Source organism: Acrocarpospora catenulata, assembly GCF_018476525.1.
Lineage (GTDB): Bacteria > Actinomycetota > Actinomycetes > Streptosporangiales > Streptosporangiaceae > Acrocarpospora > Acrocarpospora catenulata.
This window is the reverse complement of sequence record NZ_JAHCST010000010.1, coordinates 113667-171337: the sequence shown is the minus strand read 5'-3', so window position 1 is coordinate 171337 and position 57671 is coordinate 113667. Positions and strand designations below refer to the sequence as shown.

Sequence of the window (57671 nt, the reverse complement as noted above, 5' to 3'; positions counted from 1 at the left end):
GGGTGACGCTCAAGGACCACACGCCCGCCCAAGCCGCCGCCGGGACGCTCGCGGGCGGCACCGCGACGTGGCTCGTGCTGGCCACTCTGCTGAGTTAGGGGCCGAGCGGCCGTGGAGTGCACGGCGCCCGGCCACGAGGAAAGGATCAGTACAGGGCGCGGATGCTCCCTCCGTCCACGCCCCACACGGCGCCGGTCACGAAGGCCGACAGAGGGCTGGCCAGGAAGACCATGACGTTGGCGACCTCCTCGGGCGTGCCCAGGCGGGCCAGCGGAAGCTGCCGGAGCTTCATCTCGTGTTCGACCGCGGCCATGGGCTCCATGCCGTGCAGGGCGGCGAGGTTGTCGGCAAAGCCGCCGGGCTTGGTCCAGAAGGGCGTCCAGATGGGGCCGGGGGCGACGGCGTTGACGCGGATGTGCGGGCCCTCGGCGCGGGCCAGGCCCTTGGTGACGGCGAGGACGGCGGCCTTGGAGGCGGCGTAGTCGATGGGCTGGGTCTCCGGCTGGCGGGCCAGGTCGGAGGCGTTGTTGACGATGGCCGGGGAGTTCTGGGAGGCGCGCAGGTGGGGCAGGGCGGCGCGGCTGACCCGGACGTAGCTCATGAAGTTGAGGTTCATGGTCTGCAGCCACTCGTCGTCGGTGAGCTGCTCGAAGGTGCGGACGTTCCCGGTGCCGACGTTGTTGATCAGGATGTCCAGGCCGCCCAGATGGTCGAGCGCGCCGGTGACGGCGCTTTCGCAGCCGTCCAGGGTGGACAGGTCGGCGCGGACCGAGCGCAGCGCGCCGGGCAGGTCCTTGGTGTCGGTTTCCAGCTGGTCGAGCAGGTCCGCGGCGTAGTCGGCGGCGACCACGTCGGCCCCTTCCGCGAGCATCGCGCGGACGACCGCCGCGCCGATGCCGGACGCGCCGCCGGTGATGAGGACCTTCCGTCCCGCAAGGTTGGTCTGCATGGTTACTCCGTTTCGTGTGGTCAGATGTCGGCGGCGATGTACTTGGTCTCCAGGAACTCGTGGATCCCGTCGAACCCGCCTTCCCGGCCGAGCCCGCTCTGCTTGACGCCGCCGAACGGCGCCGCGGGGTCGGAGAGCACGCCCCGGTTGAGGGCGACCATGCCGGCGTCGAGCCGTTCCGCGATCTGGAGCCCCCGGCGCAGGTCCCCGGTGTAGACGTAGCTGATCAGCCCGTACGGCGTGGCGTTGGCCCTGGCCACCGCCTCGTCGTCGGAGTCGAACACCACGATGGGGGCGACCGGCCCGAAGATCTCCACGTCGAGGATGGCGGCGTCCGGCTCGATGCCGGCGAGCACCGTGGGCGGGTAGAACGCCCCCGGCCCGGCCAGGATGGCTCCCCCGGTCACCGGCCGCCCGCCGGCCCCGACCGCCTGGTCGACCAGTTCGGCGACCTTGCCGCGTTCAAACGTGGAGACGAGGGAGCCGATCTGGTTGGCGGGGTCGAGCCCGGGGCCCACCTTCAGCGCGGCCATCGCGCGGCTGAACTCCGCGGTGAACTCGTCGGCGACGGCGCGGTGCACGTAGAAGCGGTTGGCCGCGGTGCACGCCGCGCCGCCGTTGCGGAGCTTGGCGATCATCGCGCCCTCCACCGCCGCCCGGACGTCGGCGTCGGCCAGCACCAGGAACGGCGCGTTGCCGCCGAGCTCCATCGAGGTGCGCACCACCTGGTCGGCCGCCTCGTGCAGGAGGACCCGGCCGACCTCGGTGGACCCGGTGAAGGAGAGGTTGACGACCCGGGGGTCGTGCAGCATCTCCCGCACCCGCTGCGCGGTGGGGGCGGCGACCACCACGTTGACCACGCCGGCCGGGACCCCGGCGCGGGCCAGTACGTCGGCGACGGCCAGGGCGGTGAGCGGGGTCTCGGTGGCGGGTTTGAGCACCACCGTGCAGCCCGCCGCGAGGGCCGGGCCGATCTTGCGGGTGGCCATCGCGGCGGGGAAGTTCCACGGCGTGATGAGCAGCGACACCCCGATCGGCTGGTGGGTGACGATGATGCGCTTGTCGCCGCCGGGGGCGAGCCGGTAGTCGCCCGAGACCCGGACGGCCTCCTCGGCGAACCAGCGGAAGAACTCGGCGGCGTAGACGACCTCGGCCCTGGCGTCGGCGAACACCTTGCCGTTCTCCCGGACGATGAGCCGGGCGATGTCGTCCGCCTCGGCCGTCATCAGCTCGTACGCCCGGCGCAGGATCTCGGCGCGCTCCCTGGGGGCGCGGGCGGCCCACGGCCCGAGGGCGGCGGCGGCCGCGTCGACCGCCTGGGCGCACTCGCGCTCGCCGGCCACGGCGACTTCGGTGATCGGCTCGCCCACGGCGGGATCCACGACCGGCAGCGTGCCGGTGCCGGTGACCCATTCGCCGCCGATGAACAGTTCGGATCTGATTTTCACGACTTCTTCTCCACGGGGGTGGGGCGGGGCTTGGCCCGCTCGTACCGGACCGGCCAGGACAGGTCGGCGCCGACCGCCCCGGCGGCGGCCAGCGGCCAGCGCGGGTTGCGGAGCATGGCCCGGCCGATGAGCACGGCGTCGGCCGCGCCCGTGGCGAGCACGTTCTCGGCCTGCCGCGGGTCGGTGATCCGGCCGACGGCGGCGGTGCGGACGTCCGCGCCCGCGCGGACCGCCTCGGCCAGGTCGGTCTGGTAGGTGCCGTCGGCCGGGATGGCGGCGTCGGGGAGCAGCCCGCCCGAGGAGCAGTCCACGAGGTCCACGCCGAGCGCGGCCAGCCGCCTGGCCAGCTCGATCGAGGACGTCGGGTCCCAGCCGCCGGGCGCCCAGTCGGTGACCGAGAGGCGGACGAACAGCGGGCGGTCGGCCGGCCACGCCTCGCGGACGGCGGCGACGACCTCCAGGGGGTAGCGGACGCGGTTCTCGTACGAGCCGCCGTACCTGTCCGTGCGATGGTTGGTCAGCGGGGAGAGGAACTCGTGCAGCAGGTAGCCGTGCGCGGCGTGGATCTCGACCACGTCGAATCCGGCGTGCAGAGCGCGTTCCGTGGCGGCGACGAAGGCGTCCCTGACCGAGTTCAGGTCCTCCTCGGTCATCTCGCGAGGGGCCGGGAGGTCGCCGTACGGGACCGGCGAGGGCCCGATGGTCGGCCAGCCGCCGTCGGCGTACGGGACCCAACGCTCGCCGGTCCACGGGGCCGAGGTGGACGCCTTCCGCCCGGCGTGCGCGAGCTGGAGACCGATGGGCGTGCCCTGGCCCTGGACGAACCGGACGATCCGCGCCCAGGCCTCGGTCTGCTCGTCGGTCCAGATGCCCGCGCAGTACGGACTGATCCGGCCTTCGGGGGTGACCCCGGTGGACTCGGTCAGGATCAGCCCAGTACCGCCGGTCGCCAGACTGCCCAGGTGGACCAGGTGCCAGTCCGACACCAGGCCGTCCTCGGCCGCGTACTGGCACATCGGGGAGACCCAGACGCGGTTGCGGAAGGTGGTGCCCCGGATGGTGAGCGGGGTGAACAGCGGGCTCACCGGCTGCCTCCCCCGTCCGGGCTGAGCATGACCTTGGCGTGCGTGGTGGCGTCCGCGGCCGCGGCCAGGGCGGCGGCGCAGTCCTCGAAGGCGAACACGTCCGACACCAGGGGCGCCAGGTCCAGGCCGGTACGGTCGAGCAGCCGCAGCGCGGGCTCCCAGATGTGCGGCGGTGCGCCGGTGGACGACAGTAGCCGCAGGTTGCGGTTCTGGATCTGGTGCAGCGACACCTGGTCGGAGCGCCGGTGCGCCAGGCCCATGAACAGCACCCTGGCGTCCTGTGCGGTGACGTCGAGCGCGGCGGCCTGCGCGGCGGGAGCCCCGGACGCCTCGACCACCAGGTCGGCGCCGCGCGGGCCGAGCACGTCCAGGACGGCGGCGGCGACGTCCACGCCCGGCCCCGCCTCCACGCAGCGGTCGGCCCCCAGCTGCGCGGCGATGCCCAGCCGGTACGAGCTGCGGTCCACGGCCACCACCCGGGCCCCGAGGGTGCGGACCAGGCCGACCATGGACAGGCCGATGGCCCCGCACCCGAAGACCGCCACGGTGTGCCCGGCATCCACCCCGCCCGCCGTGCGCAGCGCCTGGAGGGAGCAGGCGAGGGGTTCGACCAGGGCGGCGCGGAGCGAGGAGACGGCGGGCGGCATGGCGAAGCACATCGCCTCGGGGACCAGGAAGGTGTCGGCCATCGCGCCGTCGGTGGACACCCCGAACCAGATGTTGCCGCCCATTGCGCCGTGCCCGATCACCCGGTCGCCGGGGCGGAACCGCGAGGTGGCGGATCCGGCCTCGACGACCACGCCGGACCACTCGTGGCCCATCACGTGCGGGAACCGCACTTCGAAGCTGGGGTCCATCCCGCCGGAGAGCTGCTCCAGGTCGGACCCGCAGATGCCGACGTACTCGGGGCGGACCCGCAGGGCGGCGTCCTCCAGCGGCGGTACGGGCAGCAGGTCGCAGCTGACCGTCAGGCCGCCGTCTCCTCGGTGGACCACCACGGCCCGGCGCAGATCAGAGGTCATCGTCATGGCGGCGCTCAGTGCACGATCAGGCCGCCGTCGACGACGAGTTGCGCCCCAGTGATGAAGGACGCCTCGTCGGAGGCGAGGAAGAGGACGGCGGCGGCGACCTCGTCGGCCCGGCCCGCCCGGCCGAGCGGCGTCTGCCGTACCAGGTCGGCGGAGATCTCCGGGTCCTGGGCGTCGGTCATCGGCGTGGTGATCAGGCCGGGGTGGACCGAGTTCACCCGGATGCCGTCGGCGGCGTACGACATGGCGGCGTTCTTGGTCATCACCGTCACGGCGCCCTTGGCCGCCTGGTACGCCGCGACGCCCGCCGAGCCGATCAGCCCCCACGCGGAGGACATGTTGACGATCGACCCGGCCCCGGCCCGCCGCATCGCGGGGATCACCGAGCGCATGCCGTAGAAGACGCCGGTCTGGTTGACGGCCACGATGCGGTGCCAGTCGTCCAGCTCGATCTCGGTCAGCGACTCGTAGGAGCCGACGAAACCGGCGCAGTTGAAGAGCACGTCGATGCGCCCGTGCCGGTCGGTGATCTCGGCGACCAGCTCCGCCCAGGAGTCCAGGTCGGCGACGTCCAGCCTGCGGTGGTGGGTGCGGCCCTCGTCCCGGGGCTCGGCCGCGATGTCGGCGGCGTAGACGACGGCGCCCTCGGCGGCGAACCGCTCGGCGGTGGCCGCGCCGATGCCGCTGGCGGCGCCGGTGACTATGGAGATCTTGTCGGTGAGCGGCATGGCTCAGGCCCTTTCAGCTAGCTCGAACTGCCCGGCCGCCGTCGCGTACGCCTCCGGCAGCGCGGACTCCAGCGGGCGCACGCGGTAGGTCTCGGAGAGGATCTCCACGCCCCACGGCCCGGTCCAGCCGAGGTCCCGCAGCAGGGTGATGAACTCCACGACCCGGAAGTCGCCCTGGCCGCAGAGCCGCCGCCGGAGCACGGTGTCGGTGTATCCGTCGCCGATCTGCTCGGCGGCCCCGTCGTCCAGCTCGACGCCCTTGATCAGGTCGAGCGGCAGGCCGGCCAGCTCCTCGAAGGTGGCGGCCCCGCGCTCGACGTGCCACAGGTCGAGCATGAGACCCCCGGCCGGGTGCCCGGCCGTGGTCACCAGCTCGACCGCCCTGGCCAGGGTGTTGATGTTGGAGAACGGCATGAACTCCAACGCCACGGTGGTCCCGGCCTGGGCGAACGCCTCGCTCACCCGGTGGAACCCGGCCGCGGAACGCTCCAGGTCGTACGGGCCGCCGGTGATGTCGGGGCCGATCTTGACGTGGTGCGGGGCGAGGGCCTCGGTGGCCTTCAGCAGCAGGTCCAGGACGCGGTCGGACTCGGCCCGCTCGTCGCCGTCCAGCCACCAGTCGGTCAGGAACTCCAGCTCCAGGTGGCGGATGCCGTTGTCGTCGAGGATCGTGCGCAGCGCCGGCAGATCCGAGGTGCGCAGGAACTCCTCCAGGTCCACGTGCATCAGCCCGAAGCCGGTGAATCCCGCGCGGGCCGCCTGCTCGATCCGGACGCGCAGCGGAATCGGGCTGGCGTCCCGGCCGGGAAGCGGGACGGCGTCCCCGGCCGTGGTCCAGCAGGTGGCCAGCAGGTCATGGTGGGGCATGGGGGTTGACTCCTAACCAGGAAGGCCGCGTGCGTCAGTAGGGGTTGGCGACGAAGAGGTCCTGCGCCGGGAAGAGGGTGATGACCTTCGCACCCTCGGAGGTCACCACGACCTCCTCCTCGATGCGGGCGGCGGACCTGCCGTCGCTCGCCGGGCAGTAGGTCTCCAGCGCGAAGACCATGCCCTCCTCGATGCGGACCGGGTGCTCGATCGAGTTGAGCCGCGAGATGATCGGCCGCTCGTGCAGGCCGAGCCCGAGGCCGTGCCCGAACTGGAGGCCGAAGGCGTCCATCTCGGAGGCGAAGCCGAACTCCTGCGCGGTCGGCCAGGCCCGGGCGATCTCGTCGGTCCAGGTGCCCGGCTTGACCAGTTCGATCGCGGCGTCGATCCACTCCCTGGCCTTGCTGTAGGCGTCCCGCTGCGCCGGGGTCGAGGAGCCGACGTTGAGCGTGCGGTAGTAGCAGGTCCGGTAGCCGTTGTAGGACTGGATGATGTCGAAGAAGCAGGTGTCCCCTGGCCGGATGATCCGGTCGGTGAAGTTGTGCGGGTGCGGGTTGCAGCGCTCGCCGGAGACCGCGTTGATCGCTTCGACGTCGTCGGAGCCCATCTCGTAGAGGTAGGCGTTGGCCATCGCCACCAGGTCGTTCTCCCGGATGCCCGGCTTGAGCGCGTCGGCGATGCGCTGGTAGACGCCGTCCACCATGGCCGCGGCCTGGTTCAGCAGCAGGATCTCGTCGATGCTCTTGATCTGCCTGGCCTCCAGCATCACCTGCTGGCAGTCGGCCACGGTCAGGCCCGCCTCCTGCATGGCCAGCAGCAGCGGCGGCTCGGCGATGTCCACGCCCACCGGGGCGTCCTGCTGCCCGGCCTCGACCAGCAGGTCGCGGATCTCCTGGACGGCCCGGGTGAACAGGCCGACCTCCGGGGCCACCGCGCCGCGCAGGCCGACCATGCCGGCCCGGCAGTTCTCCGGCAGCAGCCACGGCGCGTACAGCTTGTGGTGCCTGGCGGCCGAGCCGAAGTCCCACAGGACGGGCTCGCGGCCCCGGACCAGCAGGGCGTATCTGGTCATCTTGTCCCGCGACCACTCGCCGATCACCGAGCCGGTCAGGTAGCGGATGTTGTTGACGTCGAAGACGAGCATCGCGCCGAGGTCGGAGGCCTCCAGCGCGGCGCGGGCGCGGGCCAGCCGGTAGTCCCGGAGCCGGGCGAAGTCCACCCGGGTCTCGAAGTCGACGCCCATGTGGCCAGGCGCCCCGATGGCGTTCGGATCCAAGGTCATGCGGTTACTCCTTTTCCGGCGGCTTTCTCCTGCACGGCCAGCAGCGACAGGAAGTCCTCCTCGCCGTGGCCCTGCGCGATGGCGGAGACCAGCAGCGTGCGCACCATGGCGACGAGCGGCAGCGGCACCTGCCCGGCGGTCGCCTCGGCCAGGCCGAGGTCGACGTCCTTGAGCAGCAGCCGGGAGGTGAAGGTGGGCGTCAGGTCCATCGCGGCGATGGCATCGGTCTTGTAGCGAGTGAAGGCGGAGCCGACGACGCTCTCGTTGAGGAATTCCATCAGCGTGCGCTTGTCGACGCCGAGCTGCTCGCACAGCACGACGACCTCGGCCAGCCCTTGGGTGGTGATGGCGAGCAGCAGGTTGTGGCAGATCTTCAGCAGCCGGGCCTCCTCGCCCTCCCCCGCGTAGGTGGCGGCCCGCCCGATCGCCTCCAGCACGCCCCGCGCCCGCTCGTACGCCTCCCGGGAGCCCGAGCAGACGAACGACGCGGTGCCGGCCTCGACGGCCGACGGGTTGCCGCTGACCGGCGCGGCCAGGAACGGCACCCCCGCCTTGGCCGCCGCCTCCCGCACCCGGCGGGAGGACTCCACCGACACCGTGGAGGTGTCCACCAGCACGGACGGCCGGTGATCCAGCAGCCCGATCGCCACCTCCTCCAGGGCGGCGGGGGTGTCCAGGCTGGTGACGGTCACCTGGCTGCCGGCCGCCTCCCCCGGTTCCGCCGCGATCCGCGCCCCCGCTTGGCGCAGCGGCTCGGCCTTGGCCGGCGTACGGTTCCACACCGTCACCGGATGACCGGCCAGCAGCAGCCTGCGGACCATGGCGGAACCCATCCGCCCCGCGCCGATCCAGCCGACCGTGATCTTCTCGCTCATGTGGATCCCTCCCCCTGGAGTTCCGACAGATCGATGACGAGTTTCGGTCTGGCCCGACCGGCCTCCCGCATCCGGTCGAACGCCTCACGAGCCCCGGCCACCGGGAACACCTGCTCGATCAGCGCGGTGGGGGTGACCGCGCCGCTGGCGATCAGGTGCAGCGCCCGGGGCATCAGATCGACCCCGCCGAGCACGCCGGACAGGCGCAGACCCTTGGTGACGAAGGCCGCCAGGTCGAGCCCGTCCACCGGACGGCCGGGAATGCCGACCTGGAGGATCCGCCCGGCGATGCCGGCGATCCTGGTCAGCACCGGGCCGATCGCGGCGGATCCGGTGGCCTCGATGACCACCTGGTAGGCGTCGCTCGGCGCGTCGTCCGGTGTCCAGGCCGCGCGGGCGCCGAGTTCGCGCGCCGCCGCCAGTCCGGCCGGGTCGATGCCGATGACGTCCACCGGGCAGTGCATGGCCGCGGCGACCTGCACCGCGAGCAGCCCGAGCGTGCCGGTGCCGAGCACGGCGACGGCTTCGCCGGGCTGGGCGGCGGCCTCCTCGAAGGCGTTGAGCACGGTCACCAGCGGCTCGGCCAGCAGCGCGTGCGCCGTCTCGACCCCCGGCGGCACCACGTGCACGTTCGAGGCCGGGATCCGCAGATAGCGGGCCGCCGCGCCGGGCACCGCCCCGCGCACGCCCAGCTCGAACCGGTTCGGGCACAGGTTGTAGTGGCCGCCGCGGCAGGTCAGACACTGGCCGCAGGACAGGAACGGCTCGCCCACCACGCGTTCCCCGACCAGGTCGGCGGGGACCGACGACCCTACAGCGAGGACCTCCCCGGCCCACTCGTGGCCAAACCTGATCGGGAAGTGGGTGAGGCCGCCCACCACGTACGCGCTGCTGCCGTCCAGCAGGTGCACGTCGGTGCCGCAGACGCCCAGGTACTCGACCCGTACCAGGACCTCGCCCGCCTCCGGGGCCGGCACGGGCACCTGCTCGACCGAAAGGACCCCGGGGGCGGTGAAGACCAGAGCCGGCATGGTGCCGGTGGGCCACCCGCTCATGCCGCCGCCCTTCCGCCGGGGAAGCGCTGCGTGGAGACCCAGCCGATCAGCAGCGCGGCCAGGATGATCGCCCCGTACGCGGCGTTGATCCAGAACGACGGCACGTTGGAGAGCGTGAGGATGTTCTGGATGATGCCGAGCAGGATCACGCCGAGTCCGGCGCCGATCAGGTTGCCCCGCCCGCCGTTGAGGCTGATCCCGCCGATGACGGCGGCGGCGAACACGGTGAAGATCATGCCGCTGCCCTGGTTGGCGGTCACCGAGGCGATCCTGCCGGTCAGCATCAGCCCGGCCAGGGCGGCCAGCAGGCTGCCCGCCACCACCACGCCGATGGTCAGCCGGGTGGTCCTGATCCCGGCGGCCCGCGCCGCCTCCAGGTTCCCGCCCATCGCGTAGATGCTCCGGCCGGTCGGGGTGAACTTCATGAACACGTACGCGGCGGCGAAGGCCAGCACGAAGATCCACGCCTGCACGGGGAGGCCGAGGATGACGCCGTCGCCCAGGTAGGTCATGGCCTTGGGCAGCATCGCGAAGGTCTGCCCGCCGGACAGGCCGATGGTCAGGCCCTGGAGCAGGATCAGCATGGCCAGCGTCACGATGAACGCGTTGAGCTTCATCTTGGCGATCATCAGCCCGTTGGCCAGGCCGATCAGCAGCACCGCCGGGATCGTGATCAGCAGACCCGCCCAGAACGGCAGCCCGAGCCCGGCGTCGGCCGCGCTGGAGACCAGGACGGCCAGCAGCATCGGCGCGAAGCCCACGGTGGCCTCAAGGGACAGGTCGAAGTAGCCGCCGATCAGGATGAGGCTCTCCGCGATCACCAGCACGCCCAGCACGGCCGAGGTGGTGATGATGTTGTCGATGATGTTGGTGGTGGTGAGGAAGACGGGGTTGACCACGGCGCCCACGATCACCGCGATGACGATGATGGGCAGCAGGGTGAGCACGACGGGGTCGACGGACCTGCGCGCGCGCCGGGCGGCATGGGACGGTGCCGCGGCGGCCACCGGCTCCGACAGTTTCCTCGGTGATACTGCACTCACTGTGAATCTTCCTCTCCAGACGGGAGCAGGTCCGGTTCGGTGGTGCCGCCGCCCTGCACGGCCGCGGCGATCATGCCTTCGGTGAAGGGGTGCCGCAGTTCCGCCGACACCTCCCCGTGGACCATGACGACGACCCGGTCGCAGACCTCCAGGTCCGCGTCGTCGGTGGTCACGATCAGCACGGCCTGCCCGTCCGCGCGGAGCGCCTCGATGGTGGTGTAGATCGAGTTCTTCGCCGACACGTCCACCCCGGCGGTGGGGTTGACCAGGACCAGCACCTTGGGGTCCGCGGCCACCGAGCGGGCCAGCACGACCTTCTGCTGGTTGCCGCCGCTGAGCTCCTCGGTGGGCTGGGCGGCGCCGTACGCCTTGATGTTCCACTCGCCGGCCAGCCGCGAGTAGAACGCGTCCCGCTTCTTCCCGCTGATCAGCCGGAACCCGTTGGCGAACCGCGGCATGATGTTCAGCGTCGCGTTCTCCGCCACGCTCAGCGCGGGCACGTAGCCGCTGGTGTGCCGGTCCTCCGGGGTGAAGCCGATGCCGGCCTCGATGCAGCCGCGGATGTCGCCGAGCGGCAGCGGCCTGCCGTCCAGGGTGACGGTGCCCGCCTCGGCCGGGCGCTGGCCGGTGAGCACCTCGGCCAGCTGCATGTGCCCGGCGCCGTCCAGGCCGGTCAGGCCGACGCACTCGCCCGGCCGCAGGGCCAGGTCCACGCCGTTCACCTTGGGGGCGGTGACGCCGGAGGCGACCAGCACGGGCGGGCGGGCCGACTCGGGACGGGCCGCGCGCAGGCCGCCGCCCGCCGTGGCCGCCGCCTCGCCGACCATCGCGTCCACCAGGTCGGGCACGGTCATCCGGGTGAGCTGTTCGGTCAGCACCGCCCGGCCGTCGCGCAGCACGGTGACCGAGTCGCAGACCTCGAAGACCTCGTGCAGGTGGTGGGAGACGTAGATGATCGTCACGCCCCGGGCGCGGGCCCTCTCGATGTGGCCGAACAGGCGCTGCGAGGCGCCCCGGTCCAGACCTGCGGTCGGTTCGTCCAGGAGCAGCACGCGCGGGCCCTGGGAGAGCACCCGGCAGATCTCGACGACCTTCCGCTCCAGCGGCTCCAGCTGCTCGACCGGTGTGCCGGCCAGGTCCGCGTACTCCCATTCGGCGAGCAGCTCGGTGGCCTGGCGGCGCACCTCCGGCCAGCGGATCAGCCCGGCGCGGGACCGGGGGAACCGGGCCAGCGCGATGTTCTCCGCGGCGGTGGCGGCGGGGATCAGCGTGCTGCGCTGGTAGACGCAGCCGACGGCACTGGCGCCCCCGGCGTCCCCCTCCGCGAGCACCTGGACGGAGCCGCTGTCCGGCTGGGAGAGGCCGGTGAGGATCGACATGAGCGTGGACTTGCCCGCCCCGTTCTTGCCGATCAGCGCCCGCGACTCGCCCCGGTTGACGGTGAGGGACACCGCCGACAGGGCCAGGGTGGGGCCGAAAGCCTTGGACACCTGGTCCACCACGATGGCCTCAGGCATTGCTCCGCACCCTCCTTCCTTGGGTTCTGGTTGATCTCCGGTGGCGTGCCGCGCTGGTGCGGGCACGCCACCGGACGTCACCGGAGGGGGGTCAGCCGTTGCCCCACAGGCTCGCGTCGTCCACGTTCTCCTTGGTCACCGTGGGCGAGGGAAGCAGGTCCTGAAGCGACTGTCCGACCTCGACGATGGTGCTGTTGTGGTCGGTGGGGCCTGGCTGGTAGGTCTTGCCCGCCATCGCGTCCTTGATGTACTGGATGCCGTACTTGGCGTACAGGTCCAGCGGCTGCGAGATGACGGCGTCGAGGGTACCTTCCCGTACCGCGTCCAGCGCCGGCTTGGAGCCGTCGATGCCGACGGTGACGATGTGGTCAGGGTCGCCGGCCTTGGTGAGTTTGCCCTGGTTGCGCAGGGCCTGCTGGACACCGGCCAGGCAGACCGACTCGCTGCCCATGAACAGGCCGGCCAGTTTCTCGGTGCTGAGCACCGTCTGCGCCTGGGTGGCGCACTCCTCCGGCTTCCAGTTCATCGGTTTGGAGATGACCTTGACGTTGGGGAACTGCTCGGCCATGCAACTGGTGAAGCCCTTGCTGCGGTCCTGGCCGTTCGAGGTGGCCAGGTCGCCCTGGAGGTCCAGCACGGTGCCTTCGCCGTTGATCTGCTTGCCCATGTACTCGCAGGCGGCCTTGCCCATGTAGACGTTGTCCGCCCGGACCACCATGTAGATCTTGCCCGACTCCGCGCCCAGGTCGACGGTGACCACGGGGACGTTCTTGGCGTTGGCCCGGTCGATGGCGGGGCCGACCGCCTTGCTGTCCACCGGGACCACGATCAGGCCCTTGACGCCCCGGCCGAGCAGGGTGGTGATGTCGGCGTTCTGCTTGGCCGCGTCGCCGTCGGCGTTGGCCGCGGGCAGCAGGTTGACGCTCGCCGCCTTGGCCTGCTCGCCGAGCTGTTTGACCAGCTGCACCTGGAAGGCGTCGGTGAGGAAGGACTCGGAGAAGCCGACCTCGCCGCCGGCCGCGGCGGCCGGGTCGCCGGTCGCCGCGGTGTCGCCGGTGCCGGAGTCGGTGGAGGAACACGCGCTGAGGGTGAGGGTGGCCGCTGCGAACAGGGTCAGTACACGCCTGCCCGTTGTGCTGTGGTATGACATGGATCCTGCTTTGCTTGGGTGGTGATGTCGTTCTTCGTGTACTGACCGTTCATGGAAGGGACGGCCGCATGGGGGCGCTCCCGGGAGTTCTGGTCCCGGAGTCACCGTTTGCCGCAGCGCGCCGGACGCGGGTGGAGCCGCGTCCGGTGTGGTTCAGCGGCCTGTGGAGTTGCGTTCGATGACCGGCAGGAGCGCGATCCGGGTCCGGCGGATGTGACCGGCCAGCAGGCGCTCCGCGTCCGTGGTGTCGGCACGCCGGATCGCGTCGATGAGCAGTCGGTGTTCGGCGTTGATCACCCAGTCCCGCTCGTGGCCCGAACGCTCGACGTACGCGCGCCGGTACGGCTGGGTGATGTTCCACAACCTCTCGATCATGTCCCGGAGTTCCTTGTACGGGTTCCCCGAGTAGGACAGGAGGTGCAGTTCACGGTCGAGGTGGAGGAATCTGTCCAGGCTGGTGTTCGCCTCGATCTCGTCCTGGATCTGCTCCAGGCGCCGGATGGTCTCGGCGGACAGGTGCGGGATGCTCTCGGTCAGCGCGAGCGGCTCCAGGCGTTCGCGGATCTTGTAGGTGACGTCGCACTCCTCCGCGTTCATCTCGGAGACCCAGGCGCCGCTGTTGGCCTTGAGAGTGACCAGGCCCTGGGAGTGCAGGATGCGCAGCGCCTCCCGGACCGGCAGGCGGCTGGCGCCGAAGTCCCGGGCGACCTCCTCCTGGCGGATCCTGGCCCCCGGCTTGAGCTCGCCGGAGAGGATCTGCTCGCGCAGGTGCTCGGCGATCCGGTGGCTCATCACGCCGTCGGTGGTCGCTTCCGGGACGACACCGCTCATCGGCCGACCGCCTCCTCCCGCAGGTACCAGGCCCGCCCGTGCGGGTAGGACACCAGCTCGAACTGGGCGCCCCAGGGGGCCAGGAAGTAGATCCAGCGCTGTCCCGCGTGCGGGCCGTCGCTGGCGGTGGGCCCGCCGAGCACGGTCACGCCGCGTGAGCGCAGGTAGTCCGCCGCGGCGTCGATGTCCTCCACGTACAGGGCGAGGTGGTGTCCACCGACGTCGCTGTTGCGCGGCGGGGTCAGCGCCTGGTCGGGGGCCTCGTACTCGAAGACCTCGAAGACCGGCTGGTTGCCGCAGCGGAAGAACCGCAGCTTGCCCACCCGGGCCCGGGGGTGCACGTTGAGATGGGTGGCCATCCAGTCCCCGTCGTCGGACTTGGCGCCGAGCGGGTAGAGGTACTCGCACCCGAGCACGTCCACCAGGAACTCGGTGGCCTGCTCGATGTCGGGAACGGTCAGGCCGACGTGGTCCAGGCCGACCAGCCCCGGCAGTCCCGGGGCGCCCACTTCGGCCATGTTCCCCACCTCCGCAATCCGTTGACAATCTGTTTCGTGGTTGTTTCCACCGCCGCACTTCGATCCGGGATGGATCCAATGCGGCCTGGTGAATCGGTAGCTTTGTCTCCCAAACCAGGGAAAGTCAATGTTGAGACGACATTCTTCTGTTACGAAGACATAACGGGAGTATGAGATCGGATCCAATCTGTGCGAAGGTCGGTAACAACCGCGGATCGCGGAGGGGGTGCGGCTGACCGGTCCCGGTCGCCTGGCGGAGCGCCGGCGCCCCCATGCCGGAAACTGCACCGGCCACGGCTTGTCACCTGGAGAGAACACATGACCAAACACCAGGACCTCGCCGCGCCCACGCCCTGGCTGGAACTGACCACCACCGAGGCGGACTGGGACGCGGCCGACCCCGGCCTGCTGCGCGCGATGTTCGGGCAGCTCGTGCTCATCAGAGCCTTCGAGGAGTACGTCCTCGAACTCGCCGGAGCCGGACTGGTCCACGGGCCCGCCCACTCCAGCGTCGGCCAGGAGGCCGGGGCGGTCGGCTCGATCCTCTCCCTGACCTCGGCGGACACCATCACCGGCTCACACCGGGGGCACCACCAGTTCCTGGCCAAGGCGCTCGGCCACGCGCTGCCCGCCGGATGGGATCCACGCGCGGACCTGCCCGCCGCGGTCACCGAGCTGCTCACCCGGACGCTGGCCGAGATCTGCGGCCTGGCCCGCGGCTTCTGCCGGGGCCGGGGTGGATCCATGCACCTGCAGTGGCCGGAGGCCGGGGCGATGGGCACCAACGCCATCGTCGGCGGCGGCGTCCCGCAGGCGGCCGGCTTCGCCTGGGCGCACCGGCGGGCCGGCACCGACGCGGTCTCGGTCGCCTACTTCGGCGACGGGGCCGCCAACATCGGCTCCGTCCTGGAGAGCTTCAACCTGGCCGCCGCCTGGTCGCTCCCGGTCTGCTTCTTCATCGAGAACAACCAGTACGCGGTGTCCACGCACGTCCGCGAGGTGACCGCGGAGCCCCGGCTGTCGGTGCGTGGCCTCGGCTTCGCCATCCCCAGCTGGCGGGTGGACGGCATGGATCCACTCGCCGTCCATCTGGCCATGGACGAGGCGCTGGCGCACATGCGGGCGGGCAACGGGCCGACCATCATCGAGGCCGACCTGTACCGGTACTACCACCAGAACGGCCCCTTCCCCGGCAGCGCGTTCGGCTACCGCTCCAAGGAGGAGGAGCGGCAGTGGCGGCAGCGCGACCCCATCGACCTGATGGCCGGGCACCTGGTCCGCCGCGGCGTGCTCACCGCCGAGGAGGCGGGGAAGGCCACCGACCTGGCCGGCGCCACGATGCGGATGATCGGCGACCAGCTGCTCGAACCCCTCCCCGGCGGCAAGCCGGGCCAGCGCCGCATCCGGCCGCAGGAGTGGCCGGACGCCGGTTTCCGTGACGTCGGCGTCCGCGGCGACCTGTCGGAGTTCGGCCCCGACGTACGGTACGAGGAGGCGGACACCTTCTCCGGCGCGCTCGCCGAGCGCAGGTTCATCGACGTGGTCGCCGAGGTGATGACCCGCCGGATGGCCGACGACCCCGCCGTCGTCGTCATGGGCGAGGACGTGCACCGCCTCAAGGGCGGCACCAACGGGGCCACCAGGGGCCTGGCCGACGCCTTCCCCGACCGGGTGCTCGGCACCCCGATCAGCGAGAACGCGTTCGCCGGCCTGGCCGGCGGCATGGCGCTGGACGGCCGGTACCGCCCGGTCGTGGAGTTCATGTACGCCGACTTCCTCTGGGTGGCCGCCGACCAGCTGTTCAACCAGATCGGCAAGGCCAGGCACATGTTCGGCGGCGACAACCCGGTGCCGCTGGTGCTGCGCAGCAAGGTGGGCACCGGCACCGGGTACGGCTCGCAGCACTCCATGGACCCGGCCGGGATCTTCGCCACCTCGCCCGGCTGGCGGATCGTCGCCCCCAGCACGCCCTTCGACTACGTGGGCCTGATGAACACCGCGCTCCGCTGCGACGACCCGGTGGTGGTCATCGAGCACGTGGACCTGTACGCGAGCACCGGCACCGGACCGGTGGACGACCTCGACTACCACATCCCGGTCGGCAGCGCCGCCGTGCGCCGCACCGGCCGCGACGTGACCGTGCTCTCCTACCTGTCGATGGTCGCCCACTGCCTGGAGGCCGCCGAGCAGGTCGAGGGGATCGACCCCGAGGTCATCGACCTGCGCTGGCTGGACCGGGCCAGCATCGACTGGGACACCATCGGCGCCAGCGTGCTGAAGACCGGCAACGTGCTCATCGTGGAGCAGGGGGCGATCGGCACCTCGTACGGCGGGTGGCTGGCCGACGAGATCCAGCGCCGGTACTTCGACTGGCTCGACCACCCGGTACGGCGGGTGACCGGCGGGGAGGCGTCGCCGAGCATCAGCAAGGTCCTCGAACGGGCGGCCATCGCCCGCACCGAGGAGGTCGCCGACGCCTTCCGCCGCATGACCACCGACGGCACGCTCGCGCCCCGGCGCTGAGCCCTCAACCGGACTACCAGGGACCAGGACCATGGCCACTCTTCTTCGCATGCCAGAACCGGCGGCCGGTGCCACCAGCGCCGTCGTGTCGGAATGGCCGATCGCCGAGAACTCCCCCTACTCCGTCAACGCCGCCATCGTCGTCATCGAGACCGAAAAGGCGTCCATCGAGATCGAGGCGGAGAGCGACGGCGTCCTCCTCAAGCGGCTGGTCGCCGCCGGCACCGAGGTGGACGTCGGCGCCCCCATCGCGCTGCTCGGCGCGCCCGGGGAACGACCGGAGAACGTGGAAGCCCTCCTCGCCGAACTCGGCGCCACCGCACCCCCGGCCCCGCCCGCCACCTCCTCCGCGCAGCCAGCCGCACCCCCGGCCCCGTCCGCCGCCGCCTCCCCTGCGCAGCCCGCCGCCGCTCTGAACGGGCAGGCCGCGCCGGTGACGGAGGAACCGCCCGCCGAGTCCACGTCCGCGCGGGTCTTCGCCAGCCCGCTGGCCCGCCGTCTGGCCCGCCAGGGTGGCCTGGCGATCGACCAGATCGCCGGGACCGGCCCCGGCGGCCGTATCCTCCGGCGGGACGTCGAGGAGGCACTGGCCCGCGCGAGCCGTCCCGCCCCTACGCCCACCCCCGCACCCGTCACGGCCACACCATCCGGCGAATACGAGGACATCCCGCACAGCAGGATCCGCCGCGCCATCGCCACCCGCCTGGTGGCGAGCAAGCAGACCACCCCGCACTTCTACGTCCGGGGAACCGCCCGCGCCGAACAGCTCCTGGCCGTCCGGGCGCAGCTCAACCAGCCGGGCTCGCCCAAGATCTCGGTCAACGACCTGGTGGTCAAGGCGGTCGCCCGCGCCCACCGGCTCGTCCCCGAGATGAACACGATCTGGACCCCGGACGCCGTCCGCCGCTTCACCCACGTGGACGTCGCGGTCGCCGTGGCCACCGACACCGGCCTGGTGACCCCGGTGCTCCGCGCGGTGGACACCATGCCGATCACCGCCGTGGCCGAGACCACCCGCCGCCACGCGGAGAGCGCCCGCACCGGCCGCCTACGCCAGAACGACCTGGAAGGCGGCACCGTCTCCGTCACCAACCTGGGCATGTACGGCACCGAGGAGTTCACCGCGATCATCAACCCACCGCACTCCTCCATCCTGTCGGTCGGCGCCGCCCGTACCGAGCCCGTCGTCGAGAACGGAACCGTCGTCGCGGGCACCACGATCCGCTTCGTGCTCTCGGTCGACCACCGCCCGATCGACGGCACGGTCGCCGCCCGCTGGATGGCCGAGTTCCTGGCCCTGATCGAGAACCCGGTGCGCATCCTCGCCTGAAACGGCCGTCGTCTCCCCCGCCTGGCTGGACGGGGGAGACGACCGACGGTCAGCGGACCGGCGACAGGTCCGGTCTGGTGATGCCGAGATGGTCGCGGAGGGTGGTGGTCGTGTACTCCTCCCGGAACAGGCCGCGCCGCTGGAGCTCCGGGATGACGTGGTCCACGAAGGCGTCGAGCTGCTGCGGGTGCTGGGGGGTGAGCACGTTGAAGCCGTCCGCCGCGCCGCCCAGGAACCACGCCGCCAGCTCGTCGGCGATCTGCTCCGGGGTGCCCACCGGGGTCCAGTGGATGACCCCCAGGTTCCGGTAGACCGTGTTGGCGAACCGCCGCAGGCTGGTGTTCTCCTCCAGGGCCCAGGCGCGGAGCCGTACCAGCCGGGTGACCGCGCCCTGGTAGCCCTCGACCGCGGGGAAGTCGTCGACCGGCACGGGCCCGTCCGGGTCGGCCGCGCTCAGGTCGAGGCCCAGTTCCTGGCCGAGCCGGGCGATGTTCCCGCCGTCGTCCAGGATCAGGTCCTCGAACTCGCCGTGGATCCGGCGCGCCTCGGCCTCGGTGGAGCCCACGTACGGGACGACGCCGGGGAGCACGGCGAGGTCGGTGGCCGGGCGGCCGCCCGCCAGCACCCTGGCCTTGAGGTCGTCGTAGAGCGCCACGCCGGTCGGGATGTCGCTGGAGCCGGCGAACACGGCCTCCGCGAAGCGCCCGGCGAGCGCCCGCCCGGCCTCCGACGCCCCGGCCTGCACGATCACCGGACGGCCCTGGGGGCTGCCGGCGACGTCGAGGGATCCGGAGACCTGGAAGTGCTCCCCCTGGTGCTCGACGTGCCCGCCGTCCCACAGGGCGTTGAGCACGGCGATGAACTCCCCGGCCCGCTCGTACCTGCGGGCGTGCTCGGCGTGCCGGTCCCAGCCGAACTGCCTGGCCACCGCGTCACCGGCGGAGGTGACCAGGTTGACCGCCGCCCGGCCGCCGCTCAGCTGGTCGAGCGCGGCGACCTTGCGGGCCACCGCGTACGGGTCGTTGTAGGTGGTGGACAGCGTGCCGATCAGCCCGATGTGCCGGGTGTGCGGGGCGACCCCGGCCAGCATGACGAACGGGTCCAGTGGCCACGCCTGCTCGTTCTGCCCGATCCCGGCGGGCACGAAGGCCACCATGTCGGCGAGGAACACCGAGTCGAACAGGCCGCGCTCGGCGGTCCGGACGATCTCGACGTAGTAGTCGAGGTCGTGGATGCGGTGCGGGGTGCTGTCGGGGTGCCGCCAGGCGGCGGGGTGGAAGCCGATGCCGCGCAGGTTCAGGTTGATGCGCATGTGGCGCCGCTCGGTCATGGTCAGCCTCTCAGCGTGGGCAGGGCGTAGGTGCCGCGCAGCCCGGCGCCCTCGGCGGCGGGCACCCGGGCGGCGAGTGTCGCCACGGCGCCGGCGAGCACGTCAAGGTCGGTCGGCCCGTCGACCAGCAGGTCGGCGCCGGCCGTGGCGGAGATGTCGGCGGTGAGGTCGTGCAGGGTGATCGAGGCGAGCACCGCGGGCCCGTGGTCCCGGCTCGCGCGTTCGGCGGCGGCGGCGGCGAGCGCGGGCGCTCGACCGGCCAGCTCGGCCACGGGCACGAGGGCGACGTCGGCGACCGCGCCGGCCAGTTCCGCTCCCGCGTCGTCGGCGACCCGGACGAAGACCGCGGGGTTGCCGTTCGGCGGTCGCCGCAGCGTGCTGGGACCGGCCACCCGGAAGTGGCGTCCTGCGAAGTCCGAGGGGTGGATCCGCGACCGGTCGATGATCGTGCCGTTCGCGATGTCGACGGAGAAGGCGCCCTCCGCCCAGCCGTCCCAGAGCGAGCGGGCCGCCGTGACCAGTTCGACGGCGCGGGCGACGGGCTCGCCGGTGGCCAGGACCGGCGAGACCGCCCGGGTCCTGGCGGCCCTGATGGGATCCTCCTCGATGTCCAGCAGCCAACCCGCGCGCCCACGGGCGAAGTGGTCGATCGAGCCGATCTGCCGGGACGCGCTGAGCGGTTCGGTGAACCCGGTCGCGACGGGGGTGACCAGGCCGATGCGGGAGGTGAACCCGGCCAGCGCGGCGGCCGCGGTGGGCGGGTCCCAGCGCCAGGGCCCCGCTTCGCCGGTCGTGGCGGGATCGGTCAGCACGACGGATCCGGCGCCGCTCTCCTCCAGCCGCCCGACCAGGGCGAACAGCTCGTGAGGCGGCAACGCGGCCCAGACGGAGGGGGCGAGGGTGACGTTGAGCCGCGTGGTCACGCCACCACCTCCGCGAAGGACGCCCGCACGCCGTCCGCGCCCGCCGCCGCGGCGGCATGCGCATCGTCGCCCGCGCCGCCGACGGAACCGCCGGCGACCGGGTCCGCCGCGGCGGGGAGGGGGTAGATCGCGTGGACCGTCGCGGCGTGCGCGGGGTTGAGGATCGACCGGCCGCCGAAGCCGAGCGAGCGACCGAGTTCGGTGCTGCGGCGCAGGTCCGCCTCGTCCCCGCCGGGCGGGAAGGCGACCTGGACGGGCGGCGGCAGGTGCGCGGCCGCGGCGGCGTAGACCAGGCGGGTGCGCGCGTACGCCAGGCCCTCGTCGGTGGCGGTGCCGAGCTCGGCCCGCAGGTCGCCCTCGCCGAGGCCGACCGACCAGACGGTGTGGGTGGCGGTGGCCAGCGCGGCCAGCGACTCGACGCCGCGCGCGGTCTCCGCCATGACCTGCAGCCCGATGGTCCCGGCCAGGTTCCGCCGCGCCCGCAGGTCCTCCACCAGCCCGGCGATCCAGCGGATCCGCGCGGCGTCCTCGGACTTGGGCAGCCGGATCGCGGTCAGCCCGGGGGCGACCACGGCCGCCAGGTCCCGCTCCAGGGTGCCGTCGTCGCGGGCCGCGTTGACCCGGACCAGGGTGGGCCGCTCCGGCGTGCCCGACAGGAACTCCGCGGCGACGGCCCGCGCCTGGTCCTTGCCGGCCTCCGGAGTCAGGTCCTCCAGGTCCAGGACGACCGCGTCGGCGGGCGACCGGTCCGCCTCCCGTACGACGTCCGGGGTGCTTGGGCTGACGTAGAGGTAGCTGCGATACGGCAGCCGGGCCGGATACCGGAGCGGAGGGTGATCACTGGAAGGCATGTTCGTCCTTCTTCGGTGCGGTTGAGCGCCTGTTCTATGTAATTCCTACAGGAATAGTATAGTATCTGCCTGTGACCAGCTCGAGGGTTGAAACATCACCACCCCTGATCGCCCACCACCCCGACTCCCCCGAGTTCGCCGCGCTGCTCGCCCGCATCGCCGCGGGCGCGAGCGACCGCGAACGCCATCGGGTCAACCCGCACGAGCAGATCGGCTGGCTGAAGGAGGCCGGGGTCGGCAGCCTGCGGCTGACCGGCGCGTACGGCGGGCCGGGCGTCACCCTCCGGCGGCTGCTCGACGTGGTCATCCGGATCGCCCGCGCCGACGCCAACATCGCGCACGCGCTGCGCTCCCACTACCTGGTCACCGAGAGCCGCCTGCACCTCCCGGCCGACCCGTGGCTGCGGGCCGCCGCCCGCGGCGAGCTGTTCGGCATCGCCGTCGCCGAGGCGGCGACCGCCCGCATCGACTCCCGCGACTACACCACCACGCTCCGCCGCCACGGCGACGGCTGGCTGCTGGACGGCGAGAAGATCTACTCCACCGGATCGCTCTTCGCCGACTGGATCCAGGTGCCCGCCGTCGGCGAGGACGGCACGGTCAGGTTCGCCTTCGTCCACCACGACGCGGCCGGCGTCGACCACCGCGACGACTGGGACGGCATCGGGCAGCGTCTCACCGCCAGCGGCACCACGATCTTCCGCTCCGTCGCCGTCCCCGACGACCACGTGCTCAAGGCCGAACTCGGTCTGCCGGGAAGTTCGGACCCGCGCACCTACCGGGGCACCTTCGCCCAGCTCTACCTGCAGGCGGTGCTCGCCGGGATCGCCGCCGCCAGCGCCGACTCGGCGGCCGAGGTGATCAGGGGCCGCCGCCGCACCTTCTCGCACGCTTCGGCGGCCACCGCGGCCGACGACCCGCTGGTCCAGCACATCGCCGGCCAGATCGACGGCTTCGCCTTCACCGCCAGGGCCGCCGTGCTCGTCGCCGCGGAAACGCTCGACGCCGCCGCGGCGAGCACCGGCGTCGACGGGCAGTCCGACCCCGAGCTGCTGCACGCCGCCGCGCTCGACGTCGCACGTACCAAACCGGTGGTGGAGGACCTGGCGCTGCGCGCCGCGACCCTGCTCTTCGAGGCCGGGGGCGCCTCCACCGCGACCGTCAGGCAGAACCTCGACCGGCACTGGCGCAACGCGCGCACGGTGGCCTCGCACAACCCCACCGTCTTCAAGACCAGGGCCGTCGGCGACCACCTGGTCAACGGCGCCCGCCTGCCCGGCAACGGCTTCTTCTAGATCACCGCACCACGCTCTACCCAGGAAAGCAGGACCAGCGTGCCATCCCTCCCCCGACGCCTCGCACTCGCGAGCCTGGCCATCCTCACCGCGGCCACGGCGCTCACCGGGTGCGGTGAGTCCGCGCCGACCGGCACCGGCGGCGGCACGCCGCGGACCGGCGGCGCCGTGACCTACGCCATCGCCGGTTACCCCGTCTCGATCGACATCTCGCTGCAGGGCGGCCGAGGCACCCTGGCGGGCGTGCAGATCGTCGACACGCTCACCGAGAGCGTCCCGAAGACCAACGAGATCAAGCCGCGGCTGGCCAAGAGCTGGACGGTCAGCCCGGACGCCAAGAAGTTCACCTTCACCCTGCGCGACGACGTGACCTTCAGCGACGGCACGAAGTTCGACGCCCAGAATGTCAAGGACAATCTCGACACCCTGGTCCAGCTCAACGCCGCCGCCAAGACCGACACCCTGGTGCGCAGCGCGCTCGCCAGCTACAAGGGCTCCACCGTCATCGACGCGAACACCGTGGAGGTCGAGTTCAACTCCCCGGAACTCGGCTTCCTGCGCAACCTCAGCGACCCCTACCTGGGCCTGCTCTCCTCCGCCACACTGAAGGCGACACCGGAGGAGCGCGCGGCGGGCAAGCTCGTCGGCACCGGCCCGTTCGTGCTCGGCACGATCAAGCGGAACGAGTCGATCGAACTGCTCGCCCGCAAGGACTACAACTGGGCGCCGGAGAGCACCAGCGCCCACCAGGGCCGCGCCTACCTCGACTCGGTGACCTTCAAGGTGGTGCCGGAGTCGGGCGTGCGCGCCGGGCTGCTCGCCAGTCAGCAGGCCGAACTGGTCGACGACGTGGCCAAGGACGACGAGGCGACGGTCACCTCCGCGGGCGGCTCCATCGCCTTCGCGGGCACCCCCGGCCTGGTCGGCGGCCTGCGGCAGAACCCCTACAGCGTGTTCGGCGGCGACAAGGCGATCCGGCAGGCGGTCACCAAGTCCATCGACCGCGCCGAGGTGCGCACCACGCTGCAGTCCGAGGCGAGCTCCCAGCCGGTGACCAGCGCCATCGGGGCCACCACCCCGCTCTGGACGGACCTGTCGGCCGATCTCGCGTACGACCCCGAGGGCGCCAAGAAGATCCTGGAGGACGCCGGGTGGAAGGCCGGCGCCGACGGCATCAGAGAAAAGGACGGCGTCCGGCTGGACCTGAAGCTCATCTACACCCTGAACTCCCTGGTCGCCACCAAGTCGGACCTCGAACTCCTCCAGGACCAGCTCAAGCGGGTCGGCATCGGGGTCACCCTGGTCCCCGCCACCGCCGCCGAGTTCACCGAGGCCATCCTGGCTATCAAGGAGCGCGGCACCGACGCCCAGTACGACTTCCTGTCCGGCAGCGGCCCGAGCAAGGACCCGTCCTTCCTGGTCGGCCTGTTCCGCAACAGCAACCCCGCGCTCGGCGGGGCCGAGCAGCCGGAACTGGAGGCCGCGGCGGACAAGCTGGCCGCCGCCACCACCGAGCAGGAGCGCGCGAGCTCCGCCGCCGACCTGCAGCGGCTGCTGGTCAGCGACGGCTACTGGATCCCGATCAAGGAGCTCTCCAAGGTCGTCGGCGCCTCCTCCGGCTTGCAGGGCTTCCGGCTGGACGCTTACGCGCTCCCCGTCCTCTACGACACCTGGCTCGACCGGTAGCCGAGGATGGGAGCCCCCGCACGGTACGTCGCCGGACGGCTGGCCCAGGGCGCCGTGGTGATCTGGGCCGCCTTCACGGTCACCTTCGTCATCCTCTACCTGCTGCCATCCGACCCGGTCTCGATCATGCTGAGCCAGGGTGGCGACAGCACCGGGGTGAGCGAGGAGGCCGAGTCCCGGCTGCGCGCCGAGTTCGGCCTCGACCAGCCGGTCCTCGTCCAGTACGCCACGGCGCTGTGGCGTGCCCTGCACGGGGACTTCGGCGACTCGATCACCCTCGGTGGCGCGGTCATCGGGCACATCCTCCAAGCCCTGCCGCAAACCGTCCTGCTCACCGCGGTGACCGCCGTCATCGCGGTGGCGGGCGGGGTCGGCCTGGCGGTGGCCGCGAGCGCGACCCGCTCGCGGACGCTGCGGCGGGTGCTGACCAACCTGCCGTCGGTGGCGGTGTCCCTGCCGTCCTTCTGGGTGGGCATGGTCCTCATCCAGCTCTTCTCCTTCCGGCTGCACCTGTTCCCCGCGCTCGGCAACGGCGGCTTCGCCACCCTGGTCCTGCCCGCCGTCACGCTCGCGGTGCCGACCGGCGCCGTGGTGGCCCAGGTGCTGTACAACAACCTGAGCGGCGCGCTCCGCCAGGCCTTCGTGGAGGTGCTGCGCGCCAAAGGGCTGAGCGAGCGGCGCATCCTGCTCGGCCACGCGCTCCGGGTGGCCGTGCTCCCTGCGCTCACCCTGGTCGGCATGAACATCGCGGCCATGCTGGCCGGGGCCATCGTGATCGAGACCGTGTTCGGCCGCTCCGGCCTGGGGCGGCTCACCGAGGCGGCGGTCAGCGAGCAGGACATCCCGCTCGTGCAGGGCGTGGTGGTGGTGAGCGCGGCCGTCTTCGTCCTGGTCAACCTCGTCGTCGACCTGCTCTATCCCCTCGTCGACCCGCGGATCAGCCACCGCGCGACGGCCGCGAGCTGAAGGGCCCCCTGTGACAACCGACACGCTTCCCGCCGTAGCGGCCGTGCCCAGGACCCGCCGGGGCACGCTCGGCGCCGGGTTCTGGATCTCGGTCGCCCTGATCGCCCTCTTCCTGAGCTGGGCGCTCTTCCCCGCCCTGTTCACCGGACACGACCCGATCGCCAGCGCCCCGGCCCAGCGGCTGCAGGCGCCCGGCGCCGCCCACCCGTTCGGCACCGACCAACTCGGCCGGGACCTCTACGCCCGGGTGGTGTACGGGGCGGGGGCCTCGATCCGGGCCACCGTGGTCGCCGTACTCGTCGGCATGACGGCCGGAACCCTGATCGGGCTGGTCTCCGGCTTCGTCGGCGGCTGGCTGGACGCGGTGCTGATGCGCGTGGTGGACGTGCTGCTGGCGATCCCCGCGCTGCTCATCTCGCTGACCATCGTGACCGCGCTCGGGTTCGGCGTGGTGAAGGTGGCGCTGGCCGTCGGGGTGGCGGCCATCGCCGGGTTCGCCCGGGTGATGCGGGCGGAGGTGCTCCGGGTGCGCACCTCGGCGTTCGTCGAGGCCGCCCTGGCCTGCGGGGTCCGGCGGCGGACCATCGCGCTGCGCACCGTGCTGCCACACGCGATCGGCTCGGTCCTGGTGCTGGCCGCGCTGGAGTTCGGCACGGCGATCCTGGCCGTCTCGGCGCTCTCCTTCCTCGGGTTCGGGGCGGTGCCGCCCAATCCCGAGTGGGGGCTGCTGGTCGCCGACGGGCGGACCTTCCTGGCCAGTGCCTGGTGGCTCACCACCATTCCCGGGCTGGTCATCGCGCTGGCCGTGACCGCGGCCAATGTGATCAGCCGGACCTTCAAGGATCGGAGCGAGGTGCACGGGTGAGCGGAACCCTGCTGGCCGTACGCGGCCTGGCGGTCGAGTACCGGTTGGCCGGCGGCGGCACGGTGGCGGCGCTGCGCGGCGTCGATCTGGACGTGCGGCCCGGTGAGATCGTCGCGGTGGTCGGCGAGTCGGGGTCGGGCAAGTCGACGCTGGCCCGGGCCGTGCTCCGGATGCTCAGCGGCAACGCGGCGATGACCGCCCGGTCGGTGGCCTTCACCCCGGACGGGGAGACGGTCGAGCTGACCGGCCTCACCGACGGGGAGCTGCGCGCGCGGCGCGGCCGGGACATCGGCTGGGTGCCCCAGGACCCCGGGGTGTCGCTGGACCCGGTGCGCCGGATCGGCGACCAGATCGCCGAGGTGCTCACCGTGCACGGGCTGGCCGACCGGCGGACCGCGCGGCGGCGCGCGGTGGAGGTGCTGGCGAGCGTCGGCATCGACGATCCGCAGGGGCGGGCTCGCCAGTACCCGCACCAGCTGTCCGGCGGGCAGCGGCAGCGGGTGCTGATCGGCATCGCGATCGCCGCCCGGCCCCGGCTGATCATCGCCGACGAGCCGACCAGCGCGCTGGACGTGACCACCCAGCGGACGATCATGGACCTGCTGGTCGAGGTGGCCGGCCGGGAGGGCAGTTCGGTGCTGCTCATCACGCACGATCTGGCGCTGGCGGCGGAACGCGCCGACCGGGTGGTGGTCGTGCGGCAGGGCGAGATCGTGGAGACCGGCGCGGCGGCGCAGGTCTTCGATGCGCCCGGCCATCCCTACACCGCCGAACTGGTCAGGGTCGCGCAGACCCTGGAGGGCGAGCGGCTCCGCCCGGCCCGCGCGGGCGGGGACCCGGTGATCGGAGCCGAGGACCTGGTGAAGACGTTCGGCCGCCGCGGGAGCAGGCGCCGGGCGGTGGACGGGGTGTCGCTGAGCGTGGCGCGCGGGACCACGCTGGGGATCGTCGGGGAGTCCGGGTCCGGCAAGTCGACGACGGCGCGGATGCTGCTCCGGCTGGAACGGCCGGACTCCGGGTCGGTCGAGCTGGCCGGGCAGGACCTGCTGCGGCTGCGCGGCGAGGCGCTCCGCCAGGCGCGGCGGCGGATCCAGCTGGTCCAGCAGGATCCGTACTCCTCGCTGGACCCGCGCCGGACGGTCGGCGCGAACATCGCGACCGCGCTGGACGCCTTCGGCATCGGCACCCGGGCCGAGCGGCGGGCCCGGGTCGCCGACCTGGTCGCCGACGTGGCGCTGCCCGCAGACGTGGTGGACCGCAGGCCGGGCGAGCTGTCCGGCGGCCAGCGGCAGCGGGTGGCCATCGCCCGGGCGCTGGCGGTCGGGCCGGAGATCGTGGTGCTGGACGAACCGGTGTCCGCGCTGGACGTGTCGGTGCAGGACCAGGTGCTCCGGCTGCTGGCCCGGCTCCAGGAGGAGCACGCGCTCACGTACGTGTTCATCTCGCACAACCTGGCCGTGGTCCGGCAGTTCTGCGACGAGGTGGCGGTCATGCGGGGCGGGCGGATCGTGGAGGCGGGACCCGCCGAGGCGATTCTGGAGAACGCGCGGCATCCGTACACCCAGGCACTGCTGAACGCGGTGCCGCGCCCGAAGCAGGAGGCGCACCTCGATCGTTGACCTCCGAAGGTTCCTACCATCTGGGAACGCTGGGACGCCCTCACCCTCCTCCCGAAACAACGAACCCGTCCTCGCCGAAATCGCCGCCGGCTTCGCCAACGCCCACGAACCGTCCTAGCCCTTGGCGCTGATGATGCTGGCCACCGCCGCGGCGATGATCTGCGGGCGCGGGACACCTGAGGGTGCGCCGGTCCACACCGACCTGCCGATCGGCCATGTCGTCCTCGAAGGCGCCGTCGCCCTGCAGACCGTCCAGGTCGACTGGTCGATCGCCCTTCCGGTCACCGCCGCCGCGGTGACCGGCGGCCTGGTCGGCGGATGGCTCGCCGGGCGGGTCCGCGCGGACCGCCTTCGTACGGCCTTCGGCTGGTTCGTCTTCGCGATGGGCGGCCTCGTGCTGGTCCAACAGGCACCGCCCGCCCTGTTCCACACCGGGTGGGGGCTCGCGGCGCTCCCGGTCGTCGCCGTGGCCGCGATCGCGTACCTGATCGCCTGCCGGAGGAGCCGCGACCTGCGGCTCAACCCGACGTGACGGTGCGCCCGACCCAGAGGTCCTTGGACCCTTTCTCCGCCCGCCGCAACGGGACTACACCGGGATCAGGAGGCAGTGATGAAGCTTCGCGAAGGACAGGACATCGTAAGAACAGAATGTGGCCGGGAACTGGTCGTGGGTCATCTGGAGCTCCCACACACGCATGGGCGGGTGACGCTCGATGTCGGTCTACGTTCCTACGATCACGATGAGGCATGGATCAGCCTGAGCCCGCAGGTTGCCCGGGCCCTGGCCGCCTGCCTGCTCGCCCAGGCGGCCGCCCTTGAGGAAGCGCCACGACCCGCGCCCGAAGCGGGGGCCGAGGCACGGCACACGATCGACGTACGCCACGCGGGAGGCGACGCGTACACGGTCGAGGTGCGCGGGCATGCACTCCTCACCGACCAGCCCGCCGACAGCGGCGGCACCGACCGGGGCACCATGCCGACGGAACTGTTCGTGGCCTCGCTGGCGTCCTGCGTCGCCTTCTACGCCGGCCGGTTCCTCGATCGGCACGGCGTCCCCCGCCGAGGGTTGCGCGTCACCGCCGAGTTCGACATGGCGGCCGACAGACCCGCCCGCGTCAGCGCGGTACGCCTGCGGGTCACCGTCCCCGAAGAGCTTCCCGAGTCCCGCCGCGCCGCGTTGCGCGCCGTCGCCGAACACTGCACCGTACACAACTCCCTGCGACAGCCCCCTCAGGTCACTGTCGACCTGATGGGCCCCAGCTCCGGGTGATGTCGGTACACGTGCCCTTCATCGCATCTAAACTCCGGGGATGAGCACGGAGCGGCATCTCGTGTCCTGGCTGAAAACCAAGAGTCCGGAGGAGCTTCGCCAGATTCTGGCGCGGGCCGGATTCACCAGCAGGAACGGCATTTCACCGGCGGACCTCGCGCGGCTGCTGCTTCGCCATGAGGTGACGCTCGCGCTCATCGGGTTCTGCACACTTCCCCAGACCCAGGCCCTGGCGGCCACGGCCTGGGTGGCGGCACGCCGGCACGGTCGGCTGAGCGGCTACTGGCACGGCGTGGACCCGGCCACCCGTTCCGTGCCTCGCGCCGAAGTGATCGACTTACTCGCCGGAGCGGACCAGGGACTACGGGCCGACGCCGAGGCGGTCCTGGACGACCTGGCCGAACTGACGCTGGTGCTCCCGCCGCATGGCGCGCACGTGACGGTTCCGGTCGGCGTCCATGTGAGCCTCGCCGACACGGTGGGCCTGGGCCGCCCGGCCGCCGAACTCCTCACCGCCTTCTTCAACGCCCCGGAGGTCCACCGGCTGGCCGACACGCTGGGCCTGCCGAAGGCGAGAACCCGCGACGACGCCCAACGCGGAGTGGTCGCCCTGCTGACCGACGCCGACCGGGTGCGTGCTCTGCTGGACGACGCGCCCGCGTCGGTCAGGGACCATCTGGACGGCATCATCAAGCACGGTTCGCAGGTCCTCACCCACGCCTACGAAGGCTCCCTCGGCTATCCCCCGAACCCCAAGGTCCGCTTCCGGGACAGCGGCTCCGGCGATCCCGACACCGACTGGCTGACCGCCCGGGGCCTGCTGCTACCTGCGGGGGCGGAGGACCTGGCCGAGGTGCCGATCGAGGTCGCCACGGCCGTCCTCGGCGAACTACGGGTCCCCTTCCACCCCCGCCCGCCACAGCCGCCCGACGATCTGATCGCCACCACTCGGGCCGACGGCTCCGCCCAGGCCGCGGTCACCGGCGCGGCCTCCCAGATCGAACGGCTCCTCGCCGCCTGCGCGCAGCAGCCTCCCGCCCTGCGCAAGACCGGCGGCCTCTCGGTACGGGACACCAAACGCGTCGCGAAGGCCGCGAGCGTGGCCGAGGAGGTCGCCAGATTCTGGCTCGACCTCGCCACCCAGGCCCAGTTGCTCCGCCCGCACGCGGAACCGGTCGAACGCCCCAAGGGGTACCGTGGCCGGCTGCCGGACCCCGTGGCCAACCTGCTTCCCACCAAGGCGTACGACAGGTGGCTGAAACGGCCACCGGCCGAACGGCTGACCCCGGTCATCGCCACCTGGGCCACGATCCCGGCGACCTATACGTACTGGCCTTTCACCGGGGAGACGCCCGTCGCCCTCACCGAGCCGGACGACCCGTACGCGGTCGGCACCCGGTACGCGCTGCTTGAGGCGCTGGACGCGCTGCCGCCGGGCAAGGGCGTCACCGCGCTGCCCTACCTGATCGCCAGGGCGAACTGGCACTGCCCGCACGGGGTCACCGACACGCCCGAACAGATCACCGCCATCCTCCGGGAGGCCGAACTGCTCGGAGTCGTCGCCGACGGCGGGCTCACCCAGGTCGGCCGCGCCGTCCTCGATCTGCTCCGCACGGGCGAGGCGTGGTCGTCGCCGGAGCCCGCGCTGGCCTCCGCGCTGACCGCGATGCTGCCGCCGCCTCAGTCGTCGGCCTTCTTCCAGGCCGACCTGACCGCGGTCGTCCGGGGGATCCCCATCGCGTCACTCGCCGCCCTGCTCGACACGACCGCCGACCGGGAGTCGGAGGGCCACGCGGTGGTCTGGCGCTTCACTCCCGCGACCGTACGCCGCGCCCTCGACACCGGTCACGAGGCCGACAAGCTGCTCACCCAACTCACCGCCGTCGCCGAAGCCCCCCTCCCACAGCCTCTCGAATACCTGATCAAGGACATGGGCCGCACCCACGGCCGGATGCGCGTGGTCCGCTCCGGCTGCTGCATCCGCTCCGACGACGAAACCCTCATCGACGAACTGGCCCGCACCCGAGCCCTGGCCAAACTCGGCCTCCGCAAGATCGCCCCGACCGTCCTGATCAGCTCAGCGGACGATCAGGAAACCCTGACCGCCCTCCGCAACGCCGGCTACACCCCAACACTGGAGGACGAGACCGGCACAACGGTCATCACCCGACCAGCCCAGCACAGAGCCCCGGCCAGACGCTGACCCCCCGGAATCCCGGTAGTTGGAGTCCCACTTGAGTAGGTCCCTACTCACGACCCAATTGGGCCGCTCTCCGGATCCTGAAGGAAGTCCGACCCACCTTCAGGAGGTCTCCGTGGAACGTTCCGCCGCCGTCAAGCTCGCCGTCGCCACAGCCTTGAGCCTTGTGCTGGCCACCCTCGCCGTCCCGACCCAGGCCACCGCAAGCGCGAGGCAGCTGATGCTCGTCAACGTGGAGACCGGCAAGTGCCTGACCATCGCGGGCGGCGTCAGCACCGACAACAACGTCCACGCCGTGCAGTACACCTGCGACACCGACCTGTCCCGGCGCTGGACGCTGGAGTCGGGCAGGGGCGGTGGAAAGCGCATCAGAAACGCCCAGACGGGCAAGTGCCTGACGATCGCGGGCGGCCTCAGCACGGCCAACAACGTCACGGCTCTGCAATACAACTGCGACCGCCACCCCTCCCGGTCATGGACCTTCTCCGAGGACGGCGACACCGGCAACTACTGGATCAAAAACGTACAGACCGGCAAGTGCGTAACCATCGCCGGCGGCCTCAGCACCGCCAACAACGTCGAAGCCCTCCAGTACACCTGCGACCGCCACCCCTCCCGCCGCTGGCACCTCGTCTGGACCAGCTAACAATCCCCTACCCGAGCGGAAAGTCACGCCCAGCGCGACTTTCCGCTCCCGCGTCTGGACCGTCAGAGGGTGCCGTTGACTTCCTCCCCTGGCAAACAGCCCCATACCTAGGCGAGCATTCGAAGCCTCCCCACCGACCTGCGGTAGCGCGTTGTCCCCGCAGGTCGGAGGCGTACGCTTTCATTCAGGCAAAGGCACCAGGTACCTTTGGGTACTGGAGGTTATCGTGGCTGGTTCGAATGTGGCGCCGCTGAAGGTGGACTCGGAAACCGATCGCTTGATCTCTCACGGGGCTCACTTTCTCCACGTGACGAAGAAGGAGTTCGTGGCACAGGCCGTACGGGTGTACCTCAAGGTCCGCCAGGCCGAACTGCATGCCGCAATGCAGGAGGCGATGGCCCAGCTGGACGGCACGCACACCGCCCGAGTGGCCCTCGTCTCCGGACTCACCAAGGAGCAGATCGAGGAACTCGGCGGAGTGGAGGAAGGGTGAATCCTACCCGTCCGACCATCCGCTGCCTGCGTGAAGACCTCGGCATCGCCAAGCTGCCGCCAGCCCACATAGCTCTGGACGAGATCGACCATCCACTGATCCACAAGGCGTCTGCCCAGTTCGCCGGAGGCAGCGCCCGGGAGCGGATCGCCTCGGTGGATGACAACGTCCTGCTCAAGGTCAAGATCCAGCGTTGGAGGGGAGCGGTATGGCAAGACAACCGCTGCCCCTGGCTGGTGGCAGCCGGTCGTCGGGAGGACGGCAGCCCAGACGACTTCTACGCGGCGCTCGCCGAACGAGCCCGGCAGGCGCGTAAGGCGTACAACAGCTCGCACACACACCGGCGGAGTCCGGTGAGGTGGTCTGGTCCAATCTCATGGACCCTCAAGCCGCCGCAACGCTCCTGGCGGAAGGCGAGCAAGAGTAGGCCCAGGTCAACTAACCGCTCCACCTAATCAAGGCCAGCCCGACGCGGCGAACGCCATCAGTACAGGTCCAGTTCCTCGCTGAGGGCTATGAGGTCGTCGGCGGCCTTGCGCCTGTCAGTATCGCTCTGCCGCTTGTAAGCCATGAGATCCTCGAACCGGACACGCCGGTGCCGCCCGACGAGGCGATGCGGAATCCTTCCCGTGTCGAGCAGCCCGATGAGGTAGGGCCTGGAGACGTTGAGCAGGTCCGCCGCCTGCCGTGTAGTCAGCTCGGCATGATTGGGCATCGCTGTCACGCCCCGCCCCTCGGCGAGCTGCGTGAGCATGTAGGCGAGCATCGTCACGACATCGCGGGGCAGGACGAGGGCCTCGTCGCCGGCCAACTCCCCGGTAACGCGGATGTCTTCAGCGCCGGGGTGGGTGGCCAGGTAGTCCTTGATCCGTCGCATGGCACGGGCCGCGTCCTGCGCGTCCACCCGGCCGGGCTCCAGGGACTTCGGAGTTCGCACGGTCATTTACTACCCTCCTCTCCATCGCATTATGTGCAGCGAACGCAATAAATGCAATCACCGAACGTGCCTGCCAGCAGAGTCCAGACCAGGGCTCCTGGTTTTGTCGGAAGCGGTCGGTAGCGTGGCGGGGTAGGTGTTGGCGGAGCTGAGGTGGCTGGGTGGGATGGTGGTGGGGCTCATCGGGCGGGAAGGGCCGGCGGGGGTTCTGCGTGGGGAGATTGAGCGGGCCGCGGAGAGTCATGGGGGGCTGGTGCTGGTCACCGGGGAGGCGGGGATTGGGAAGACCTCGCTGGTGACGGGGGCCGTTGAGGAGGCCAGGCGGCGGGGGGCGCTGGTGGTCAGCGGGTCGTGCTGGCATTCGGAGGGGGCGCCGGGGTACTGGCCGTGGGTGCAGGTTGTGCGGGCGTTGAAGCGGGGGGCCACGGAGGAGGAGTGGGCGGAGGCGGCCGCGGCGGCGGGGAGCAATCTACTGGTGTTGCTGGGGGAGGCGCCGGCGCCCGGGTCGGCCGAGGCGTTCCGGTTGTATGACGCGGTGACGGTGGCGCTGGTTTCGGTGTCGCAGCATCGGCCGGTGATGGTGGTGCTGGATGACCTGCACTGGGCGGACACGGCGTCGTTGCGGTTGCTGGAGTTCGCGGTTCAGCACACCTGGTTCGAGCGGGTACTGCTGGTCGGGACGTACCGGGATGTGGAGGTGGAGTCGGGCGGGCACCCGCTGGAGCCGTTGATCACGCCGCTGCTGGCGAAGGCGACCACGGTGACGCTGACCGGGCTGGTTCGGGACGAGGTGGGCACGTTGATGGCCCGGACCGCCGGTCGGAAGCCGACGCCGGGGCTGGTCGACGAGGTGCACCGGCGTACCGGGGGGAACCCGTTCTTCGTCGAGCAGACCGCCCGGTTGTGGCGGAGCAGTGGCTCGGTGAGCGCGATCGCGCCAGGGGTGCGGGACGCCTTGCAGCGCCGGTTGTCGCTGCTGCCCCCGGCCCTGGTGGAGTTGCTGACGGACGCCGCGGTGCTCGGGCGGGAGTTCCACCGTGAGGTCCTGGCGGCGGTGTCCGGGCTGGCGCCGCCCGAGGTGGACGGCCTGCTGGAGCAGGCGGTGAACGCCCGCCTGGTGGTCGCGCGGGACACCGGGAAGTTCGTGTTCGCCCACGATCTGGTACGGGAGACGCTCTACGCCACGCCGGGCGCGGCCGAGATACGCCGCCGCCACGCGACGGTGATCCGTGCCCTCGACCGCTCCCCCGCCCTCGCCGAATGGATCTTCCCTGCCGACCAGGCCCACCACGCCTACCTGGCAGGCGACGAACTGGACCCCGCCCGCGTGGTGAAATCCCTGCGTCACGCCGAATGGGACGCGGGCCAGCGCATGGCCACCGAGGAGGCGCTGGGCCACCTCCGCAAGGCGTACGAGGTGGCCGCCGCCCTCGACCCGCGGAGCAGGCTGGTGATCGCCCTCCGCCTGGGCGAGTCCCTCGACCACCGGGGCGCCGTCGAAGAGGCCCGCACCAGCTTCCGCATCGCCATCGACCTGGCCAGGAAACTGGACAGGCCGGACCTGCTGGCCAGGGTCGCCCTCAGCCTCTTCCGCTCGGAGGGCCCGGTCTGGAACTACGGCCACACTTGGCCGGTCGCCATCGACTTCCTCCACGAGGCCCACGCCCGGATGACCGCGACCAGGGATCACACAAAACACCCGAACCGGGACCAGGATCACCACGTCCATGCGGAACACCCGGGACGCGCGGGGCCGGTCCCGAACGAAGTGATCGCGGCAGAGCTGGCCGCCTGGCTGGCGGACCTGGCCCGGCGGGAGCAGGACGACGAAACGCTCTCCTTCAGCCTGCTAACGCTGTTCGACCTGCTCTGGCGTCCGGGCACCGCGAAGCAGCGGGCCGCGTTGACCGCGGAGCTGATGGAGGTCGCCCGGCGCACCGGTGACCACGACACGATGCACTTCGGGGCGTCGCTGCGCTGGGTGACGCTGCTGGAGCAGGGGGACCCCGCCTACCTCGACCAGTACGACCTGTCCACCAAGGTCGCCGAGCAGGAGGGCATGCTCCGTCTCAACTTCGCCGGTTTCATCGACCAGAGCATCATCACCACCTTGATGGGCCGGTTCGAGGAGGCGGAAAACTACCTGGAGCAGGCGCTCTCCTCCGTCGGCGACGACAGCGCGTCGGCGCCCGCGTTCATGGCCAACCACCTGCGCTGGGCCTTCCTGCTCCTGCAGGGCAGGTTCGACGAGCTGGAGGAACTGCACAAACGCCTGGTGGCCGACCGCCACCCGCATCCGGAGCTGCTGGCGGGCATCACCGCCCTGAGCAAGGGCGACGTGGCGGGCGGTCTGCGCCTGCTGCCGGGCCCGGGGGCGGACCCGTACCCGCGGAGTTTCGCGTCGCTGGGGTTGCGGTTGATGGCGCAGGCGGCGGCCGTGGCGGGTGACCCCGGGCTGACCGCCCGGACCCGGGCGGCGCTGGAGCCGCACCGCGGTGACTGGCTGCTCTCCCTGTGGGGCTGCGACATCAGCGGCCCCGTGGACCACTGGCTGGCGGTGCTGGACGCCGGGGAGGGACGCTGGGCGGACGCGATCGCCGGGTTCACCGCCGCCTACCGATCCGCCGACCGGTTGAAGGCCGCGCCCTGGTCGATCGAGGCGCGGACCGGCCTGGCGGCGGCCCGCCTCGCCAGAGGGGCGGACGGCGACCTGCGGGCGGCCGTGACCCTGCTGGACGCGGTGGAGCGGGAAGCGGCTCGCATCGGCATGCGGCACATCGTGGACCGGGTCCACGCGCTCCGCCGTCAGACGGGCCCGTCCGCCGCCCCGGTGCCCGGCGGGGTGTTCCGGCTGGAGAACGGCGTCTGGTCGCTGGGTTTCGGGGAGCGCACCGTGCACATGCCGGACGCCAAGGGCCTGCGCGACCTGCACTACCTGCTGAGCACCCCCGGCGGGGACGTGCCGGCCGTGCGGCTGCTCGACCCCGAGGGCGGCGAGGTCGTGGTGGCCGCGCGCCGGATGGGCGGGGATCCGGTGCTGGACGACGCGGCCAAGGCCGCCTTCCGGCACCGGCTGACCCTGCTGGACGAGGAGATCGACCAGGCGGCGGCGCTCGGCCAGGAGGGGCGGGCCGCCGAGTTCGACCGGGAGCGGCAGGCGCTGCTGGCCGAGTTGCGGGCCGCCGCCGGTCTGGCGGGCCGGGACCGGCGGCTGGGCGACGAGGCGGAGCGGGCCCGCAAGACGGTCACCGCCCGCATCCGCGACACCCTGCGCAAACTCGACGACCGCCACCCCGCCCTCGCCTCCCATCTGCGTTCCACCATTTCCACGGGAGCCACCTGCCGCTACCAGCCGGACCGGGAGATCGACTGGCGGCTGCACTGACGAGAAACCCGTCCCGTGGACAGCAACTACTTGCGGTTGTAGAGCCGCATGGTGATCGTGCCGAACACGACGGTGAGCACGGCCGCGGAGACCAGCACCCAGGTCACTTCACCGGTGTCCCAGGCGCCGTTCATCATCGAGCGGACCGCGGCGACCAGGTGGGCGATCGGGTTGACGTCCACGAAGGCCTGGAGCCAGCCGGGCATGGTGGCGGGGTCGACGAAGACGTTGCTGAGGAAGGTGAGCGGGAACAGCACCAGCATGCTGATGCCCATCACCGACTTCTCGCTCCGCAGGAAGAGGCCGAACATGGTCCAGATCCAGGAGAAGGCGAACGAGAAGATCACCAGGAGGGCGACCCCGGACAGCACGCCCACGATCCCGCCGGGCGGGCGGAAGCCCATGATCAGGCCGACCACGACGATCGTCGTGGAGGCCAGCAGGTAGCGGAGCACGTCGCCGAGCAGGTTGCCGACCAGGGCGGCCGGGCGCCAGACGGGCAGCGTGCGGAAACGGTCGAAGACCCCCTTGGCGATGTCGTTGTTGACCGCCACGCCGGTGTACATAGTGATCATCACCACGCTCATCACCATGATGCCGGGCAAAAGGTACTGCAGGTACTCCCCGGTGGACCCGGCCAGGGCGCCGCCGAACAGGTACGTGAACATCAGCGTCATCATGATCGGAAACGCGGTCACGTCGAACAGCTGCTCCGGCACGTGCTTGATCTTCAACATGGCGCGCCAGCCGAACGTGATCGACGCAGACAGGGCGCTCGGCCGGGGTGGCCGTGCCCCCGGCGCCATGACCGCGCCTATGGTCTCGGCGGCCGGGACGTACGGGACGGTGGTGGTCTCAGAGGTGGTGGTGGTCATGGTTTCTCCCAAAAGTCAGGCGACCAGAAGTCAGGCGGCGGCGCGGTCGGTGAGGGCGAGGAAGACCTCGTCGAGGCTGGGCTGGCCGAGAGCGAACTCGTCCACGACGATCCCGGCGGCGGCCAGTTCGGCCAGCGCGGCGGCGGCGATCTCCGCGTCGTCCACCCGGGCGCTGAGCGCGACGGGGTCGGCCTCCTGCTGCACGGGCGTCCGCAGCGCCCGCGCCAGCACGTCTTCGGCCGCCGGACGCTGGGCGGCGTCGCGCAGCCGCACGTGCACGGTGCCCGCCCCGATGGACGCCTTCAGCTCGCCGGGCGTGCCCTCGGCGATGACCCGGCCCGCGTCGATGACGGCGATGCGGGCGGCCAGGTGGTCGGCCTCGTCCAGGTACTGCGTGGTGAGCAGCACGGTGGTGCCCTGCGCGACCACGGCGCGGACGATGTCCCAGACCTGGTTGCGGCTGCGCGGGTCGAGGCCGGTGGTGGGCTCGTCCAGGAAGAGCAGGCGGGGGGTGCTGAGGATGCTGGCGGCGATGTCCAGCCGCCGCCGCATGCCGCCCGAGTAGGTCTTGACCAGGCGACCGGCCGCCTCGGTCAGGCCGAAGGCGACCATCAGCTGCTCGGAGCGGTCCCGGGCGGCGGCCTTGCGGTAGCCGAGCAGGCGGCCCAGGAGGACGAGGTTCTCGGTGCCGGTCATCTCCTCGTCCACGGAGGCGTACTGACCGGTCAGACTGACCAGGCCGCGGACGGTGTCGGCCTCGTGGAGCACGTCGTGGCCGAAGACCCGGGCCTGGCCGCCGTCGGGCCGCAGCAGGGTGGCCAGCATGCGCACGGCCGTGGTCTTTCCTGCCCCGTTGGGGCCGAGCACGCCGTACACGGTGCCGGGCGGGACGGTGAGGTCGAGGCCGTCGACCGCGCGGGTGGTGCCGAATACTTTCACCAGTCCGGACGTCTCGATCGCCGGAACGTCTTGTGCGCTCATTGCTGCTTCCCTCTCTCTTCACCCGTAGGGCGCGAGAAGGTCGCTAGATCGGATCTAGCGGGGCAGGAGATCACTTGTTGGGTACGGTCGGAGGCGAGCATTGGAGGAGCTATGGCGGACGTCTTCGACGTGATCGTGATCGGCGCCGGCCCTGCTGGGGAGAACGTGGTGGACCGGGTGACCCGCGGCGGGCTGACCGCGGCCCTGGTGGAGAGCGAGCTGGCGGGCGGCGAGTGCGCCTACTGGGCCTGCATCCCCAGCAAGGCGCTGCTGCGGCCGATGGAGCTGCTGGCCGAGACCAAGCGGGTGCCAGGGCTGCCGGCGGGGCCGATCGACCCGGCCAAAGTGGTGGCCAGGCGGGACGAGACGGTGTCGGGGTACGACGACGCGGGTCAGGTCCGCTGGGTGGAGTCGGTGCACGGCGTGTTCTTCCGAGGCCTGGGACGGCTGGCCGGGCCCCGGCAGGTCGAGGTGACCGGCAGTGACGGAGACAAGCGGCAGCTCACCGCCCGGCAGGCGGTGGTGCTGGCGACAGGAAGCAGGGCGACGATCCCGCCCGTCCCGGGGCTGGCCGACGCCCGGCCGTGGACCAACCGGGAGGCCACCGGGGTACGGAACGTCCCCCGGCGGCTGGTGGTGCTCGGGGGTGGCGTGGTCGCCTCCGAGATGTCGCAGGCGTTGCGGAGCCTCGGGGCTGCGGAGGTGACGCTGGTCGTCCGGGGACGGCGGCTGCTGGAGCGGGCCGAGCCGTTCGCCGGGGAGATGGTGGCCGAGTCCCTGCGGGCGCACGGGATCGACGTGCGGTTCGGGACCACGATCCAGAAGGTGGATCGGCCGGTGGCCGGGGGCGAGGTGACGGTCGAACTGTCGGACGGCACGTCGCTGACGGCCGACGAGATCCTGGTGGCGGCGGGGCGACAGGTGTCCACCGTCGACATCGGCATGGACTCGGTCGGGCTGACGGGGGGCCGTCCGGTGACGGTCGACGACAGCATGCGGGCGACCGGCGTCGAGGACGGCTGGCTGTACGCGGTCGGGGACGTCAACGGGCGCGACCTCCTCACCCACATGGGGAAATATCAGGCCAGGATCTGCGGGGACGTGATCGTGGCTCGGGCGACCGGGACCGCCGACGATCTCCCGTCGATGCGGGATCGGGCCGGTGCCGCCGGGGCGCCCCAGGTGATCTTCACCGATCCCCAGGTCTGCGCCGTCGGGATCACCGAAGAGGCCGCCAGGAAGGCCGGAAAGAACGTGCGGGTCGTCGAATACGACATCGCGCAGGTGTCCGGGGCGTACCTCCAGGGGGAGGGGTACAAGGGCCGGGCCAAGGCGGTCGTGGACGAGGACCGGCGGGTGCTGCTCGGGGTGACCTTCGTGGGGCCGGGGGTGGCTGATCTGCTGCACTCCGCCACGATCGCGGTCACGGCCGGCGTGACGCTGGACGATCTGTGGCACGCCGTGCCGTCGTTCCCGACCGTCAGCGAGGTGTGGCTGCGGCTGCTGGAGGCGTACGGGCTCTGAAAGTTCATTTTGGTGGGTTGCGGAGTTTGCCGTGGTGCCGCTTCGGTGTGGCGGCATGGGTGTGAGCCAGGCGATCATCGTTGACTCGCGTGCGGTACGTGATGCCGCCGGGGAACTCGTGCACGAGGGGAACCGGGTCCCGGACATCGTGACCCTGGACCCACTCCGCTGGGTGGTGGGCTGGCGGGCGGGCACCAGCGACCCCCTCGACGCGACCCCCACCGACCAGGGCTCCATCCGGTACGCGCGAACCACCGACGGCGGCCGTACCTGGACGAAGGGCACACTGGCCACGGCCACCTCCACCCACCGCTACCACTACGTCATATTTTTTCGCGATAAATCCGTTTTGTACGCGGTGGTGGGGCGGATTTCGGTCGCGGAGGACCGGGAGGGAACGGAGGTCGACGGGTTTCCGGTCCGGATGACGATGAAGCGGAGCCTGGACGCGGGAGTGACCTGGTCGGATTTCCCGATCGAGGTACGGGTTCCGGACAACACCCGAGGGGTGGTCGTCGCCGGAAAGCCGGTTCTCCACGACGGCGTCTGGGTGATCCCCTACTGGCGGCAGGGCTCAGGGGTCTCCCAGGCCGGAGTACTCCGCTCCACAGATCTCCGCCTCTGGGAGTCAGGTGCCCTGGCGGTGCCCCCGGCAGGCATCGGCATCGAGGAACCGCAGGTCGTCTCCCGTGGCGACACGCTCGTGATGGTCACCCGCGCCCTGGTCCGCACCGCCCGCCCCGAGGACCGTGACGCGTACTACCGCAGGAACGCCGCCTACTCCGCCACCGCCACCAGCACCGACGGCGGCCTGACCTGGTCCCCGATGACACTCGACCCCGAGTTACCCAACTACTACGTCAAAACCTTCTACAGCCGGGCCGCCGACGGCCGGGAACTCGCCATCTACAACACGCTCGCCGGCCCGTTCGCCGGCCCGTCGGAATCCCGCCCCGACCGCTACCGCGAGGTCCTCCACTACAAGACCAGACGCCCCGGAGAACCCTGGCAACCCGGCCGCCTCTTCGCCGACGGCCCCCGCCTGACCAAGAAGGCCGCCCGAGGCTGGGACGTCTACCCCAGCGGCGACGAGTTCGCCCCCGGCAGGTACGCCGTCGTCTGGGAGCACAACCAGATCAACATCAAGGTAGCCGTCCTCGACCTCGACCACGACGACCTCCCCCAGAACCTGGCCCCAGGCCCGTGGACCCTCGACCCCGGCGCCCGCCGGGACGCCACCGGGATCCACCTCCGCAGCACCAACGCCACCCCGGTCCGTGCCACCACTCCCCTGGCCGCCGGCTGCGACTTCACCGTCGAGTTCCGCGGCCGCGTCCTGGACGACAGCGCCCTGGACCCGCAGACCGGCAGCGGCGTCAGCCTGGGCACCAAGGTCTGCAACGGCGCCCGCCGCCTCATGCTCACCATCCAGCGCGGCGGCGTCTGGACCATGCGCAAGGGCTCCACCACCTGGGAACGCGTCCACCCGGTCGCGTCCCCCCTCGACGAGACCACCTGGAAGGTCACCACCGACAGCGCCGGCGTGGCCCGCCTCTACCGCAACGGCGCCGACACCGGCACCACCTGGATCATCCAGGACTCCGGCGAGGCCCCCGCCCTCACCCACTGGGTCACCGGCACAAAGGGCGGCAACACGGCCGAAGCCCACATCCTCTGGACAACCCTCACCCCCACCACCCCGCCCCTCCCCTGAGACCCGGCCGTACGGAGTCCGGGGCGGGCGGCGGTACCTTGTTGGCCGTGACTGCTATTGACGCCGGCGCGTACGGCACAGGGTTGGCGACCATCGCGGACAACGGGACCGTCCTGGACACCTGGTATCCGAACCCGGCGCTGGGGGAACCCCCGGCCATCGGGACGCAGGTGCTCTCCCCCGACGAGGCGGGCGAGCTGGCCCCCCTGATCGGGGAGGACCCCGAGCGGGGCGTACGGGTGGTCGCCGTGCGAACGGGGATCGGCAAGCTCGATGAGGCGCCGGTGGACGCGCACGACGTCTACCTGCGGCTGCACCTGCTCTCCTCGCGTCTGGTCCAGCCACACGGCCTGAACCTGGACGGGATCTTCGGCCTGCTGGCCAACGTCGTGTGGACCAACCACGGCCCCTGCCGGGTGGAGGACTTCGAGTCGGTACGGCTCCGCCTGCGCGCCCGCGGCCCGGTCACCGTGTACGGGGTGGACAAGTTCCCCCGCATGGTGGACTACGTGCTCCCCTCGGGCGTCCGGGTGGCGGACGCCGACCGGGTGCGCCTGGGCGCCCACCTGGCCTCGGGAACCACCGTCATGCATGAGGGCTTCGTCAACTTCAACGCGGGCACGCTGGGCGCCTCCATGGTGGAGGGCAGGATCTCGGCCGGAGTGGTGGTCGGGAACGGCTCGGACGTGGGCGGCGGCGCGTCGATCATGGGCACCCTCTCCGGCGGCGGCAAGCAGGTCATCTCGATCGGCGAGCGCTGCCTGGTCGGCGCCAACGCCGGAATCGGCATCTCCCTCGGCGACGACTGCGTGGTCGAGGCCGGTCTGTACGTCACCGCCGGCACCAAGGTCACCCTCCCCGACGGCACCGCCGTCAAGGCCCGCGACCTGAGCGGCAGCAACGGCCTGCTGCTGCGGCGCAACTCCACCACGGGCACCGTCGAGGCGGTCCCCCGTACCGGAACCGGCATCGAGCTGAACGCGGCCCTGCACGCCAACGACTGACCCACCGCGCGACCTGGGCGGGCGCCACGCCCAGGTCATCGCGGCGTTCCCGCCCGGGTCAGGAGGGGGAGATGGCCTCCTGGAGCTCGGTCACCCAGGTGGACGGGTCGCCCATGCCGTACTCGAGGTAGACCTCGCGCATGTAGCCGAGGCTGCGGTAGCCGTTCTCCTCCACCCAGCGGGCCAGTTGCTGAACCGAGGCGTCCACGGTGTCCATCGGGCCGTGGTGCAGGAGGGTGGCGACGTTCTCCACGGCGGGGAGGTCGACGACGGCGAAGTCGTACTGGTCGCTGGGCTCGACGGCGACCGGGAAGGCGGCGTGGATCTTGATGCCCTCGGGGACGGTCTCGTAGTAGGCGATGCCGGGGCCGACCATGGTGACCCCGGCCTTTTCCAGACGTTTGATGAGTTCGGGGTAGAGGGGCTGGATGACGGGGCTGATGTGCTCGGCTTCGTAGCTTTCCGCGACCCCGGTGAGCTCGGCCACCCGGACCGCGGGCACGCTCTTCACGACGACGTCTGCGGGCATGACGCCCTCCTTTTCGATGAGCCGGATCCTCGCCTCGACCCCGACCAGCCGGGCCCGGTCCCGGTTTACCTGGGCCTCCAGCTCGGCCTGCCGGAGCCGGAGCATGCCGTGCAGCTCCTCGACGCTGACCTTGTCGTCGAGCACGGCCGCCACCTGGTGCAGGGTGAAGCCGAGATCCTTGAGCGCGATCAGCCGGTTGAGCCGGGACAGCTGGGCCGCCTGGTAGTAGCGGTACCCGGTGACCGGATCGACCCGGGCGGGCCGGAGCAGGCCCACCGAGTCGTAGTGGCGCAGCATGCGGATCGACACCCGGCCGATCCTGGCGAAGTCTCCGATAGTGAACATGACCCCTCCTGGTGTAGGCCCTCACACGGTGTCAGGGTCAACGCCCGCCCCTGAGAGCACCCTGAGTTGTCCCTGATGTTCCGTCCCGTCTCGCCACAACGGCCGCCCCCGGTCGTACCGTGAAGGCATGGGACGCATTCTTATGATCGCCGCGCTGGTCGTGGTGGGGTTCTTCGTCATCGGCTGGCTGATCGGCTTCGTCTTCAGCGCCATCAAGTGGATTCTGGTCGTCGCCATCCTCGCGTTCGTGGCCATGGCCGTGATGCGGCTGCTACGCTCCGGCAGCTCCGGCCGGGACGACTACCACTAGGTTTCGTATCCTGACCGCATGAGCGGTGACGCACACGGGCACGGTCATGGGCACGCTCTCACCACCGAAGCCGACCGCCGTTACCTGGGCGGCGCGCTCCTGCTGATCGTCCTGTTCATGGCCGGCGAGGTGGTCGTCGGCCTGATCGCCCGTTCCCTGGCGTTGATCTCCGACGCCGGTCACATGCTCACCGACGCGGCGGCCATCGTGCTCGCGCTGGTCGCGATGAGGATCGCCGCCCGCCCGCCGCAGGGCGGATTCACCTACGGCCTGCGCCGTGCCGAGATCATCAGCGCTCAGCTCAACGGCATCACACTGCTCCTGCTCACCGCGTACTTCGTGGTCGAGGCGGTCCGGCGCCTCATCACGCCGCCGACGGTGGCGGGCGGCCTGGTGGTGGCCACCGGCCTGGCCGGGATCGTGGTGAACCTGGCCGCCACCTGGCTGATCAGCCGCGCCAACCGGACCAGCCTGAACATCGAGGGCGCCTTCCAGCACGTACTCAACGACCTGTACGCGTTCATCGCCACCACGCTGGCCGGTGTGGTCATCTGGCTGACCGGCTGGGGGCGGGCCGACGCGCTGGCCGCGCTGGTGGTGGCGGGGCTGATGGCCAAGGCCGGCTGGCGGCTGGTCCGGGACTCGGGGCGGGTCTTCATGGAGGCCGCCCCCGCGGGCATGAGCCCGAACGAGATCGGCGGCCGCATGGCGGCTCTCGGCTCCGTCGTGGAGGTGCACGACCTGCACGTCTGGGAGGTCACCTCGGGGTACGCCGCGCTCTCCGCGCACATCCTGGTGGACCCGGGCGCGGACTGCCACGCGGTACGGCTGGCCACCGAGCGCCTGGTTCTCGACACGTACGGCATCGAGCACACCACGCTCCAGGTGGACCACGCCGCTCCCGAGTTGCTCCGCATCGGCGACGACGACGCCCACTGCCACGCACCACACGGGCCCGTCCACAAAGCGGACGGGCCCGTGCCGTAGATCTATTCGGTTGTCGCCCGGTCGTTACAGGGGCGGGTACGCGTTGGCCAGCAGCTCGCGGAACTGAGCCGAGAACCAGTGACCGGAGACCGGGGCGTTCGGCAGCGCGCCGGTGGCGCTGTTGCCGTTGCGCTCGTTGCCGCCGTAGGTCGGGTCACACATCCGGTCGAAGCCCTTGCCCTCGTCGTTCGGGATGGCCGAGCTGGAGCCGTCCGACTCGCCCGGAGGCTTGACCCAGACGTAGGCGTCGATGCCCGGGGCGGGGTTGGCCCGCGGCCGCTCACCGAGGCCGGCGCCGCTCTGGTTGCACCAGTTGCCGGCGTGGATGCGCCGGTCGATCTTGGACTGGTTGACGAAGGTGTTCATATCGGTCGACGTGCTGGGGCCGGTGGGCCGGTTCGGGCCGCCCCAGCCGTTGCGCGAGGTGTCGATCAGCATGCCGATGTTGGACGGGAAGCCGTCCTGGATCAGCCGGTTCCGGAACGCCTGGGCGTAGCTGAGCTCGTCCACGTAGAAGTTCCAGTCGACCCAGCGGGACTGCCGAATGGTCTGGCCGTTCACCGTCGAGTTGATGGTGAAGTACGGCTCGACCAGCGCGGAGTAGTTGGCGGTGTTGGTGATGAAGCCGTGCACCGTGTTCCGGCCGCCGGTGGCCATGGCGGCCGTGGAGGCGAACAGCTGCGAGGACGGACCGAAGTTGGTGTCCCAGCCCAGCCAGCCGTGGTGACCGGCGTCGACGTAGTTGTAGACGTTCGGGATCGCGTAGAGCTTGCCCAGGGCGTAGGCCACACCCTGCTCGTAGGCGCCGGAGGTCTTGGCCTCCTGGCACTTCGCCAGGTTGAGGTTGGTGACCAGGTTGGGCAGCGAGTCGATCTCGATGATCGCCACGATGCGCAGGTTCCGGTACTTCGGGTCCGCCATGATGCCGGCGATGACGTCGATGTACTCGGTCTTGTAGCGGTTGAGGCCGTTCTGCGAGATGAGCAGCTCGCCGTTGGAGGCCAGCGCCGAGCAGTCGCGGTTGGGCAGGTTGTAGACGACGACCTGGATGGTCAGCGCCTGGGAGCCGTTGGCGGCGTCCTGCTCCACGGCCAGGTCCAGGTGGTCACGGAGACCCTTGCTGTTGTTGCCGGCCGAGCCGGAGCTGATCGCCGCGATCCGGTCCAGCCAGATGGCGGTGGAGGTGTTGGCGACCGCGGCGCCGCCGGGCTCGGAGCGGGCCGACGCGGCCCAGTCCGGGTTCACGTAGCCGGTCGCCCCGGCGTAGGGGTTGTCCACCCGCGGGCCCGGGGGCTCCGGCGGGATGCTCGGCGAGGGCGACGGGGACGGGCTGGGGCTCGGGCTCGGCGACGGGCTCGGCGACGGGCTCGGCGAGGGGCTGGGCGACGGCGACGGGCTCGGGCTGGGGGAAGGGCTGGGCGAGGGGCTCGGTGACGGCGACGGGCTGGGGCTCGGGCTCGGCGAAGGGGACGGCGACGGGGTGCCGCCGCAGGTCACGCCGTTGACGGAGAACGCCGTCGGCCGGGGGTTGCTCCCGGACCAGGTGCCGTTGAAGCCGATGCTGACGGTGGCGTTGGTGGCCAGGGAGCGGTTCCAGTCCATGGCGACCGCGGTCACGTTGGCCCCGGACTGCGACCAGGTGGCCGACCAGCCCTGGCTGACCTGCTGCCCGGCGTTGGGGAACGCGAAGCGCAGCGTCCAGTCGCTCAGCGCGTCGCCCGTGTTCTTGATCGTGACGTTGGCCGTGAACCCACCGGTGCCCGGGCTCGACGTCCACTCGTTGACGGCGTAGGTCACGTCACACGCGACCGCCGCGTTGGCCGCCGTGGCGTTGGCCACGGCGAGCGTGGATCCGAGCGCGGCCACCGCCATCGCGGCCAGGCCGCGACGGAGACGGGAGCGCGCGGCTCCGGATCGGGGGATGGAACTCATTGGGGGGGTCCTCCTGGGTGTTTCCATCGCGCACTTGGGAGCGCTCCCACGGAAGATAGGGTTCGCGTGATCGACGCGTACAGGACCGTCCCGGGCGTCCCAGCCCCACCATTGGCCCACCCAACCCTCACGAGCAGGCCATCCACCCTCACATTACGGGAAAAACACCCCATGCGTTAGCTGAAAGTTTCAGCTTGTCCCCAACCCCCGGGGCCCAACCGGCCGCGTACCGGTGACAAAGTAGGCTTGCGCCCAACCAAGTTCACACATCATTAAGGGGATCGTTGAGATGACCCTCAAGGTGACCGTTACCGGGGCTGCGGGCCAGATCGGTTACGCGCTGCTCTTCAGGATCGCCTCCGGCCAGCTGCTGGGGCCGGACACGCCGGTCAAGCTGAGCCTGCTGGAGATCACGCCGGCCCTGAAGGCGGCCGAGGGCACCGCGATGGAGCTCGACGACTGCGCCTTCCCGCTGCTGGACGGCATCGAGATCACCGACGACCCGAACGTGGCGTTCGACGGGGTGAACGTGGCGCTACTGGTCGGCGCCCGTCCCCGCACCGCCGGCATGGAGCGCGGCGACCTGCTCGCGGCCAACGGCGGCATCTTCGGCCCGCAGGGGCGGGCCATCAACGAGCACGCCGCCGACGACGTCCGGGTCCTGGTGGTCGGCAACCCGGCCAACACCAACGCGCTCATCGCCCGCAGCGCGGCGCCGGACGTGCCCGCCGACCGGTTCACCGCGATGACCCGGCTGGACCACAACCGGGCCCTGTCCCAGCTGGCCGCCAAGCTGGCGGTGCCGGTCACCGAGATCCGGAGGATGGCGATCTGGGGTAACCACTCGCCGACCATGTACCCGGACCTCTTCCACACCGAGGTCGGCGGGAAGATCGCCGCCGAGCTGGTGGACGGGGAGTGGCTCCGCGACACCTTCATCCCGACCGTGGGCAAGCGCGGTGCGGCGATCATCGAGGCCCGCGGCGCCTCCAGCGCGGCCTCCGCGGCCAACGCCGCGATCGACCACGTGCACACCTGGGTGCACGGCACCGCCCCCGGCGACTGGACCTCCGCCGCCCTGCCCTCCGACGGCTCGTACGGGGTGCCCGAGGGCCTGGTCTGCTCCTTCCCGGTGACCTCCAGCGGCGGGGCCTGGGAGATCGTGCAGGGGCTCGACCTGGACCCGTTCTCCCGGGAGCGCATCGACCGGTCGGTGGCCGAGCTCATCGAGGAGCGCGACGCCGTACAGGCGCTCGGGCTGGTCTAGCCGGATGCCGCCGCCCGCGACCAGCAGGGCGGCCACCTCACAGGCCACGGTGACCCGCTGGGTGAGCCCGGCGGGCACCAGGCCGGGGTCCAGTCCCAGCATGCCGATCAGGTACGGCAGGAGCACCAGCGCCAGGGAGCCGATCGCCACCAGGCTGAGCACCCGGACCGCGGTGGAACGGGTGCGCCGAGCCATCAGGAGGCCGGCGATCGGCATGGCCAGGAAGGCCGCCAGGGCCGCGTAGCGGTGGATGCCGCCGGAGAGGGACAGGGCCACGCCCGGACGGTCGGTGGGGAACGCCCCGACCAGCAGCAGGCCGCCGGCCCACACCCCGACCAGCAGGGCCGCCATGCGGTCCACCTTGGACAGGCGGAGCGCGAGCAGGGCCGAGCCGGTCGCGATCAGGGTGAGCGCGACCGGCAGCAGCCAGGCGTGCGGGCCGAAGGCGTACTCGCTGATCATGACGGTCAGCGGGTCCAGGCCGGAGCCCACGTGCAGCAGGATCATGGCGGCCACGCCCAGGGCGGTAAGGAAGATCCCCATGCTTCCGACTGTCCCGCCGGGCGGGCGGCGGACCCATCGGAGATGGTCCCGGTACGGCCCTGAACCGACCCCTAGGCGGGGTTAGGGGGAGCCCTGGGGTGCGTCGGCGGGGGCGGTTTCCGGGGTGGAGGCGCGGAACCAGCGGCAGCCGTAGGGTTCCAGGTCGAAGCCGGCGCGGCCGTCGTCGGAGATCTGGACGGTGCCGTCCAGGAGCAGGTCGGTGAGGACCTTGCCGGAGTCCAGGCCGTCCAGGGTGAGGTCCACCTTGGCGGGGGTGTCGGCGAAGTTGTGGACGGCGAGCACGGTCTCGCCGTCCAGGTCGGCGCGGTGGGCGAGGACGGCGGGGTCGGGGGTGTCCAGGACCTGGTACGTGCCGTGGGCGAGTTCGGGGCATTCGCGGTACTGCTCGATCAGGCGGGCCATCCAGCTGAGCAGGGAGCCCGGGTCGCGGCGTTGGGCGGTGACGTTGACGTTCTCGGGGCCATACCTTCCCGAGGTGAGGGGGATGGCCGGGGTGGCGGTGGAGAAGCCGCCGTGCAGGTTGGGGGTCCACTGCATCGGGGTGCGGACCGCCTGGCGGCCTTCCAGGTCGAGGTTCTCGCCCATGCCGATCTCCTCGCCGTAGAAGAGCACGGGGGTGCCGGGGAGGGAGAAGAGCAGGCTGTAGACCAGGCGGAGGCGGCGTGGGTCGCCGTCCAGCATGGGTGGGAGGCGGCGGCGGATGCCCCGGTTGTACAGGCGCATGCCGGGGTCGGGGGCGAACGCCTCGAAGACCTCCTCGCGTTCCGCCTCGGTGAGCTTGTCCAAAGTCAGCTCGTCGTGGTTGCGGATGAAGGTTGCCCATTGGGCGTCTTTGGGGGGCTTGGGGCGGGAGCGTAGGGCCGATGCCAGGGGCTGGGCGTCGGCTCTGGCCAGGGACAGGTACATGCGCTGCATGCCGATGAAGTCGAAGCACATGGTCAGCTCGTTGCCGAGCGGTGTGCTGCCGAAATAGGTGAGCAGGTCGTCGTACGGAAGGTTGACCTCGCCCAGCAGCATCGCCGTGCCGTCCCTGCGGTTCATAAAAGCCCGAAGTTCGCCGAAGAACTCGTGCGGATCGGGAAGTTTCTCGTCACCTTGGACTCGTTCTACTACAAAAGGCACCGCGTCTACCCGGAAGCCGGATAACCCGAGTTCCATCCAGAAACCGAGAATCTTCGCGATCTCATCGCGCACCTCGGGGTTGGCGGTGTTCAGATCCGGCTGGAACCGGTAGAACCGGTGAAAATAATACTGACCGGTCTGCTCATCCAACTCCCAGAGACTGTTCTCCTGGTCAGGAAAAACCATCCCCTCCGGATCATCCGGCTCCGGCCGGTCAGACCAGATGTACCAGTCCCGGCGCCGGGCATCCCGGCTGGACCTCGACTCCCGGAACCACGGATGCTGGTCGGACGTATGGTTGACCACCAGATCCGCGATCACCCTGATCCCCCGGTCCCGCGCGGTCCGCACGAACTCCACGAAGTCCCCCAGCGTACCCAGCCGAGGATCAACGCCATAAAAATCGACGATGTCATACCCATCATCACGATCAGGCGTGGGAAAAAACGGCATCAACCAAACACAGGTAACCCCAAGCCGATCCAAATGATCGATCCTCTGAATAGCCCCCCGAAAGTCCCCTACCCCGTCCCCATCCCCATCCACATAAGTCTCAATATCGAGACAATAAACAACCGCGTTCTTCCACCACAACTCAGACGCCTGACTCAACCGCATGACTCGCGCCCCTACCCCAGAACCCGCCTCCCTATCACTCAGAACGCTTTTGAGACGTCAAGGACGAGGCGTGGCGCCGAGGAACCGATCGACCTTCTGCTGCAGGTCGAGTGGCAGGTCGGCCAGTTCCAGCAAGATCACGCGGAGTTCCTGCTTGAGTTCTAAAGATTCGCTCCAGGCCGCCGGGGCTCTGGTGACGACCGCGGACAGCAGATCACCTTCGTACATGTCGCCTTCTGCCATCGGGTTGTCCCGCAGTACCTCCAGCGCCAGCGGCAGGAGATGGGGCAGCCCCACGTCCTGCCCGATCAGTAGGCGCAGGTCCTCGACGGTCAGCGCGCCGATCGGTCGGCGTCGCAGGGCGTACACGGCCGCGACAAGCCGGGTGGCGTCAGCCGGCGGAACCGGCCAGCGGTCACGATCGAGCTCCTCAAGGGAGCGACTGCGGTCCATAGGGTGAGATGGAGTTCGACGGCGATCAGGGCGGGAAACGTAAAGCGGCCCGCGTCACCTTGGTAGGTGAGGCGGGCCGGTGTTACGTCAGACTAGGTCTGGGTCGACTAGAGCGGCGTCACGTTCTCCGCCTGAGGGCCCTTCTGGCCCTGGACGGTCTGGAAGCTGACGCGCTGGTTCTCGTCGAGACTGCGGTAACCACTGGAAGTGATCGCAGAGTAGTGCACGAACACGTCAGGGGTACCGTCGTCCGGAGCGATGAAACCGAAGCCCTTTTCGGCGTTGAACCACTTGACGGTGCCTTCAGACAACTGCTTCTCCTTTTATGGAGCCTCACCATGCCACCAGGTCGGGGACATGGGGCTGCTTAGCGGACCTTACCCTGCATCCGCGTCATACGCTGGAGAAGCAAGCACGCCCGCTGTTCGGAAGATCCACGAGAAAACTCGATCCACGCGGAACCCCCGAGGCGCTTTTTACAAACACCACTGCAACACCAGCAGCCTACCCGCCCCGGCCCCGATGTCCAAACAGGGGTCCGCACCTGCGGCTCAGCTGAGCATCGGCGCCGCCATGTACCAGCGTGCCTGGCCGTCCCCCCTTGTCAAGGAGTCAAGACGCCGGGGCAGTTCCTGCCGCGAGAAGGGGTCCCCGGGAGCGTTCCTGATGTGGATCCCCACCGCGTACATGTCCCTGATCTCCATCAGGGTCCCGAAGTCCGGCCAGTGCCGCAGGTCCGAGCCGTAGGCGTGGGCGAAGGCGTCCACCTCGGCGGACGTCAGCCCGAACCGGCGCTGGCCGTGGTAGGTGTGCACCAGGTCCCATTCGCGCGGCCCCACCGCCACCCCGTCCCAGTCGCAGAGCACGGCGTGCCCGTCCCGGCAGCGGAGCAGGTTGTCGATCCAGGCGTCGCCGTGCAGCAGCACGGGCGGCCCGGAGTCCAGCCGCTGCCAGCGCTCGGTCAGGTCGGCGATCCGGTCCCCCAGCCAGGCCCGCTGGTACGGCGTGAGCACCTCCGACCGGTGCTCCACCGCATGCCGTACCTCGGCCAGGGGGTCGGTGAGGCGGCGCAGGCCGACCGGCGGAACCGGTTCGCGGTGCAGGTTGCGGAGCACCCGGCCCAGCTGCATCGTGGTCGGCCGCCCGTTGGAGCGCACGTACCGCCAGAAGGTGACCGCCCGGCCGCCGTGCACGATCGGCTGGCCGGGGATCTCGTCCACCGGGCGTACCGTCGGGAAGCCCCGGTCGGCGAGCCAGCGGGCGACGGCCAGCACCACCGGCAGGCGGGTGAGCGCGTCGGGGGCGGTGGCGATCCGCACCACCATCTCGCCGCGGAGCTTGAAGACCGCGTTGCTGCGCAGCCGCATCAGCCGGGCGCCGTCGGCGTCGACGCCCATCCGGTCGCAGACGGCGCGCAGCACGATGAAGGCCTCTTCGGCCAGTGGCTTGCCCACGAACGTCCGTGCCGGGTTGTCCCGTGTCCTGTTCATTTTCATATGGCGAGCCGGAGCGAGGACTCCGACAGCACCTGGTTGAGGTGCCGCACCGACGGCAGGCGTGGATCGGCGTCGGCGAGTAAGGCCCGCGCTCTGGTCACCACGATGGAGGTGCGGTGCTCGGCGGGCACCTGGCTGAGCGCCTGGGCGGCCAGCCGGCACGCCTCCTCGTGGTCGCCGTGCCTGGCCAGGTGGGTGGCCTGGTCCAGCAGGATCAGGGCGGGGTCGATGGTCTGGAAGCCGTTGCCCATCTCCAGGCCCTGAACCTGGGACTCGTCGCCGAGTTCCAGCAGGGTCCCGGTGCGGTAGAAGCTCATGCGCTTCTCGGTGAAGACGAAGGCCAGGTCGTCCTGGCTCATGCCGCGCATCCGGGCGAAGATCTGCTCCGCCTCGGCCAGCGCGATCCTGGCCGCCTTGCGGTCGCCCATCCGGGCCAGCGCCCTGGCCTCGGCGGCGGCGGCCAGCGCTGCCGGAGAACTGGGAGCCGAACCGGCCAGCATGCGGGCCTCCCTGGCCAGCCGTACGGTCTCGGTGAGGTCCCCGTAGTAGTACGGGAGCATGGTCTGGTTGGCCCGGACGAGGGCGCGCAGCCGCAGGTCGCCGATGTCGTCGGAGGCGGTGCGGGCGGTGCCGTACCAGGCGTGGGCCTGGCGGGTGTCGCCGAGCTTCATCAGCGCGTCGGCGGTGAGCAGGGCGAGCATGGTGGCGGCGGTGAGCAGGCGGCGCTGCACGGCCGCGGGCTGCCGGGCGCCGGTGAGCTTGCGCACATCGGCGATCTCCAGCATCACCCGGCAGAGCATCGGCATCGGCGGGGTGGTCATGTACTCGCGGCGGTACCTGAGCACCTGCTCGTCGAGCCGGTCGAGCTGGTCCTCGGTCACGCTGCCGGTGGCAAGGGAGCGGTCCACATCGTGGCGGGTGCCCTCCACCTCGGCGAAGAAACGCCCGTTCGGGGTGCCGGCCAGCATCGCCTGGTGGAACAGGGCCCGCCGGTCGGTGTCGTCGTCGGCCAGGTCCTCCACGTGCACGCCGTCCCCGTCGCCGGAGTTGGCCACCACGACCACCTTCTGCGCGGTGCCGCCGGGGTCCTCGCAGTAGTCGGCGGCGAGGCCCAGCCGTACCGCGTTGGCCTTGTAGAGGCGGGCCAGCAGGTCGATGGTCTGCGGCCGCGGCCTGGCCCGGTTGTTCTCCCAGGCGTTCAGCAGGTCGATGCTGGCCCGGGGCAGGCCGAGCGCCTGCTGTTCACAGAGGAACTCCAGTTCCTCGATCGCCTGGCGGGCCGACCAGCCCCGTCCCAGGCGGTGTGCCTTGAGGAGGCTGACACCGCAACAGCCGTGGATGGCCTGGACGGTCTGCCACAGCGTCCACTGCCGCGCCTCCGCCTGCTCGCGCCAGCGTCGTGCGCATGCTGGGGAGTGTTCTCCTCGGGCCATAGATCTCTGCCCTTCCGCCGCTGGAGTCTGGCTGGTACCCCAGTCTGCCCGGGAACCATCCTGTTCGCCTATTACGGATATTTCCCACAGGTTAACCGGCACGCACCCAACCACCACCGTCGTTATGCGTTCGTGCCCCGAGACCCGTGGGTCTTCCACGGAATACCGCAGAGTTCCCTGGATATTGCACGTATACGTCGAATAGACCGGATTGCCGGTACGTCATCCCGGGTTCACCCTTTCCAGGTGATAGGTCCCAACGTCCCCGGGAGACCACCATGGCGATGAAGGCAGATCGCAGTGAGGCGATGGACCACTTGGAGCGTCTGGCGGCTCAGCTGGAGGCCCACTCCTTCCAGGTGCGCCTGACGGCGCCCGCCGGGCTGTATCCGCGACTGCGGGTGGTCAACCCGATGGCCCCCACGGTCGCCGAGGACGTGCTCGCGTCCAATGCCAACGACGGCGAGTGGTGGTACTGGCTGTCCTGGGCCGGCCGCATCGGCCACGCCTCCGACGTGGTGACCGCGGCCGAGCGCATCGCGAGCGTGCTCCACGTGATCCGGCGCTAGCCGCCGCCCTTGAGCCGGTACGGCTCGCGCCCCAGCGACGGACTTGTCCCCGGCAGGGCTGGCCCGGGACCAAGGCAGTCGACCCCACCCACACCCACACCGGGGGCGCGAGCTGTACTTTGGGTCTTTCCGGCGGTACCCGATGAAGGGCAGGATGTCTAGCACGGGTTGGCGGGGTCACCGAGTGGTTCCGGCCTATTAATTGCCGTTTGACGTGTCTCACAATCCGGCATTCGTGATGTGCGGCCGTCGGCTGGTCGAATCCTATCGACAGCGAGCGGATTAGTCGCTTACCCTCGGCTAGGTGGGTCTCCGCCTTTACGATACTTTCAGTCGCTCGCTGCGCGATTTTTCTCCCCGAATTCCGGGAATAGTCTCGATTTATCTTTGCGGTCCCACCGTGGTCGTCCCACCCCATGTCGGGCAGATCCGCTCCCAGGTGAATTTCGATATCCTGCACCGCTGGCTGAGACACCTGAATTATCAGGTCATATTCTGCCGAAACGTCACCGACATCGAGGACAAGATAATCGGCCGCTCGCTCAGCGAGGGCGTGCACTGGTGGCGCATCACCGACCCGGTCTACCGCTCGTTCCGGCGGACGTACGAGGACCTCGGGTGCCTTCCGCCCAGCGTGGAGCCCCGGGCCACCGGGCACATCCCCGAGATGATCGAGCTCATCGAGCAACTGCTGCAGTCCGGCAACGCGTACCAGACCGACGGCGACGTGTATTTCTCGGTGCGTTCCTTTCCCTCGTACGGGGCGCTCTCCAGGCAACGTCCGGACCAGATGCGGGGCACCGAGGAACATGGTCACGGAAAACGCGATCCCCGCGACTTCGCATTATGGAAAAGGGCCCGGCCGGGCGAGCCCATCTGGCACGCGCCGTGGGGCGAAGGGCGGCCAGGCTGGCATCTGGAATGTTCCGCGATGGCCCGGAAGTATCTCGGCCACGAATTCGACATCCACGGCGGCGGGGCCAATCTGATATTTCCGCACCACGAAAACGAGATCGCCCAGTCACGGGCCGCGGGGGACGAATTCGCGCGTTTCTGGATTCACAACGGGCCGGTCACCCACCGGGGCGAGAAGATTCGCAAGGTGGTGAAGAACCCGCTGGCCGTGCACACCCTGCTCCGGCGCATTCGGCCGGTCGAACTCCGGTACTACCTGGCGGCCGCGCACTACCGTTCCCCGATGGAGTTCTCGGTGGCCGCCGTGGAGGAGAGCGCGACCGCCTTCCGGCGTATCGAGCGGTTCGTGCAGCGGGTCGCCGAACGGCCGGGCCAGACCGTTCCGCCGCAGTTCAGCGAGGCGATGGAGAACGATCTCAACGTGCCGCAGGCGCTGTCCCACATTCACACGGCGGTCGGCGAGGGAAACGCCGCGCTCGATTCCGGCGATCCGAAACTGGCCGCCGAGAAATGCCGGGACGTACGCGCGATGCTGGAAATCCTGGGTCTTGATCCGCTGGCTCCCAACTGGGCCAGAGAAACCCACCTGGAGGAAGTGGCGGGGGCCGTGCTGCACGTGGTCAGAAATCTCGCCGACGAGAGCGCGGCGCAGGGTCAGGTTGATCTCGCGCACGCGATGCACCGGCAGATCGACAGCGCGCTGACGGTCCGCCGGATGAATCATCCGCTAACGGTCAGATAACCAGGCGCTAAGCTCCGATGCGTGGCACCGAAAAAGATCGTCATCGACTGTGATCCCGGCATTGACGACGCGCTGGCGATCACGCTCGCGCACGGCAGCCCCGCCCTGGACATCCTGGGCATCACCACCGTGGGCGGGAACGTCTCGCTGGCCCACACCACCGCCAACGCGCTGCGGCTACGGGAGTTCCTGGGCTTTCCCGGCGTTCCGGTGACCGCCGGGGCGGCCGGGGCGATGGTGCGCAGCGCGATCGAGGCGGCCCACGTGCACGGGGAGACCGGGCTGGGCGAGGCGGTGCTGCCGGAGCCCACGCTGCCCCTCGCGGACGGCCACGCCTGCGACTTCATCATCGACACCCTGCGGGCTCAGCCTGGCGAGGTGTCCCTGGTGGCGATCGGGCCGCTGACCAACATCGCGCTGGCGGTCCTGAAGGAACCCCGGATCGTGGACTGGGTGGCGGAGTTCACCATCCTGGGCGGCACGTTCACCCGGGGCAACCGCACCCCGGCCGCCGAGTTCAACATCGCCGCCGACCCGGAGGCCGCGGCCGTCGTCTTCGGCGCCGGGTGGACGGTCACCCAGATCGGCCTGGACGTGAGCACCACCGCCCAGGCGACCGGACCGATAGTGGAACGCATGCGCGCCCTGGGGCGGTTGGGCAGCGAGTTGCTGATCCCCTGCGCCACCTTCTATGGCATGGTGACCGCCAGCGAGGGGCCTGCCATCCACGACGCCTGTGCGCTGGCCTACCTGGCGGATCCGTCGCTGATCGAGTTCCGGCCCGCCTGGGTGGACGTCGAGACGGCCGGGCGGTTCACGTCGGGCATGACGGTGGTCGACTTCGAGCTCCAGGGGCGTACGCCCAACGCCAAGGTCGGGACAGCCATCGACGTCGAGCGCTTCTGGGACCTGGCGATGGACGCCTACGGGCGGGTGGCCGCGTCGCTCTGAGGGTCGCTGTCGGTGAAGGTGGCGAAATACTGGGTGATGATCAGGTGGGGGAAGCGGTAGTCACGGCCCACCCGCTGGAGCAGGCCCTGGTCGGCGGCGTACTCCAGGAAGGCGGTCAGGCGCCAGGGCAGCTGGCGGAAGGACGCCATCAGCCACCGGTTGAGCCACCAGGTCGTCACCACGAGCACGGCCGTGAAGCCGAGCAGGAAACCATGGAAGGTCCCCGCGAGGGCCAGGACCACGGCTCTGACGTCGAACACGGCCGGGAGCCGGTCGAGTGCGGTCACCAGCAGACAGCCGGTCAGGGTGAGCCCGGCGCTGACCGCCACCCAGAGCCAGACCAGCCGGGGAGCCTGCGGGTCCAGGTCGAGCTCCGACTCGGCCGTCTGCTCCAACAGCACCATGAGCAACCCCACCAGCACCATGGTCACTACCACCGCGATGAGCGCGCTCCCTGTCACGACCGTGACGTCCCGGGTGGAGTAGGGGCCGAAGAACCAGACAAGTCCGGTGACGAAGATCGCCATTCCGGCGACGAGAGCCAGGACGACCGCGTCCCCGCTGTAGATCCGGGCGATGAGTGCAGCCATCAGCACCCAGGGCAGCGCGAGGACCAGGTAGGGGGCCAGTCCCGGCAGACCTTCG

Annotated in this window: 52 protein-coding genes and 1 pseudogene (2 of these 53 cut by a window edge); 24 read left to right on the top strand and 29 right to left on the bottom strand. The window is 70.8% G+C overall.

Annotated features, from left to right (window positions below):
• Positions 1–98 carry the 3' end of a hypothetical protein gene (locus tag KIP79_RS13135; RefSeq protein ID WP_308169702.1) on the top strand. 526 nt of this gene lie to the left of the window's left edge, so only the last 98 of its 624 coding nucleotides appear in the window; its start codon lies off the left edge, out of view; its stop codon occupies positions 96–98.
• 47 nt (positions 99–145) lie between these two features.
• Here KIP79_RS13135 and KIP79_RS13130 read toward each other — a convergent pair whose 3' ends face one another.
• The 14 genes from KIP79_RS13130 to KIP79_RS13065 all read right to left on the bottom strand — a co-directional run bounded on the left by KIP79_RS13130 (position 146) and on the right by KIP79_RS13065 (position 14376).
• Positions 146–949 carry an SDR family NAD(P)-dependent oxidoreductase gene (locus KIP79_RS13130; protein ID WP_214105036.1) on the bottom strand — a complete coding sequence of 268 codons (804 nt, stop codon included), beginning with the start codon at positions 947–949 and terminating at the stop codon, positions 146–148.
• A 20-nt stretch (positions 950–969) separates the two neighbouring features.
• A complete protein-coding gene (locus KIP79_RS13125) occupies positions 970–2391 on the bottom strand; it encodes an NAD-dependent succinate-semialdehyde dehydrogenase (protein ID WP_214105094.1) in 1422 nt (473 codons plus the stop codon).
• 2 nt (positions 2392–2393) lie between these two features.
• Entirely contained in the window at positions 2394–3482 is a 1089-nt protein-coding gene (locus tag KIP79_RS13120) for an NADH:flavin oxidoreductase/NADH oxidase (RefSeq protein WP_214105035.1), read from the bottom strand.
• On the bottom strand, positions 3479–4510 hold the full coding sequence (locus tag KIP79_RS13115; protein WP_214105034.1) for a zinc-dependent alcohol dehydrogenase: 1032 nt from the start codon (positions 4508–4510) through the stop codon (positions 3479–3481). Before KIP79_RS13115 ends, KIP79_RS13120 begins: the two co-directional genes overlap by 4 nt.
• 8 nt (positions 4511–4518) lie before the next feature.
• The gene (locus KIP79_RS13110) at positions 4519–5238 is read right to left on the bottom strand and encodes an SDR family NAD(P)-dependent oxidoreductase (RefSeq protein WP_214105033.1); all 720 of its coding nucleotides are present in this window, start codon (positions 5236–5238) and stop codon (positions 4519–4521) included.
• 3 nt (positions 5239–5241) lie between these two features.
• Positions 5242–6105: a sugar phosphate isomerase/epimerase family protein gene (locus tag KIP79_RS13105; protein WP_214105032.1), complete on the bottom strand. Its 864-nt coding sequence runs from the start codon at positions 6103–6105 to the stop codon at positions 5242–5244.
• A gap of 34 nt (positions 6106–6139) precedes the next feature.
• On the bottom strand, positions 6140–7387 hold the full coding sequence (locus tag KIP79_RS13100; protein ID WP_214105031.1) for a M24 family metallopeptidase: 1248 nt from the start codon (positions 7385–7387) through the stop codon (positions 6140–6142).
• The gene (locus tag KIP79_RS13095; protein WP_214105030.1) at positions 7384–8262 is read right to left on the bottom strand and encodes an NAD(P)-dependent oxidoreductase; all 879 of its coding nucleotides are present in this window, start codon (positions 8260–8262) and stop codon (positions 7384–7386) included. The genes KIP79_RS13100 and KIP79_RS13095 overlap by 4 nt, the downstream gene beginning before the upstream one ends.
• Positions 8259–9317: a zinc-dependent alcohol dehydrogenase gene (locus KIP79_RS13090; RefSeq protein WP_214105029.1), complete on the bottom strand. Its 1059-nt coding sequence runs from the start codon at positions 9315–9317 to the stop codon at positions 8259–8261. The genes KIP79_RS13095 and KIP79_RS13090 overlap by 4 nt, the downstream gene beginning before the upstream one ends.
• A complete protein-coding gene (locus tag KIP79_RS13085; protein ID WP_308169700.1) occupies positions 9314–10360 on the bottom strand; it encodes an ABC transporter permease in 1047 nt (348 codons plus the stop codon). Before KIP79_RS13085 ends, KIP79_RS13090 begins: the two co-directional genes overlap by 4 nt.
• Positions 10357–11877 carry a sugar ABC transporter ATP-binding protein gene (locus tag KIP79_RS13080; RefSeq protein ID WP_214105028.1) on the bottom strand — a complete coding sequence of 507 codons (1521 nt, stop codon included), beginning with the start codon at positions 11875–11877 and terminating at the stop codon, positions 10357–10359. The genes KIP79_RS13085 and KIP79_RS13080 overlap by 4 nt, the downstream gene beginning before the upstream one ends.
• 91 nt (positions 11878–11968) lie before the next feature.
• Positions 11969–13027 (bottom strand): sugar ABC transporter substrate-binding protein, encoded by a 1059-nt coding sequence (locus KIP79_RS13075; protein WP_214105027.1) that lies wholly within the window; start codon positions 13025–13027, stop codon positions 11969–11971.
• Between the two features lie 153 nt (positions 13028–13180).
• Positions 13181–13858 (bottom strand): GntR family transcriptional regulator, encoded by a 678-nt coding sequence (locus KIP79_RS13070; protein ID WP_214105026.1) that lies wholly within the window; start codon positions 13856–13858, stop codon positions 13181–13183.
• Positions 13855–14376 carry a VOC family protein gene (locus KIP79_RS13065; RefSeq protein ID WP_214105025.1) on the bottom strand — a complete coding sequence of 174 codons (522 nt, stop codon included), beginning with the start codon at positions 14374–14376 and terminating at the stop codon, positions 13855–13857. The genes KIP79_RS13070 and KIP79_RS13065 overlap by 4 nt, the downstream gene beginning before the upstream one ends.
• Positions 14377–14694: 318 nt before the next feature.
• Between KIP79_RS13065 and KIP79_RS13060 the strand changes: the two genes are divergently transcribed.
• Together KIP79_RS13060 and KIP79_RS13055 are read left to right on the top strand one after the other, a co-directional pair.
• Positions 14695–16899, top strand: coding sequence for an alpha-ketoacid dehydrogenase subunit alpha/beta (locus KIP79_RS13060; protein ID WP_214105024.1), 2205 nt, complete (start codon positions 14695–14697; stop codon positions 16897–16899).
• A gap of 31 nt (positions 16900–16930) precedes the next feature.
• A complete protein-coding gene (locus tag KIP79_RS13055; protein WP_214105023.1) occupies positions 16931–18229 on the top strand; it encodes a dihydrolipoamide acetyltransferase family protein in 1299 nt (432 codons plus the stop codon).
• A gap of 49 nt (positions 18230–18278) precedes the next feature.
• Here the strand turns inward: KIP79_RS13055 and KIP79_RS13050 are convergent, their stop codons facing one another.
• The 3 genes from KIP79_RS13050 to KIP79_RS13040 are packed head-to-tail and all read right to left on the bottom strand — an operon-like array spanning position 18279 to position 21333.
• Positions 18279–19559, bottom strand: a complete 1281-nt coding sequence (locus KIP79_RS13050) for an LLM class flavin-dependent oxidoreductase (RefSeq protein ID WP_214105022.1) — start codon at positions 19557–19559, stop codon at positions 18279–18281.
• Positions 19560–19561: 2 nt separating this feature from the next.
• Complete coding sequence (locus KIP79_RS13045; protein WP_214105021.1) at positions 19562–20482, bottom strand: LLM class flavin-dependent oxidoreductase; 921 nt, start codon at positions 20480–20482, stop codon at positions 19562–19564.
• Positions 20479–21333 (bottom strand): HpcH/HpaI aldolase/citrate lyase family protein, encoded by an 855-nt coding sequence (locus tag KIP79_RS13040; protein WP_214105020.1) that lies wholly within the window; start codon positions 21331–21333, stop codon positions 20479–20481. Before KIP79_RS13040 ends, KIP79_RS13045 begins: the two co-directional genes overlap by 4 nt.
• Positions 21334–21404: 71 nt before the next feature.
• Between KIP79_RS13040 and KIP79_RS13035 the strand changes: the two genes are divergently transcribed.
• The 11 genes from KIP79_RS13035 to KIP79_RS12985 all read left to right on the top strand — a co-directional run bounded on the left by KIP79_RS13035 (position 21405) and on the right by KIP79_RS12985 (position 32828).
• On the top strand, positions 21405–22628 hold the full coding sequence (locus KIP79_RS13035) for an acyl-CoA dehydrogenase family protein (RefSeq protein WP_214105019.1): 1224 nt from the start codon (positions 21405–21407) through the stop codon (positions 22626–22628).
• A gap of 39 nt (positions 22629–22667) precedes the next feature.
• A complete protein-coding gene (locus KIP79_RS13030; protein WP_214105018.1) occupies positions 22668–24314 on the top strand; it encodes an ABC transporter substrate-binding protein in 1647 nt (548 codons plus the stop codon).
• A 6-nt stretch (positions 24315–24320) separates the two neighbouring features.
• A complete protein-coding gene (locus KIP79_RS13025; RefSeq protein ID WP_214105017.1) occupies positions 24321–25280 on the top strand; it encodes an ABC transporter permease in 960 nt (319 codons plus the stop codon).
• 10 nt (positions 25281–25290) lie between these two features.
• A complete protein-coding gene (locus tag KIP79_RS46890) occupies positions 25291–26145 on the top strand; it encodes an ABC transporter permease (RefSeq protein ID WP_308169699.1) in 855 nt (284 codons plus the stop codon).
• Positions 26142–27764, top strand: coding sequence for a dipeptide ABC transporter ATP-binding protein (locus KIP79_RS13015; RefSeq protein WP_308169698.1), 1623 nt, complete (start codon positions 26142–26144; stop codon positions 27762–27764). Before KIP79_RS46890 ends, KIP79_RS13015 begins: the two co-directional genes overlap by 4 nt.
• Before the next feature lie 121 nt (positions 27765–27885).
• Positions 27886–28296, top strand: coding sequence for a hypothetical protein (locus KIP79_RS13010; protein WP_250213144.1), 411 nt, complete (start codon positions 27886–27888; stop codon positions 28294–28296).
• Positions 28297–28467: 171 nt separating this feature from the next.
• Positions 28468–29034, top strand: a complete 567-nt coding sequence (locus KIP79_RS13005) for an OsmC family protein (RefSeq protein WP_308169697.1) — start codon at positions 28468–28470, stop codon at positions 29032–29034.
• Positions 29035–29074: 40 nt separating this feature from the next.
• The gene (locus KIP79_RS13000) at positions 29075–31237 is read left to right on the top strand and encodes a helicase-associated domain-containing protein (RefSeq protein WP_214105015.1); all 2163 of its coding nucleotides are present in this window, start codon (positions 29075–29077) and stop codon (positions 31235–31237) included.
• Between the two features lie 112 nt (positions 31238–31349).
• Positions 31350–31880 carry an RICIN domain-containing protein gene (locus tag KIP79_RS12995; RefSeq protein WP_214105014.1) on the top strand — a complete coding sequence of 177 codons (531 nt, stop codon included), beginning with the start codon at positions 31350–31352 and terminating at the stop codon, positions 31878–31880.
• 307 nt (positions 31881–32187) lie between these two features.
• Positions 32188–32373: a hypothetical protein gene (locus tag KIP79_RS12990; protein ID WP_214105013.1), complete on the top strand. Its 186-nt coding sequence runs from the start codon at positions 32188–32190 to the stop codon at positions 32371–32373.
• A complete protein-coding gene (locus tag KIP79_RS12985) occupies positions 32370–32828 on the top strand; it encodes a hypothetical protein (RefSeq protein WP_214105012.1) in 459 nt (152 codons plus the stop codon). The genes KIP79_RS12990 and KIP79_RS12985 overlap by 4 nt, the downstream gene beginning before the upstream one ends.
• Positions 32829–32857: 29 nt before the next feature.
• Here KIP79_RS12985 and KIP79_RS12980 read toward each other — a convergent pair whose 3' ends face one another.
• Positions 32858–33316, bottom strand: coding sequence for an excisionase family DNA-binding protein (locus KIP79_RS12980; RefSeq protein ID WP_250213143.1), 459 nt, complete (start codon positions 33314–33316; stop codon positions 32858–32860).
• Positions 33317–33446: 130 nt separating this feature from the next.
• Here KIP79_RS12980 and KIP79_RS48950 point away from each other — a divergent pair, with 130 nt between their 5' ends.
• Complete coding sequence (locus KIP79_RS48950; RefSeq protein ID WP_308169696.1) at positions 33447–36695, top strand: ATP-binding protein; 3249 nt, start codon at positions 33447–33449, stop codon at positions 36693–36695.
• A 26-nt stretch (positions 36696–36721) separates the two neighbouring features.
• Here KIP79_RS48950 and KIP79_RS12970 read toward each other — a convergent pair whose 3' ends face one another.
• Complete coding sequence (locus KIP79_RS12970) at positions 36722–37570, bottom strand: ABC transporter permease (protein ID WP_214105011.1); 849 nt, start codon at positions 37568–37570, stop codon at positions 36722–36724.
• Between the two features lie 30 nt (positions 37571–37600).
• Entirely contained in the window at positions 37601–38551 is a 951-nt protein-coding gene (locus tag KIP79_RS12965; protein ID WP_214105010.1) for an ATP-binding cassette domain-containing protein, read from the bottom strand.
• A gap of 111 nt (positions 38552–38662) precedes the next feature.
• Here KIP79_RS12965 and KIP79_RS12960 point away from each other — a divergent pair, with 111 nt between their 5' ends.
• From KIP79_RS12960 to dapD, 3 genes are read left to right on the top strand one after another with little or no spacing between them, the layout of a single operon-like run.
• The gene (locus tag KIP79_RS12960; protein WP_214105009.1) at positions 38663–40075 is read left to right on the top strand and encodes a dihydrolipoyl dehydrogenase family protein; all 1413 of its coding nucleotides are present in this window, start codon (positions 38663–38665) and stop codon (positions 40073–40075) included.
• 55 nt (positions 40076–40130) lie between these two features.
• Positions 40131–41789 (top strand): sialidase family protein, encoded by a 1659-nt coding sequence (locus KIP79_RS12955; protein WP_214105008.1) that lies wholly within the window; start codon positions 40131–40133, stop codon positions 41787–41789.
• A gap of 47 nt (positions 41790–41836) precedes the next feature.
• Positions 41837–42793 carry a 2,3,4,5-tetrahydropyridine-2,6-dicarboxylate N-succinyltransferase gene (gene dapD, locus KIP79_RS12950; protein WP_214105007.1) on the top strand — a complete coding sequence of 319 codons (957 nt, stop codon included), beginning with the start codon at positions 41837–41839 and terminating at the stop codon, positions 42791–42793.
• Positions 42794–42851: 58 nt separating this feature from the next.
• Here the strand turns inward: dapD and KIP79_RS12945 are convergent, their stop codons facing one another.
• Complete coding sequence (locus KIP79_RS12945) at positions 42852–43667, bottom strand: MerR family transcriptional regulator (protein WP_214105006.1); 816 nt, start codon at positions 43665–43667, stop codon at positions 42852–42854.
• 127 nt (positions 43668–43794) lie between these two features.
• Between KIP79_RS12945 and KIP79_RS12940 the strand changes: the two genes are divergently transcribed.
• Both KIP79_RS12940 and KIP79_RS12935 read left to right on the top strand, forming a co-directional pair.
• Positions 43795–43977, top strand: a complete 183-nt coding sequence (locus KIP79_RS12940; RefSeq protein ID WP_214105005.1) for a hypothetical protein — start codon at positions 43795–43797, stop codon at positions 43975–43977.
• An 18-nt stretch (positions 43978–43995) separates the two neighbouring features.
• Positions 43996–44964, top strand: coding sequence for a cation diffusion facilitator family transporter (locus KIP79_RS12935; protein ID WP_214105004.1), 969 nt, complete (start codon positions 43996–43998; stop codon positions 44962–44964).
• 24 nt (positions 44965–44988) lie between these two features.
• Here KIP79_RS12935 and KIP79_RS12930 read toward each other — a convergent pair whose 3' ends face one another.
• Positions 44989–46896, bottom strand: coding sequence for a glycoside hydrolase family 6 protein (locus KIP79_RS12930; protein ID WP_214105003.1), 1908 nt, complete (start codon positions 46894–46896; stop codon positions 44989–44991).
• 289 nt (positions 46897–47185) lie between these two features.
• On the opposite strand from KIP79_RS12930, the gene KIP79_RS12925 reads away from it, so the two are divergent.
• The gene (locus KIP79_RS12925; protein WP_214105002.1) at positions 47186–48163 is read left to right on the top strand and encodes a malate dehydrogenase; all 978 of its coding nucleotides are present in this window, start codon (positions 47186–47188) and stop codon (positions 48161–48163) included.
• A 75-nt stretch (positions 48164–48238) separates the two neighbouring features.
• Here the strand turns inward: KIP79_RS12925 and KIP79_RS50035 are convergent.
• The 6 genes and pseudogenes from KIP79_RS50035 to KIP79_RS12895 form a co-directional block, all read right to left on the bottom strand.
• Positions 48239–48625, bottom strand: a pseudogene (locus KIP79_RS50035) (DUF998 domain-containing protein); the annotation flags it as partial.
• 162 nt (positions 48626–48787) lie between these two features.
• Positions 48788–50467: an alpha-amylase family protein gene (locus KIP79_RS12915; RefSeq protein ID WP_214105001.1), complete on the bottom strand. Its 1680-nt coding sequence runs from the start codon at positions 50465–50467 to the stop codon at positions 48788–48790.
• A gap of 57 nt (positions 50468–50524) precedes the next feature.
• Positions 50525–50920 carry a contact-dependent growth inhibition system immunity protein gene (locus KIP79_RS12910; protein ID WP_214105000.1) on the bottom strand — a complete coding sequence of 132 codons (396 nt, stop codon included), beginning with the start codon at positions 50918–50920 and terminating at the stop codon, positions 50525–50527.
• A 107-nt stretch (positions 50921–51027) separates the two neighbouring features.
• Positions 51028–51231: a cold-shock protein gene (locus KIP79_RS12905; RefSeq protein ID WP_155336120.1), complete on the bottom strand. Its 204-nt coding sequence runs from the start codon at positions 51229–51231 to the stop codon at positions 51028–51030.
• 240 nt (positions 51232–51471) lie between these two features.
• On the bottom strand, positions 51472–52410 hold the full coding sequence (locus tag KIP79_RS12900) for a phosphotransferase enzyme family protein (protein WP_250213140.1): 939 nt from the start codon (positions 52408–52410) through the stop codon (positions 51472–51474).
• 2 nt (positions 52411–52412) lie between these two features.
• Entirely contained in the window at positions 52413–53849 is a 1437-nt protein-coding gene (locus KIP79_RS12895) for an NsdA family TPR-like regulatory protein (RefSeq protein ID WP_214104999.1), read from the bottom strand.
• A gap of 278 nt (positions 53850–54127) precedes the next feature.
• Here KIP79_RS12895 and KIP79_RS12890 point away from each other — a divergent pair, with 278 nt between their 5' ends.
• The 3 genes from KIP79_RS12890 (at position 54128) to KIP79_RS12880 (ending at position 57026) form a co-directional block, all read left to right on the top strand.
• Positions 54128–54418, top strand: coding sequence for a hypothetical protein (locus KIP79_RS12890; protein ID WP_239162152.1), 291 nt, complete (start codon positions 54128–54130; stop codon positions 54416–54418).
• A 304-nt stretch (positions 54419–54722) separates the two neighbouring features.
• On the top strand, positions 54723–56075 hold the full coding sequence (gene cysS, locus KIP79_RS12885; RefSeq protein ID WP_214104998.1) for a cysteine--tRNA ligase: 1353 nt from the start codon (positions 54723–54725) through the stop codon (positions 56073–56075).
• Between the two features lie 21 nt (positions 56076–56096).
• Entirely contained in the window at positions 56097–57026 is a 930-nt protein-coding gene (locus tag KIP79_RS12880) for a nucleoside hydrolase (RefSeq protein ID WP_214104997.1), read from the top strand.
• Here KIP79_RS12880 and KIP79_RS12875 read toward each other — a convergent pair.
• Positions 56999–57671 carry the final stretch of an NACHT domain-containing protein gene (locus tag KIP79_RS12875; protein ID WP_214104996.1) on the bottom strand. The gene runs 1520 nt beyond the window's last position, so only the last 673 of its 2193 coding nucleotides appear in the window; its start codon lies beyond the right edge, outside the window; it ends in the stop codon at positions 56999–57001. The two genes, KIP79_RS12880 and KIP79_RS12875, sit on opposite strands and share 28 nt — an antisense overlap.

Bases quoted from the DNA above. Each gene is read 5' to 3' on its own strand.
- KIP79_RS13130 (WP_214105036.1), bottom strand. From the start codon at position 949: ATGCAGACCAACCTTGCGGGACGGAAGGTCCTCATCACCGGCGGCGCG.
- KIP79_RS13115 (WP_214105034.1), bottom strand. From the start codon at position 4,510: ATGACGATGACCTCTGATCTGCGCCGGGCCGTGGTGGTCCACCGAGGA.
- KIP79_RS13110 (WP_214105033.1), bottom strand. From the start codon at position 5,238: ATGCCGCTCACCGACAAGATCTCCATAGTCACCGGCGCCGCCAGCGGC.
- KIP79_RS13105 (WP_214105032.1), bottom strand. From the start codon at position 6,105: ATGCCCCACCATGACCTGCTGGCCACCTGCTGGACCACGGCCGGGGAC.
- KIP79_RS13100 (WP_214105031.1), bottom strand. From the start codon at position 7,387: ATGACCTTGGATCCGAACGCCATCGGGGCGCCTGGCCACATGGGCGTC.
- KIP79_RS13095 (WP_214105030.1), bottom strand. From the start codon at position 8,262: ATGAGCGAGAAGATCACGGTCGGCTGGATCGGCGCGGGGCGGATGGGT.
- KIP79_RS13090 (WP_214105029.1), bottom strand. From the start codon at position 9,317: ATGAGCGGGTGGCCCACCGGCACCATGCCGGCTCTGGTCTTCACCGCC.
- KIP79_RS13080 (WP_214105028.1), bottom strand. From the start codon at position 11,877: ATGCCTGAGGCCATCGTGGTGGACCAGGTGTCCAAGGCTTTCGGCCCC.
- KIP79_RS13075 (WP_214105027.1), bottom strand. From the start codon at position 13,027: ATGTCATACCACAGCACAACGGGCAGGCGTGTACTGACCCTGTTCGCA.
- KIP79_RS13070 (WP_214105026.1), bottom strand. From the start codon at position 13,858: ATGAGCGGTGTCGTCCCGGAAGCGACCACCGACGGCGTGATGAGCCAC.
- KIP79_RS13065 (WP_214105025.1), bottom strand. From the start codon at position 14,376: ATGGCCGAAGTGGGCGCCCCGGGACTGCCGGGGCTGGTCGGCCTGGAC.
- KIP79_RS13060 (WP_214105024.1), top strand. From the start codon at position 14,695: ATGACCAAACACCAGGACCTCGCCGCGCCCACGCCCTGGCTGGAACTG.
- KIP79_RS13055 (WP_214105023.1), top strand. From the start codon at position 16,931: ATGGCCACTCTTCTTCGCATGCCAGAACCGGCGGCCGGTGCCACCAGC.
- KIP79_RS13050 (WP_214105022.1), bottom strand. From the start codon at position 19,559: ATGACCGAGCGGCGCCACATGCGCATCAACCTGAACCTGCGCGGCATC.
- KIP79_RS13040 (WP_214105020.1), bottom strand. From the start codon at position 21,333: ATGCCTTCCAGTGATCACCCTCCGCTCCGGTATCCGGCCCGGCTGCCG.
- KIP79_RS13025 (WP_214105017.1), top strand. From the start codon at position 24,321: ATGGGAGCCCCCGCACGGTACGTCGCCGGACGGCTGGCCCAGGGCGCC.
- KIP79_RS13000 (WP_214105015.1), top strand. From the start codon at position 29,075: ATGAGCACGGAGCGGCATCTCGTGTCCTGGCTGAAAACCAAGAGTCCG.
- KIP79_RS12980 (WP_250213143.1), bottom strand. From the start codon at position 33,316: ATGACCGTGCGAACTCCGAAGTCCCTGGAGCCCGGCCGGGTGGACGCG.
- KIP79_RS12970 (WP_214105011.1), bottom strand. From the start codon at position 37,570: ATGACCACCACCACCTCTGAGACCACCACCGTCCCGTACGTCCCGGCC.
- KIP79_RS12965 (WP_214105010.1), bottom strand. From the start codon at position 38,551: ATGAGCGCACAAGACGTTCCGGCGATCGAGACGTCCGGACTGGTGAAA.
- KIP79_RS12960 (WP_214105009.1), top strand. From the start codon at position 38,663: ATGGCGGACGTCTTCGACGTGATCGTGATCGGCGCCGGCCCTGCTGGG.
- KIP79_RS12955 (WP_214105008.1), top strand. From the start codon at position 40,131: ATGGGTGTGAGCCAGGCGATCATCGTTGACTCGCGTGCGGTACGTGAT.
- KIP79_RS12945 (WP_214105006.1), bottom strand. From the start codon at position 43,667: ATGTTCACTATCGGAGACTTCGCCAGGATCGGCCGGGTGTCGATCCGC.
- KIP79_RS12940 (WP_214105005.1), top strand. From the start codon at position 43,795: ATGGGACGCATTCTTATGATCGCCGCGCTGGTCGTGGTGGGGTTCTTC.
- KIP79_RS12935 (WP_214105004.1), top strand. From the start codon at position 43,996: ATGAGCGGTGACGCACACGGGCACGGTCATGGGCACGCTCTCACCACC.
- KIP79_RS12930 (WP_214105003.1), bottom strand. From the start codon at position 46,896: ATGAGTTCCATCCCCCGATCCGGAGCCGCGCGCTCCCGTCTCCGTCGC.
- KIP79_RS12925 (WP_214105002.1), top strand. From the start codon at position 47,186: ATGACCCTCAAGGTGACCGTTACCGGGGCTGCGGGCCAGATCGGTTAC.
- KIP79_RS12915 (WP_214105001.1), bottom strand. From the start codon at position 50,467: ATGCGGTTGAGTCAGGCGTCTGAGTTGTGGTGGAAGAACGCGGTTGTT.
- KIP79_RS12910 (WP_214105000.1), bottom strand. From the start codon at position 50,920: ATGGACCGCAGTCGCTCCCTTGAGGAGCTCGATCGTGACCGCTGGCCG.
- KIP79_RS12900 (WP_250213140.1), bottom strand. From the start codon at position 52,410: ATGAACAGGACACGGGACAACCCGGCACGGACGTTCGTGGGCAAGCCA.
- KIP79_RS12895 (WP_214104999.1), bottom strand. From the start codon at position 53,849: ATGGCCCGAGGAGAACACTCCCCAGCATGCGCACGACGCTGGCGCGAG.
- KIP79_RS12890 (WP_239162152.1), top strand. From the start codon at position 54,128: ATGGCGATGAAGGCAGATCGCAGTGAGGCGATGGACCACTTGGAGCGT.